Origin of the sequence: Subtercola sp. Z020, assembly GCF_002931235.1 — a bacterium.
In the GTDB taxonomy this organism is placed as follows: Bacteria; Actinomycetota; Actinomycetes; order Actinomycetales; family Microbacteriaceae; genus Subtercola.
Map to the genome: position 1 here is coordinate 1 of NZ_PSTT01000030.1, position 41,014 is coordinate 41,014.

The window sequence follows — 41,014 nt, forward strand, 5'->3', positions numbered from 1 at the left end:
CGGAGGCCGATGAGCACGCCGGCCGACCTGCGCCTCGTCGTCCCCGCCGCCGCGGCGTGGCTGGCGGCCGCCGTGCTCATCGGCCTCCCCGCCGCTGTCGCTATCCCTACATCGCTCGTCACCGCAGCGGCGCTCTTCGGGCTCGCGCTGCTCACCCTCGTTGTGGCCGCCCGGTTACCGCGCACGATCGCGCTGTGCCGCCGCGACCGCACCAATGCCCGAGCACCGGGCATGAGCGTGGGGCGCCGCCGCGACCGCACCACTGCGCGAGCACCCGGCGGGGGAGCGTGGCGCGGCCGCGCCCACACTGCGGCGAGCGTGCTCGCCCTGAGTTGCGCCGCCGGCGGCCTCGTGGCCGCATGCGTCGCCGCACAGCTGCCGGCCCGCGCGCCCTCCGAGCTACCCTCCCTGCTGGCTCACACCCTCCACCTCCGGCTGAGCGTCACCTCGGCGCCTGTTCCCTCCGACGCAGCAGGCTTCAGCGGCGAGCCGTCGTTCCGCTTCGGGGCTACAGCATCCGAGGTCACGGCCGGCGCCACCCACCTCGAAGGTCGCATTCCCATGCTGGTCTTCCTCCGTGGCGACCCTGCAGGCCGCTTCGCGATCGGTGACGGCATCGAAGTGATCGGCCGCCTCGTCGCGACCGACCCCGGCGAGACCGTCTCCTACCTGCTCTACGTCGACGGCACCCCCGATGTCGTCGAGCGCGCGCCCTGGTTCCTCGCCTGGGCGAACGGACTTCGTGAATCGTTCCGCAGCTCAGCCGCCCAACTCCCGGGCGACGGCGCGCAGCTCGTGCCGGGTCTCGCGATCGGCGACGTCAGTCTCGTCGGCGACGAGCTGAACGACGAGATGATCACGAGCGGACTCAGCCACCTCACCGCCGTCTCCGGCGCCAACTGCGCCATCGTGGTCGCCGCCATCATGCTCCTCGGCGGAGCCCTGCACCTCTCCCGCCGATGGCGCATCGCCCTGTCGCTGCTGGTCATGGTGGCGTTCGTCGTGCTCGTCACATCCTCGTCGAGCGTGCTGCGCGCTGCCGTCATGGCCGCGATCGTTCTGGTGACACTGGCGTCGGGCCGCTCACCGAAGGGTCTGCCGGCGCTCGCCTTCGCGACGATCATCCTGCTCGCCAGCGACCCGTGGCTCGCCCGCAACTACGGGCTGGCCCTCTCGGTGCTCGCCACGGGCGGTCTCCTCCTGCTGACGAGGCCGCTCCAGCGGATGCTCAGTCGGTGGATGCCCGCGGGCCTCTCGCTCGTCATCGCCGTACCTCTCGCCGCCCAACTCGCGTGCCAGCCCGTCCTGGTGTTGCTCTCGCCGAGCCTCTCGACCTACAGCGTGCCCGCGAACCTCCTCGCCGAGCCCGCCGCTCCCGTGGCCACCGTGGTCGGGCTGCTCTCGTGTCTCGTCGGGGCGCTCGTGCCCCCGCTCGCCCCTGTCGGAGCGTGGCTGACGTGGGTTCCCGCATCATGGATCGCGGGCGTCGCCCACTTCTTCGCGACCGCCCCCGGCGCGAGCCTCCCGTGGCTGTCGGGAGCGCCCGGTGTCGGACTCGTGCTGCTGCTCACCGCTGCCGCTCTCGTGCTGCTCTTCGTCGGTCCTACGCCCGCCCACCCTCTACCGTCGGAACCGATGCCAGCTGCCCCCGTGCCAGTAGAGCTTCCGCCCGCCGAGCCCGGGTTCGTTCGACCCGAGAGCGCCGAGCCCGCACCCGCTCGACCCCAGTTCGCCGAGCTCCGACGGCGGAGACGCGCCTCAGGCGGGCAGTTCTTTTGGCCGACGTGGCGCTCTCGGAGGGGGCCGCGAGCTGTGGCGCGCACGGTCGCAGCGGCCGTTCTGCTACTCGCCGTGGGCGGGTACCTCGGCGGGGTCGTGGTGCCGCCGCTCGTCGCGCCGCACGCCTGGCCCGAGAACTGGGAGATCGCCGCCTGCGACATCGGCCAGGGCGACGCGGTCGTCGTGCGCAGCCCCGCTCGCGCCCCCGCCGACGCCCCCGCGCGCGACCTCGCCGCCCCACGCATCCCGGGCGGGTCCAGTGCCTCCGCGCGCGACGCCGCCGCCCGCACCCCGGAAGCGCCCGACGCGGCCCCGCGCGACCGGTTCGCCCTCGTCGACGTCGGGCCCGACCCGGCCCTGCTCGAGCGGTGCCTCGACCGGCTCGGCATCGAGCGGATCGACCTGCTGGTGCTCACCCACTACGACCTCGACCACGTCGGTGGCCTCTCCGCCGTGCTCGGGCGCGTCTCGACCGTGCTGATGGGCCCGCCGCTGGATGCGCACGACGAGCGCATGGTGACCGAGCTGCGCGACGCCGGGGCGGAGGTGCACCAGGCCCGGCGCGGCGACACGGGCACGCTCGGCGACATCGGCTGGAGCGTTCTCTGGCCCCAACCCGACACCGCCCTCCGCGGCAACGACGCGAGCGTCACGGTGCAGTTCGACGGGGCGTTCCGCTCGCTGTTCCTGGGGGACCTCGGAGAGGATGCCCAGCGGCAGCTCGCGCGAGCGAACACGCTGACCAACGAAGACGTCGTCAAGGTGGCACACCACGGCAGCGCAGACCAGAGCGAACCGCTCTACGACGCGATCACGGCCGAGGTCGGCGTGGTGTCGGTCGGAGCAGACAACAGGTACGGGCATCCGACCGACCGCCTGCTCGGCATCCTGGCGCGGGCCGGTACGACCGGCTATCGAACGGACCGGCTCGGGATGATCGTGCTGGCCCCCTCGGCCGACGGCATCGTCGTGTGGTCGGAGGGTCAGGCTAGGGTTGAAGGCAGAAAGAAATGAGGGTGTTGTGGCGGCAGTCCGAGGGTCACGAGCGGGGTCCGCGCGCGGCGCCGGGTCGGGTGCAGCAGCGGGCAGAGGGTCGTCGAAGTCGCCCGCCCCCGTCATCCCGCAGCTCACCTGGGAGCAGATCCGGCCCGCCGGCGTCGTGCTCGTGTCGGGCACCGAGTCGTTCCTGGCCGAGCGCGCGATCCGCCAGCTCCGCGACCTGCTGAAGGCCGAAGACCCGAGCCTCGAGATCATCGACATCGACGCCGCGAGTTACGCGCCGGGGGAGCTGCTCACGATGGCGAGCCCGTCGCTGTTCGGCGAACCGCGAATGATCCGGGTCGGCTCCGTCGAGAAGTGCACCGACGGGTTCATCGCCGAGATGATCGAGTACCTGGGCTACCCGGCCGACGACACCTGCGTCGTTCTGCGGCACGGTGGGGGAGTGCGCGGCAAGCGCCTGCTCGATGCCGTGCGCGCGAGCCCGGGCGATGTGGTGGAGGTCGTCTGCTCCGAGCTCAAGAAGGATTCCGAACGCTACGACTTCGCGGTCGCCGAGTTCCGGGCGGCGGGCCGCCGCGTGACGCCGAGCGCCGTTCGTGCTTTGGTCTCCGCGTTCACGGATGATCTGGCCGAACTGTCGAGCGCGTGCGGCCAGCTCATCGCCGACACCAGCGACGAGATCACCGAGGTCACGGTCGAGAAGTACTACTCCGGCCGCGTCGAGACCAACGCCTTCGCGGTCGCCGACGCCGCGATCGCCGGGCGATACGGGGAGGCTCTCACGCTGTTGCGTCACGCGCTCGCGACCGGCGCCGACCCGGTGCCGATGGTGGCCGCGTTCGCGATGAAGCTCCGCACGATGGCGAAGGTGCTCGGTTCCCGCGGGGGTGGCGGCCAGCTGGCAGGCCAGCTCGGGATGGCGCCCTGGCAGATCGATCGCGCCCGCCGAGACCTGCAGGGGTGGACGGGGGAGGGCCTCGGCCGCAGCATCCAGGTGCTCGCCGAGACCGACGAGAACATCAAGGGCGGCAGCCGCGACCCCGTCTACTCCCTCGAGCGCATGGTCGGCATCGTCGCCGCCCGAGGCGAACGCTGACCCCAGCGGCCGACGCTCCTACACCGCCCCCGAACGCCGAAAAGCCCCGCCGAAGCGGGGCTTTTCGAGCAACAGCGGTGAAGCGCGACCTAGAGAGCGGCGACCGACTTGCTGATCGACGACTTGCGGTTCGCAGCCTGGTTCTTGTGGATGACACCCTTGCTGGCAGCCTTGTCGAGCTTCTTGCTCGCGAGGGTGAGGGCGCTGGTGGCCTTGTCTTTGTCACCGGCGGCGACCGAGGCGCGCACCGCGCGGATGGCCGTCTTCAGCTCGCTCTTGACGGCCTTGTTGCGGGCGTTCGCCTTGGCGTTGGTGCCGATGCGCTTGATCTGGGACTTGATGTTTGCCACGTGGGGATACCTTCTGTGTCTGTTGGTCTGGAAAGCTGGAGTGTCGAGTCGCAGCCTGCGCAGACAGAGGTCGGGCGCGGCTACGGAAGCCAAGGGTCAACGCTACCAGTCACGAGCGCGTTCGACAAACACGAGTCGCAGAACGGCCGACGGCCTCATCCCGCCAAACCTACTACCGTTGACGCATGCCCAGCCTCGCCCCGCACATGGACTCCGTTCCGCCCTCCGGCATCCGCCGCATCTTCGAGCTGGCCCAGTCGCTCGATGACGTCGTGTTCCTCGCCGTGGGCGAGCCCGACGTGGCGGTGGCTCCGCACATCCTCGAGGTGGCCGAGCGGGCCTGGCAGGCCGACGACACCGACTACACCCCCAACGGCGGCATCCCCGAACTGCGCCAGGCGATCACCGAGAAGCTGAGCATCCAGAACGGAATGAACGTCGACACCGAGCAGGTCTGGGTGACGAACGGCGGCATGCACGCCCTCTACCTCGCCATGACGCTCACGCTCGCGCCCGGCGACGAGGTGCTGATCCCGGATCCCGGGTATTCCACCTTCGCCATGAACGCGCACATGATCTCGGCCGTGCCGGTTCCCTACACGCTGAAGCTCGGCAACGACTTCCTCCCCGACCTCGACGAACTCGAGCGCCTCGTCACCGACCGCACGCGCCTACTCATCATCAACTCGCCCTCGAACCCGCTCGGCGCGATCTTCCCCAAGCCGGTCATCGAGAGTCTGCTCGCCTTCGCTAAGCGGCACGACCTCTGGATTCTCAGCGACGAGGTCTACGAGTGCTTCACCTACGGCGCCCTGCACACGAGCGTCGCCTCGCTCGACACCGACGACCGCGTCTTCAGCGTCTTCTCCCTCTCGAAGACGTACGCGCTGACCGGCGCACGGATCGGGTACCTCGTCACGCCGCCCGGCATGGCGGCGCTGATGCGCTCGGCGCAGGAGGCCATGATCAGCTGCATCAACACTCCCACCCAGCGCGCTGCGGTCGCGGCGATCACGGGCCCCCAGGAGCACGTCGCCGCCGCAGCGACCCACTACCGCGACAACCTCGGCGTGGCGACGCGCCTGCTCGACGAGCGGGGCATCTGCTACCTCGAGCCGTCGGGCGCCTTCTATCTGTGGGTGGATGTCTCGTACGCGACGAACGGGGATGTCGCCGAGTGGGCAGAGCGCTTCCTGCTCGAACAACATGTCGCGGTCGCACCGGGCAGCGCGTTCGGCCGGCACGGAGAGGGCTGGATCCGGCTCTGCGTCGCCGCCGACCCGCGCACCATCGAGACGGGCATCTCCCGCCTCCCCGCGCCGCCCACCGCCTAGCCCGATCGCTCGCGCCCGATCGCGCCGCCCGGGTGCCCGGGCGCCCCGTCAGGCCGCGTAGGAGCCGGTGCGCAGCTCGTCGAGCAGGGTGGGCCCGGTCGGCTGCCAGCCGAGCTCGGCCCGCGCCGCGGCGCCCGAGGCCTGCTGGTCGAGCAGCAGCGCATCGCCGAACAGCTTGCCGAGCCACTCGTGGGTCTGTTCGGTCGTCGATGCAGACACCCGCCCGTCCAGGCCGGCGGCGACCGATGCCGCGACCCCCAGTTCCCGCACCGTCGGGTTGTCGCCGCCGACGCCGAGATACGTGCTCCCGGCCGTGGCGGAGTCGAAGGCGAGCACGTAGAGCGCGGCGAGGTCGTCGACGTAGACGGTGGTCCAGTGCTGTTCGCCGCTGCCGACGAGTGCCAGCGCCTCACCCGATCCATCAGCCGCAGGTCGCCGCGGGGCCTCGACGACGGCGGCCGGGATGCCCGATCCGTACCCGTAGACGATGCCGGGCATGATCAGCGTGGTCTTGACGCCCTCGGCGGTGAGCACGCGCTTCTCGACGTCGGCGCGCCAGGCGGTGAGGGCGGGTGGATGCTGCGCCGAACGCTCGGTGAGGTCGGCGCCGTTCCCCAGCACCCAGACGCCGCCCGTGTGGACGTAGGGCTTGTCGCTCCCTTCTAGGCCGGAGAAGACCGCCGTGACGAGGGCGTCGTCGACGGAGGCGCTCGATGCGTCGCCGGGGGAGGCGACGTGGATGACGCCGTCGCTCTCGCGTGCCTGGTGCTCCAGCAGGAGAGTGTCGGTGATGTCGCCGATGACGACCGTGGCGCCGAGGGCTTCGACGTCGGCCGCCTTGTCGGGGTTCCGCACGAGGGCGGTCACCTCGCGACCCTGCTGCTGAAGCTGGCGGAGGATTGCTGTTCCGATGAAACCGGTCGCGCCGGTGAGAAAGATGCTCATGCCCCCATTCAACTCCTGCACAGGCGGGAGATTCCCGCAATCTCTCCACAGGTTGGCCGCCCGGGATCGGTGAAAGCGTTCTGTCTCGTAAACTTCTCTGATACATCCGACGCAGAACCAGAGGAACGCGTGAGCCCCAGAGCAGTACAGGCCCTCCAGCCGGCGTCGACCGACCCCGCGCTCATCCGCAACTTCTGTATCATCGCGCACATCGACCACGGCAAGTCGACCCTCGCCGACCGCATGCTGCAGATCACGGGTGTCGTCAGCGACCGCGACATGCGCGCCCAGTATCTCGACCGCATGGACATCGAGCGCGAGCGCGGCATCACCATCAAGAGCCAGGCCGTGCGCATGCCCTGGCAGCAGAACGGCACGACCTACGCGCTGAACATGATCGACACCCCCGGCCACGTCGACTTCACCTACGAGGTCAGCCGGTCGCTCGCGGCCTGCGAGGGCGCGATCCTCCTGGTCGACGCGGCGCAGGGCATCGAGGCCCAGACGCTGGCCAACCTCTACCTCGCCCTCGACAACGACCTGACGATCATCCCGGTGCTCAACAAGATCGACCTGCCGGCGGCCGACCCCGACAAGTACGCCGAAGAGCTCGCCGGTCTCATCGGCGGCAGGGCCGAAGACGTGCTGCGGGTCAGCGGCAAGACCGGCATGGGCGTCGAGGAGCTGCTCGACCTGGTCGTGGCGAGCATCCCCGCCCCCACCGGTGACATCGACGCCGCTCCCCGCGCGATGATCTTCGACTCCGTCTACGACGCCTACCGCGGCGTCATCACCTACGTGCGCATGATCGACGGCAAGCTGACGCCGCGCGAGAAGATCATGATGATGAGCACGAAGTCCACCCACGAGGTGCTCGAGATCGGTGTCTCGAGCCCCGAGCCCACCCCGAGCAAGGGGCTGGCCGTCGGCGAGGTCGGCTACCTGATCACCGGCGTGAAAGACGTTCGGCTGAGCAAGGTCGGCGACACCGTCACCACGTTCCAGAAGCCGGCCACCGTGCCGCTGAAGGGGTACTCCGAGCCGAAGCCGATGGTGTTCTCGGGGCTCTACCCGATCGACGGCTCCGACTATCCGATCCTCCGTGAGGCGCTCGACAAGCTGAAGCTCAGCGACGCGGCGCTCGTCTACGAACCCGAGACCTCCGTCGCCCTCGGCTTCGGGTTCCGCTGCGGGTTCCTCGGCCTGCTGCACCTCGAGATCATCACCGAACGGCTCGAACGGGAGTTCAACCTCGACCTCATCGCGACGGCCCCGAGCGTGATCTACGAGGTCACCACCGACGACAGGAAGACGGTCACGGTCACGAACCCGAGCGAGTTCCCGGGCGGCAAGATCAAGAGCGTCAGCGAGCCGATGGTGAAGGCGTCGATCCTGGCGCCGAAAGACTACGTCGGCACCATCATGGAGCTCTGCCAGGGCCGCCGCGGCAGCCTCGACGGCATGGAGTACGTCGGCACAGACCGCGTCGAGCTGCACTACCACATGCCCCTCGGCGAGATCGTGTTCGACTTCTTCGACCACCTCAAGAGCCGCACCCAGGGCTACGCCAGCCTCGACTACGAGCCCATCGGCGAGCAGGAGGCCGACCTCGTGAAGGTCGACATCCTGCTGCAGGGCGAGGCCGTCGACGCCTTCAGCGCGATCGTGCACAAAGACAAGGCCTACGCCTACGGCGTGCTGATGACCGAGCGGCTGAAGAAGCTGATTCCGCGCCAGCAGTTCGAGGTGCCGATCCAGGCCGCCATCGGCGCACGCATCATCGCGCGCGAGTCGATCAGCGCCATTCGCAAAGACGTTCTGGCCAAGTGCTATGGCGGTGACATCACCCGAAAGCGCAAACTGCTCGAGAAGCAGAAAGAGGGCAAGAAGCGCATGAAGATGGTGGGCCGCGTCGAGGTGCCGCAGGAGGCGTTCATCGCCGCCCTCAGCGGCGAGACCGAGACCAAGAAAGACAAGTAGCAGCAGCCATGTCGACCGCCGATCGCCGCACGCGCACCACCCACAGCGGGCAGGCGCTGACCTACGCCGCCATCGGGGCGAGCCAGGCCGACGACCTGATGTACTACCCGCCGAAGGGCTTCAAGCCGTTCCAGGCGCGCGCCCGGCTCGGGTCGGGCGACGACCGCTTCGAAGCGGCGGCCGAGTCCATCCTGACGTGGGGCATTCAACGCGGCAGCGGCATCACGGTCGAGAACATCGAACTGCCGGTGTCGAGCGAGACCGACTACGCGGGCCTCGTCTACGACTCCCACGGCCAGCCGATTGCGCCTCGCGAGGTCGACGAGGGGCACGTCTACACCGAAGACGGCACGCCGCACGTGGCGCCGGGCGTCACCGCCGAGCTGGTCGTGCACGTCTTCGGCATCCGGTTCGTGGCCCCGGTGCGCGTCGTCTCTGTGACGACGGATGCCCACCGCGTCGGTTTCGCGTACGGCACCCTGCCGGGGCATCCGGAGATCGGCGAAGAGAGCTTCATGGTCGAGCAGCACGACGACGGGTCGGTCTGGGTCGTCATCCGAAGCTTCTCGAAGCCCAGCACCTGGTTCTACCGCCTCGGCACTCCCTTCGTGCGCTGGCAGCAGCGCAAGGCCACCAAGCAGTACCTGCGGGCTCTCCTGCCGGCCCGCACCCCGTGACGGCGTCGATCCCCGGGCTCCGGATGCGCCGATTCCGCAGGGTGTGCCGCGAAGAAGCGCCCCGCCGTGGGTAGCGCCCTGCCCCTCGGCGACCCGGCCCCGCTCGACGGCCTGTTGCCGCCCAGTGCCGCCGAGCGCACCCACGGGCACCCGTTCGGCGTGTACCTGCACGTTCCGTTCTGCCGCGTGCGCTGCGGGTACTGCGACTTCAACACGTACACGTCGAGCGAGCTCCGCGGCGTGAAGCAGGTGGACTACGCCGGCCAGGCCGTCATCGAGGTCGGCCTCGCCGCCGACGTGCTCGAACGGTCGGGGGTGCCTCATCGGCCGGTGTCGACCGTGTTCTTCGGTGGCGGAACCCCGACCCTGCTGCCCAGTTCCCAGCTCATCCAGATGCTGCGGGCCGTCGACGACGCCTGGGGCATCGCGCCGGGCGCCGAGGTGACCACGGAGGCCAATCCCGACTCGGTCGACGCGCAGTACCTCGCCGACCTCGCCGCAGCCGGGTTCACCCGGGTGAGCTTCGGTATGCAGTCGGCCGTGCCGCACGTGCTGCAGACCCTCGACCGCACGCACGACCCCGAACGGGTGCCTGAGGTCGTGCGCTTCGCGCGGGATGCCGGCCTGCAGGTGAGCGTCGACCTGATCTACGGCACCCCGGGGGAGTCGCTCGGCGACTGGGAACGGTCGCTCGACTCCGCGCTCGCGATGGAGCCCGACCACCTCTCGGCCTATGCCCTCATCGTCGAGCAGGGCACGAAGCTCGCGCGGCAGATCCGCTCCGGCGTCTACCCCGAGCCCGACGACGACCTCGAAGCAGACATGTACGAGCTGGCGGATGCCCGGCTCTCCGCCGCCCGCTACGAGTGGTACGAGGTGAGCAACTGGGCGCGAGCCGCATCGGGGCCGCGCGCGGGTGGGGCCGCGGCATCCGGAGCCGACGCCCTCACCGGCCCGGCCACGCCGACCAGCGAGTTCCGCTCACGCCACAACCTCGCCTACTGGCAGGGCCACGACTGGTGGGGAATCGGCCCGGGCGCCCACAGCCACATCGGCGGCACGCGGTGGTGGAACGTGAAGCACCCGGCGGCCTACGCCGACCGGGTGCTGGCGGGGCACTCGCCCGCGGCCGGGCGCGAGACCCCCGACAACGAGTCGCGCGAGATCGAGCGGGTTCTGCTGCTGGCTCGCATCCGCCAGGGCCTGCCGGTCGCGACGCTGGCTCCGGATGCCCGGCAGCAGGTCGCGTCGCTGATCGCCGATGGGCTCATCAACGGAAGAGCCGCCATCGCCGGGTCGATCGAACTGACTCTGCGAGGGCGGCTCCTGGCCGATGCCGTGGTCAGGCGGCTGACCTGAACGGCGCCGACCTGAACGGCGCCGACCTGAACGGCGCCGACCTGAACGGCGCCGACCTGAACGGCGCCGACCTGACGGTGCGGGCGGGCTCTACTTGATGAAGGGGATCGCGCACCACTTCGGGTAGACGTAGACCTCGCCCTTGTTCGCGGCGATGGCGGCGATGATCGCGAAGACGATGCTGATGACCCAGACGGCCAGCAGCACGACGACGCCGATGATCACGAGCGTGAGGATGTAGCCCGCGATGTAGCCGATCAGGATCGTCAGCTGGAAGTTCAGCGCCGTCTTGGTGTGGTCGCGGATGAACTCGCCGCGGTCCTTCAGAACGAGGTAGCCGATCAGCGCGGGAAGGAACCCGAAGATGATGCCGCCGACGTGGATGAGGGTCGCCCAGAGGCGCTGGTCTTCGGGGCGCATCGGCGCAGCGACCGGGTAACCGGCAGCGGGCGGCGGAGTGCTGGGCGGGCCGGCGGGGGGATAGTCGCTCATGGGGGGAGGGAACCTTTCGAGGGTCGGTCCGGGCAGGGATAAGCACAAGATAGCGTCAGCCCGCAGGGCGGTGCAATGATTTATGCTCAGCGTGTCGCGCCCCGGGGTCAACCGGAGGCCATCGGGAGCCGACCCGACGGCCGGTTCCCCAGACAGGCGTTATATAATTGGCACTCGGAATACAGGAGTGCTAGCCGGTCGAGGAGGGTGACGAACATGGTCTCCGAACGAAGCCTCGAAGTGCTGCGCGTGATCGTGCACGACTACGTCGAGTCGCGCGAGCCCGTCGGGTCGAAGTCGATCGTCGACAGGCACTCCTTCGGCGTCTCCGCCGCGACCATCCGCAACGACATGGCCCTGCTCGAAGAGGAGGAGCTGATCACGGCTCCGCACACCTCCTCGGGCCGCATCCCGACCGACAAGGGGTACCGCCTCTTCGTCGACCACCTCTCCGACCTGAAGCCGCTCTCGGGTGCCCAGCGCCAGGCCATCGAGACCTTCCTCGGTTCCTCTGTCGACCTCGACGATGTGCTCGCCCGCACGGTGCGGCTGCTCGCGCAGCTCACCCAGCAGGTCGCGATGGTGCAGTACCCCTCCCTCTCGCAGGCGAAGGTGCGGCACATCGAACTGGTGGCCCTCACGCCCAAGCGCATGCTGACGGTGGTCATCACCGACACCGGCCACGTCGAGCAGCGCATCGTCGAGATGCCGGCAGAGGTCGACGACGAGTTCCTGGCCGAGATCCGCACGAAGGTCAACGCGCAGGTCGCGGGCCTCGGCCTCGATGCCGCTGCGCTCCGGTTGGCCGAGTTCGGCGAACAGTTCGCACCGGAGCGCCGGGCATCCATCAGCGTGCTCGGCACGACCCTGATCGAACAGGTCACGGCCAACCGGCAGGAGAAGCTGATCATCGCGGGCGCTGCGAACCTGGTGCGCACCGAGGGCGACTTCGCCGGCAGCATCCTGCCCGTGCTCGAAGCCGTCGAGGAGCAGGTCGTGCTGCTCAGACTGTTCAGCGAGATGCAGGCCGACCAGCACGGGATGTCGGTGAGCATCGGCCGCGAGAACGCTCCGTTCGGGCTGGCCGAGACCTCGGTGCTCGCGAGCGGGTACAGCGGAGTCGGCGGCGCCGTCGCGCGGCTCGGCGTGCTCGGCCCGACACGCATGGACTACTCCACCAACATCCAGGCCGTGCGCGCCGTCGCCCGGTACCTCTCGAAATCCCTCGGCGAGAACTGACCCCCACCTCTTCACCTCACATTCACCAAACAAAGGAGAAGCCCTTCGTGGCTGACCACTACGACGTTCTCGGAGTCGAGCGCACAGCAACGCCCGACGAGATCAAGAAGGCGTACCGCCGGCTGGCGCGCGAACTGCACCCCGACGTGAACTCCGCGCCCGACGCGGAGGAGCGCTTCAAGGCCGTCACCCACGCCTACGACGTGCTGAGCGATCCCGGCCAGCGACAGAGCTACGACCGCGGCCCGCAGGCCGGGTTCGGTGGCGGTGCCGGTGGCGCCCAGGGCTTCGGCGGGTTCGGCGACATCTTCGAGACCTTCTTCGGCGGGCAGCAGGGCGGCCAGCGCGGCCCCCGGTCGCGCGCCGAGCGCGGGCAGGATGCGCTCCTCCGCGTGGAGGTCGACCTCAGTGAGGTCATCTTCGGAACCCATCGCGACCTCGAGGTCGACACCGCGGTGCTCTGCGAGACCTGCGGCGGCTCGTGCGCCCAGCCCGGCACCCACGAGGTGACCTGCGACATCTGCCACGGCACCGGCCAGATCTCCCGCACGGTGCGGTCGCTTCTCGGCAACGTGATGACGAGTTCGCCCTGCGGCACCTGCCGCGGCTACGGAACGATCATCCCCGCCCCCTGCGTCACCTGCCAGGGCCAGGGTCGCGTGCGCGCGCGCCGCACCATCCCCGTGGACATCCCCGCTGGTGTCGACACCGGGCTGCGCCTGCAGATGCCCTCCCAGGGCGAGGTCGGCCCCGCGGGCGGGCCGCAGGGCGATCTCTACCTCGAGGTGAAGGTGCGCCACCACGACGTCTTCAGCCGCAACGGCGACGACCTGCTCTGCACCCTCGAGGTGCAGATGTGGGATGCGGTGCTCGGCACCACGACCACGCTGAACGCGCTCGACGGCGACGTCGAGGTCGAGCTGCGGCCGGGCATCCAGAGCGCCGAGGTGCTGACCATCAAGTCGCGCGGCGTCACGAAACTGCGCGGTGGCGGCCGGGGAGACCTGAAGATCGGCATCCAGGTGGTCACGCCGACCAAGCTCGACCACAAGCAGAAGGAGCTGATCAAGCAGCTCGCCTCGGCGCACAAGTACCCGTCACCCTCTCTCGGGCAGTTCCAGCAGGGGCTGTTCTCGAAGCTGCGTGACCGCTTCCTGAACGTCTGAGGGTCGTCGCCGCATGAGTTCCCTGTTCATCCGTGACGACCTGGCGACGATCCCGCACGAGATCCGCGATGTCGTGTCGCTGCACGGCGAGGAGCAGAAGCATGCCGTGACCGTCAATCGGCTGCGCGTCGGCGAGGTCACCTCGATTGGCGACGGCCGCGGGCTCGTGGTGCACGGACCGGTGATCGCCGTCTCGGGCTCTGTGCTCAGCATCGCGGTCACCGAGGTGCACGAGACGCCGGCGCCCCTGCACCGCATCCGCCTCGTGCAGGCCCTCGCGAAGGGCGTCCGCGACGAGCTCGCGGTGCAGGCGGCGACGGAGCTCGGCGTCACGGGTGTGCTGCCCTGGGCGGCGGAGCGATCGGTGTCGCGCTGGGTCGGGCCGAAGATCGGCAAGGGCCTCGAACGGTGGCGCACCATCGTGCGCGAGGCCACGAAGCAGTCGATCCAGGCGTGGGTGCCCGAGGTGGGAGAGCTTCAGGCGACGAAAGACCTGGTCGCGCTTGCCGCGGGCTGCCGGATGCTCGTGCTCGACCCCACGGCGACGGAGACGCTGGCCGGGGTCGACCTCCGCGGTGCCGACGCCTCGGGCGAGGCGGGCGGCGCCTCCGACGTGCCGGCGGGTGCCGAGCTCGACGTGGTGCTCGTGGTCGGGCCGGAGGGCGGCATCAGCCCTGGCGAGCTCGACGCTCTGCAGGGGGCGGGGGCCGTTCGGGTGAAGCTCGGAACGGGCATCCTGCGCACCTCGACGGCAGGCCCCGCAGCGATCGCGGTGCTCAACACCCGGCTCGGCCTCTGGGGCTAGCGACAGCCTCGCGAACCGGTGCTACGCCCACAGCGCAAGGCCCGGCCGAGTGTCAGGGGTGACACTTAAGATGGGGCTATGTCAGAAACGCCAGAACCGTCGATTTTCACGCGCATCGTGCGCCGGGAGATCCCGGCCACCATCCTCGCCGAGACCGACCGCGTCATCGCCTTCGCCGACATCGCGCCGAAGGCGCCCGTGCACATCCTCGTCGTGCCGAAGACCGAGCAGTACGCGAACGTCGTCGAGCTGGCGGCGGGCGACCCCAGCCTGCTCGCCGAGATCGTCGCCACTGCCGGCGAGCTCGCCCGCGAGCATTCCGACGGCGACTTCCGACTGGTCTTCAACACCGGCGAAGCTGCCGGCCAGACCGTCTTCCACGTTCACGCCCACGTTCTGTCGGGCGATCTCCAAGAAGGTTCACTTGCCACGTCCTGACGAAAACCCCATCACCTCCGACGCCGTCATCCACGTCGACGGGCTCGCCATGGTGCGCCTGCTGGGCCCGCAAGACCGGCTCGTCACCCTCGTCGAGAAGCAGTACCCGGCCGTCAGCATCCATGTGCGCGGCAACCAGATCACGCTGCAGGGCCCCAACACCGACGTCGAGGCCGCGCGCCGCCTCATCGACGAACTCGTCGAGATGGTGCGGAACGGCAACGACGACCTCACCGAGATCGAGGTCACGGCCTCTGCACGCATGCTCGACGCGGGCAGCACCCTCTCGCCCTCTGCCGCGCTGGGCGAACCGATCGTGTCGAGCCGCGGCAAGACCGTGCGGCCGAAGACCCTCGGCCAGAAGAAGTACGTCGACGCCATCGACGAGAACACGATCGTGTTCGGTATCGGCCCGGCCGGCACCGGCAAGACCTACCTCGCGATGGCGAAAGCCGTGCAGGCCCTGCAGCGCAAAGAGGTCAACCGCATCATCCTGACGCGGCCGGCGGTCGAGGCGGGCGAGCGGCTCGGCTATCTGCCCGGCTCGCTCACCGACAAGATCGACCCCTACCTGCGCCCCCTGTTCGATGCGCTGAACGAGATGCTCGACCCCGAGATCGTGCCGAAGCTGATGGCGACCGGCACCATCGAGGTCGCCCCCCTCGCCTACATGCGCGGCCGAACGCTGAACGATTCGTTCATCGTGCTCGACGAGGCGCAGAACACCACCCCCGAGCAGATGAAGATGTTCCTCACCCGGCTCGGTTTCGGCTCGCGCATGGTCGTCACGGGCGACATCACCCAGATCGACCTGCCGATGGGAACGAGCGGCCTGCAGGTGGTGCGCGGCGTGCTCGACAGCATCGAAGACATCCACTTCGCTACGCTGACCAGTGAAGACGTCGTTCGCCACACTCTCGTGGGCCAGATCGTCGATGCCTACACGAAGTACGACCAGATCCAGTTGGCCAACCGAAACAGCGCCGCAGCCCGGCGAGGAGAACGCGCATGAGCATCGAAGTGAACAACGAGTCGTCGATCCCGGTCGATGAGAACGCGTTGTTGCGCCTGGCGACCTACGCGCTCGAACAGATGCATGTTCATCCCGACGCCGAGCTGGCGATCGTGCTGGTCGACGAGGCGGCGATGGAGCAGCTGCATGTTCAGTGGATGGATGAGCCCGGCCCCACCGACGTTCTGAGCTTCCCGATGGACGAGTTGCGTCCCGGCACCGAAGACGCGCCGACTCCCGCGGGCCTGCTCGGCGACGTCGTGCTCTGCCCGCAGGTCGCCGAGGGCCAGGCGCTGACCGCCGGCCACTCCACGCTCGAAGAACTGCTGCTGCTCACCACCCACGGCATCCTGCACCTGCTCGGTTTCGACCACGCTGAGCCGGCCGAAGAGAAGGAGATGTTCGGCATCCAGGGCGACATCCTCGTCGGCTTCGCGATGAAGGAGCGTCGCCGGCGCGCATGACCACTCTCCCCTCCGTCGGCCCGTTCATCGCGATCGCCCTCGTTCTCGTCGCCCTCGGCGGCCTGTTCGCCTCGGCAGACGCCGCAATGGCCTCGCTCTCGCGCGCCGACATCCTGGAGCTGGCCGACCGCGCCCGCGCCAAACGGTCGCTCCGGGCGATCGGCGAAGACACCGGGGCCCACATCAACGTGGTCAACTTCGTGCGTGTCGTGGCCGAGACCTCGGCCGCCGTGCTCGTCACGATCGCGCTGGCGGCCAGCTTCGACCAGATCTGGATCGCGCTGGTGCTCTCGATCCTCATCATGACCGGCGTCTCCTTCGTGCTGGTCGGCTCGAGCCCGCGGAGCGTCGGCCGCGTTCACGCCCGCGGCGTTCTGATCGTCGCCGCCCTGCCCGTGCATTTCCTCCGCGTGCTGCTCGGCCCCGTCGCCAGCGCCCTGGTGGCCATCGGCAACCGGGTGACCCCCGGTCGCGTGCGCTCGGCGTCGTTCTCGTCAGAGGAGCAGCTGCTCAGCATGGTCGACGAGGCCACCGAGCTCGACGTTCTCGAAGAAGACGACCGGGAGCTCATCCACTCGATCCTCGAGTTCAACGACACTGTCGTGCGTGAGGTGATGCTGCCGCGCACCGACATGGTCACCGTCGAGCACGACGCCTCCGTCGGCCAGAGCATGGGGCTGTTCCTGAGCAGGGGGGTGAGCCGGATGCCCGTGGTGCAGGGCAGCGTCGATGAGATCATCGGCGTGCTCTACCTCCGCGACGCCGCGCGGCTCACCTACGAGAAGCCGAAGCAGGTCGACGTGGTGACGGCCGACAGCCTCGCCCGCCCGGCCCTGTTCATCCCGGAGTCGAAGAAGGTGGACGACACCCTGCGCCAGATGCAGCTGGAGTCGAACCACCTCGCCATGGTCGTCGACGAATACGGCGGAATCGCCGGCCTCGTGACCATGGAGGACCTCATCGAAGAACTCGTGGGTGACATCTCCGACGAGTACGACCGCGAGGTCGTGGAGGTCGAAGAGCTCTCGTTCGGCGAGTACCGGGTGAGTGCCCGCCTCGCCGTCGACGAGCTCGGCGAGCTGTTCGGGCTCGAACTCGACGACGACGACGTCGACTCCGTCGGCGGCCTGCTCGGCAAGGCGCTCGGACGCCTGCCCGTGCAGGGTTCGGTCGCCCACGTCGCCGGTCTCACCCTCACCGCCGAACGAACCGACCGGCGCCGCCGCGTCAGTACCGTCATCGTCACCCGCGACGCCTCCCCAGCCACCGACACCACTTCCCCCTCACAGGGCCTCACCGAGAAGGAACTCCGATGATCGGCTCCGACGTCGTCTCCGACCCCGACTTCCGGGCGGGCTTCATCTCGTTCGTCGGCCGCCCCAACGTGGGCAAGTCGACCCTGACCAACGCCCTCGTGGGGGAGAAGGTGGCGATCACCTCCTCGAAGCCGCAGACCACCCGTCGCGCGATCCGCGGCGTCGTGCACCGGCCCGACGGCCAGCTGATCCTCGTCGACACCCCCGGCATGCACCGGCCGCGCACGCTTCTGGGCGAGCGGCTGAACGCCGTCGTGCAGACGACCCTCGGCGACGTCGACGTGATCGGGTTCTGCGTTCCGGCCGACGAGAAGCTCGGCCCGGGCGACCGCTTCATCAACGAGCAGCTCGATGCCTTCCCCGGCGCGAAGAAGGTGGCGATCGTCACCAAGATCGACGCGGCATCCCGGCCGGCCGTGGCAGAGCAGCTGCTGGCGATCTCCGAGCTCCGCAACTGGGAGGCGATCATCCCGATCTCCTCGACCAGCAACCTGCAGCTCGACATCCTGACCGCCGAGCTCATCAAACTGCTGCCGCGCTCAGAGAAGCTCTACCCCGACGACCAGACCACCGACGAGGGTCTCGAACAGCGCATCTCCGAGCTCATCCGCGAGGCGGCCCTCGAAGGTGTGCAGGATGAACTCCCGCACTCGATCGCCGTGACCATCGACGACATGATCGAGCGTGACGACCGCGACCTCGTCGAGATCTACGCCAACCTGTTCGTCGAGCGCGACAGCCAGAAGGGAATCATCATCGGCAAGTCGGGCGGGCGCCTCGGCGACGTCGGAGCCCGGGCGCGTGCCGCCATCGAGCCGCTGGTCGGCAAACAGGTCTTCCTGAGCATCCGCGTCAAGGTCGCCAAGGACTGGCAGCGCGACGCCAAGCAACTGGGCAGGCTCGGGTTCTGACCATCGGCCCGATCATTGACCGCTACCCTGTAACCGTGGCTGAATCGACAACCCCCAATCCGTTCGGCCAGGTGCTCGTCGCCCTGGTCACGCCGTTCACCGCCGACGGTGAAGTCGACTGGGCCAGCGTCGAGAAGCACATCGACAGTGTCATCACCGACGGGGCAGACGGCATCGTCGTCAGCGGAACCACGGGCGAGACCTCCACGCTCACCGACCCCGAGAAGATCCGGCTCGTCGAGGTCGCGAAGTCGGTCGCAGACGGCCGCGCCAAGATCATCACCGGCGGCGGCTCGAACGAGACCGCCCATGCCATGCAGCTCGCCAAACAGAGCGAGAAGGCGGGCGCCGACGGCAACCTCGTCGTGACGCCGTACTACAACAAGCCAACCCAGGCGGGTGTGCTGACGCACTTCCGCATGATCGCCGATGCGACCGACCTGCCGGTCATCCTGTACGACATCCCCGGTCGCACCGGCATCCCGATCAGCTACGACACGATCCTGCGGGCGGCCAAGCACCCGAACATCCTGGCGATCAAAGACGCCAAGGGCGACTTCAGCGAGGTCAGCCGGGTGCTGAACCAGACCGACCTGATGTACTTCTCGGGCGATGACTCGAACGTGCTGCCGCACCTCGCCATCGGGGCGACCGGCCTCATCGGCGTGACCAACAACATCGCCGCGCGCCCGTACCGCATCATGATCGACGCGGTGAACTCCGGCGATCTGGCCACCGCCACCTCGATGCACCAGGCGCTCGAGCCCCTCGTGCGCGCGACCATGACGCACGTGCCCGGCACCGTCGCGGCCAAGTACATCCTGCACGGCCTCGGCCGCATCTCGAGCCCCCGCGTGCGGTTGCCCCTGGTCGGCCCCGAAGAGTGGGAAGCGGCGAAGATCGAAGACGAGATCGATCTCGTCAGGAGCATCCCCGGGGTCAGCTTCACCAACTTCCGTCCCGACCGAAATGCAGCCGCCGGTGGCGCGCTGCCCAAGATTCCCGGCACCACCCGCTAGAACGCGGAACCCATCACAACTCCATACCCGAAGACTTGAGGAGGGCATATGCCCAACGCTTCATACGAACCACGTCCACTTGAGAAAGACACCCTGCGCGTCATCCCGATCGGCGGTCTCGGCGAGATCGGTCGCAACATGACCGTGTTCGAGATCAACGGCAAGCTGCTGATCGTCGACTGCGGCGTTCTCTTCCCCGAAGAGACCCAGCCCGGTGTCGACCTCATCCTGCCCGACTTCTCGCTGGTGAAGGACCGCCTGCGCGATGTCGTCGGCATCGTGCTCACGCACGGCCACGAAGACCACATCGGCGCCGTTCCCTACCTGCTGCGCCTGAAGAACGACATTCCCCTGATCGGCTCGGGCCTCACGCTCGCGCTCGTCGAGGCGAAGCTCAAAGAGCACCGCATCAAGCCCTACACCTTCCAGGTCGAAGAGGGCCAGATCGAGAAGATGGGCCCCTTCGAACTCGAGTTCGTGGCCGTGAACCACTCGATTCCGGATGCCCTGGCCGTCGCCATCAAGACCGTCGCCGGTGTCGTGCTGCACACCGGTGACTTCAAGATGGACCAGCTTCCGCTCGACAACCGCATCACCGACCTGCGCGCCTTCGCCCGTCTCGGCGAGGCCGGCGTCGACCTGTTCCTCTCGGACTCGACCAACGCAGACGTGCCCGGGTTCACCCCCTCCGAGCGCACGATCGGCCCCGTTCTCGAGAGCGTCATCGCCCGCGCCCCGCGCCGCGTCATCGTCGCCAGCTTCTCCTCGCACGTGCACCGCGTGCAGCAGGTTCTGGATGCCGCCCACGCCAACGGTCGCCGCGTGGCGCTGCTCGGCCGCTCCATGGTGCGCAACATGGGCATCGCTGAGGAGCTCGGCTACCTCAAGGTGCCCGACGGCGTGCTGGTGGACTTCAAGAAGGCCGGCGACATCCCCGACGACAAGATCGTCTACATGTCGACCGGTTCGCAGGGCGAGCCGATGGCCGTTCTCTCCCGCATGGCGAACCTCGAGCACCAGATCGAGGTCGGCCCGGGCGACACCGTCATCCTCGCCTCCTCGCTCATCCCCGGCAACGAGAACGCGGTCTACCGCGTCATCAACGGCCTGACCAAGCTCGGCGCGACCGTCGTGCACAAGGGCAACGCGAAGGTGCACGTCTCCGGGCACGCCGCCGCGGGCGAACTGCTCTACTGCTACAACATCCTGAAGCCGAAGAACGTCATGCCGGTGCACGGCGAATACCGCCACCTCGTCGCGAACGCGCAGCTCGCCATCGAGACCGGCGTTCCTGCGCGCAACACGATCCTCGCCGACGACGGAACCGTCATCGACCTGCGCGACGGCATCGCGACCGTCGTGGGCCAGTACGACCTCGGCTTCGTCTACGTCGACGGCCAGACCGTCGGCGAGGTGACCGACGACGACCTCAAGGATCGTCTCGTGCTGAGCGAGGAGGGCTTCATCTCGGTCATCGTCGTCATCGAGGCCGGAACCGGCCGCATCGTCGTCGGCCCGGAGATCCACGCCAAGGGCTTCGCCGAAGACGACTCCGTCTTCGACAAAGTCAAGCCGAAGATCGCGGCGGCCCTGATCGAGGCCGTCGGCAACGGAACGCGCGACACCCACGCCCTGCAGCAGGTGGTGCGTCGCACCGCCGGCCGCTGGGTGAACACCGCCTACCGTCGCCGCCCCATGATCGTGCCGGTCGTCATCGAGGCCTGATCCCGCTCGTCCCTTCGTGCGGTGGGCCCGTTCGCGTAATGCGAGCGGGCCTTCGGCGTCTCTGCCCTCCTTTCACGAAATTGGAAGTTGTTTCGAAAGTCCCGTAATGCCAGGCAGGAATCCGACTCTCTCTCCATGACAGCTATTCCTCCTTACAGAAGGCACTCACATGACACGAAAACTCACCCTGCTGGCCTCGGCTGCTCTGACGACCGCAGCGGTAGCGTCGCTCATCTTCAGCGGCACGGAATCAGCTTCGGCCAAGCCGATCCATCCACGCTCGGACTCCTATCTTTCATTCGTCGTGCCGATCGACCCAACGGCACCTAATGCGCCGATAAGGGCTTCCGGGCAGGGGAATCTTTTCTGGCTACAGGAAGACGACCCTAAGTCTTACAGTGTCGCCATCTCATGTGATGACGGCGCAACGATTCCGGTGAGGATGCTCTACAACCTCGCCCGTGGGCACTCCGTCGACTATCTCGCGGAGTTTCCCGTAGCCGAGCAAGGCCACACGTGCACCCTGCATGGTCGGGCTCCCTGGGAACGTACTCTGCTTTTCTCGACGCCACGACTTGAGTTCTACGGCACCAATCATTTCCTCCGAATGGACAGTTCCCCGATTCCTGTCTACGACTATCCCGGCGCGACCGACGAGACTGAGTCGGCGGAATAGCAACCACGCGCCGACCCCAGGCGGTCTTCCGTGGGCTGACGCTCCCGACCGCGAACGCTGATCAGTCGGTGTCTCGTTTCGGAGCAGGCATTTGGTGATCGTCGATCTACTACCGAGCACACAGATGCGTCTGTGCGATTTGTGGAAATGCGCAAGATCCGCGGTCGCTTGAGATATACGGAAGGACGCTCATGTCACAAATCATCCGCCATCTATCTGCAGTTGCCTTTGCTGGCGTTGGAGGCCTCGCGCTCGTCGTCGGCGGCGCTGCCGTGGGAGCCAGCGCGGCGCCGCTTCCGACGACGTTGCAAACGCCGACGGCGCCGCCGGCCAGCGGATACACCTACGCCGCCTTCGTCGTACCGAGCGCAGCGCAGAACGGTGGCGCGGCGTATGTTCCCGTCGAGGGAGCGATCGACGGCGCCGGGAGCAGCTACCGCCTCGCCGACTACAGCGTGCGGCTGGTCTGCAACAGCTCGAGCTTTTATCCGGTCAACCTGACCACGTTCGGCGGTGGCTCCATTGCCTTTTCGTCGCTGGTGCCGATCACCGAGGCCGGTCATACCTGTTACCTGACCGCAGCATCGGCGATCTCCTCCCAGCGCATCGACTTCGCACCCAGCCAGACCTCCTTCGCGGGCGGGCTTCTACCGACCGCCGTGGTGCGCGCATCCTCCCGTATCGTCAACCGCTCGGCTGCAGGAGGGCTGTGATGCGCGCCTTCATCTCCGTGCTCGTGGGCTTTCTGTGCTTCAGCGTCCTCCCGGTCGCCGCCCAGCCCGCGATCGCGTCACCAGCATCGACCGTCGTCGGCGAGTCCGTTTTCATCGTTCCCGCACAGACGGCTTCGTTCGACCACATCCCGGTCGTGGGGATGCTCGAGAGAGCCAGTCTCGGCGCGCGGCCAGCGGACTACTCGGTGCGTCTGGTCTGTTCCACGGGGCGTACCTTTGACGCCTCGGTCTCGATGCCGCGCTCGGGCGGGCTGCCGTTCGATGCGGCACTTCCCCTCAGCGAAGTGGGCGCGACCTGTGGGGTCGTCGCCACGACGACCAACCCGGGCCAGACCTTCTCCTTCTACCGGCCCGACGTGCGCCCGTCGACGGGTTCTGGCTCGGTCTCGTCGGTGCGCCTCCGCGCCATGATCGTGAATCACTCCGGGAACGGCGGGCTGTGAGCGCAAATGGGGGCGCACGGTGCGCCGCGGGGGCGGTGACGGTGGAGGCCAGTAGCGTGGACGCATGGCTACGAGTACCAGGGCGAACTCCCGTGCCCGCGGCAGCGCGGGTGGCACCGGCAACGGCGCGAACGCGAATCGCCGCGCGCCCGCCAAAGCACCCGCGAAGGCGCCGGTGAAGCAGCAGGCCACCGCGACCCAGAAGACTCTCAAGTACCCGGTCGAGAACGACGGCCCGGGCATCTTCACCACGATTTGGCTCGGTATGGCGCACCTCGCGGGCGGCGCGGCGCGCGCCTTCGGGCACGAGAAGCTTGCGAAAGACGAGCGACGCGACGGTTTTCCATTCCTGCTCTTCCTGCTGGCCGTGGCGGGAGCCGTCATCGAGTGGTTCCTCGTCGCGAGCCCGGTCGCCAACCTGCTCGACGCGTACTCCTTCGGCGGCCTGTTCGGCCGTGTGGCCTATGCGCTGCCGGTCATCATGCTGCTGCTCGCTATCTGGTTGTTCCGGCATCCGAATTCCGTCGACGACAACGGGCGGATCGGCATCGGGCTCGGCATCCTGCTGCTCATGGTCTCGGGCCTCTGCCACATCTTCAGCGCCCAGCCGTCGCCCGCGCAGGGCATGGAGACGCTGGCGACCGCCGGGGGAGTGTTCGGCTGGGTGATCGCGGCGCCCCTGATCGCCATCATCACGCCGATCGGGGCGACCATCGTCGTCTGCGCGCTGCTCGTTCTCTCGCTCTTCATCATCACGAAGACGCCACCGAACAAGGTCGCACAGCGCTCCCGCGAGCTCTACGCCTACCTCTTCGGCGCCGCGTTCGGCGAAGCACCCGAGTCACGGGACGACCGCGAAGGTCGCGAGCCGAAGGTGCCGCGCGCGGGCAAGGGCGCATCGAGCGCAGGCCAGACGGGCGACCTCGAACTCGACATCGACCCCGCCGACGACGAATCGCTTCCCTGGTGGCGACGCAACAAGAGCGGTCGCGAAGAAGACCCCGCCTTCGACTCTCCGATCATCCCGACCGACTCGGTCAAGCCCGCTCCGATCCACATCGAGGATCGAACGCCGCCCACGGAGATCATCGATCGCACGATCGACGAGAGCCGCGGGTTCGACGCCGTGCTGGGCGACATGGAGGCCGCCGAGCAGGCCGTCAGGCGTTTCACCGGCGAGATCCTGCCCGGCTCGAAGTCGGCCACGGGCATCCGTGACGACGCGGCCGGCGACAGTGCCTCGTTCACGGGTGTGCTCTTCGGCGACGCGCCGGGTGGCGCAGGCACCGGTGCCGGTGCTGCCGCCGCTGCCGGTGCCGCCGGTGCCGCATCTTCCCTGGGCGGCGCGGCGGCCGGGGGAGTCCCCGCGACGCAACCGTTCCCCACGGCGGCGACAGCGGTTCCGGATGCCCTTCCCGGCCTGTCGCCCGACGACACGTTCATCCCCCTCGCCGAGGTGAAAGAGCTCGAGGCGCAGAACTACTCGCTCCCACCGGTGGGCAGCCTCGCGCTCGGCGAGCCGTCGAAGGCCCGCTCGCAGGCGAACGACGACATCGTGCGGGCGCTCACCGACGTGCTCTCGCAGTTCCAGGTGGATGCGAAGGTCACCGGCTTCTCGCGCGGCCCGACCGTGACCCGCTACGAGATCGAGCTCGGCCCGGGCGTGAAGGTCGAGCGCGTCACGGCGCTCAGCAAGAACCTGTCGTACGCGGTCGCGAGCAACGAGGTGCGCATCCTCTCGCCGATCCCCGGGCGGAGCGCCATCGGCATCGAGATCCCGAACACCGATCGGGAGATCGTCGTGCTCGGCGACGTGCTGCGTTCGGCGAAGGCCACCAACGACACGCACCCGATGACGATCGGCGTGGGCAAAGACGTCGAGGGCAAGTTCATCATCGCGAACCTCGCGAAGATGCCCCACCTCCTCGTCGCCGGTTCGACGGGTTCGGGCAAGTCGAGCTTCGTCAACTCCATGGTCACGAGCATCCTGATGCGCGCCACGCCTGCCGAGGTGCGCATGGTGCTCATCGACCCGAAGCGCGTGGAACTCACCGCCTACCAGGGAGTGCCCCATCTGATCACCCCCATCATCACGAACCCGAAGAAGGCCGCCGAAGCGCTGGCCTGGGTCGTGAAGGAGATGGACATGCGGTACGACGACCTCGAGAGCTTCGGGTTCCGTCACATCGACGACTTCAACCGCGCGGTCGTGAACGGGGAGATCATCCTCCCGCCCGGGAGCAGCCGGGTGCTGAAGCCGTACCCTTACCTCCTGATCGTGGTCGACGAGCTCGCCGACCTGATGATGGTGGCGCCGAGGGATGTCGAAGACTCGATCGTGCGTATCACACAGCTGGCACGGGCATCCGGAATCCACCTCGTGCTGGCGACCCAGCGACCGAGTGTCGACGTCGTAACCGGCCTGATCAAGGCCAACGTGCCGTCGCGCCTGGCTTTCGCCGTGACGAGTGTCACCGACTCCCGCGTCATCCTCGACCAGCCGGGAGCCGACAAGCTCATCGGGCAGGGTGACGCGCTGTTCCTGCCGATGGGGGCGTCGAAGTCGATCCGCGTTCAGGGTGCGTGGGTGAGCGAGACCGAGATCGCAAAGGTGGTCGAGCACGTCACGCGGCAGGCCCGCCCGGAATACCGGCAGGATGTCACGGTCGCCGCGGCCTCCAAGCAGATCGACTCCGACATCGGCGACGACCTCGAGGTGCTGCTGCAGGCGGCCGAGCTGATCGTGTCGACCCAGTTCGGCTCGACGTCGATGCTGCAGCGCAAGCTGAAGGTCGGCTTCGCGAAGGCCGGTCGCCTGATGGATCTGCTCGAATCGCGCGAGATCGTCGGCGCCTCCGAGGGGTCGAAGGCCCGCGACGTGCTCGTCACGCCGGACCAGCTGCCGCAGGTGCTCGCGATGCTGCGCGGGTCGGATGTCGCGGGCTCCGCGTCGGCGGGTTCCTCTCCTGCACAGCCCACGCCGGCCCCCGAGTCTGCACACATGGAGTACGGCGACCCTCTCGCCGAACCGGGCTCCGAGTATCCTGAGGTGGAGGGCGACGCCGACGAAGACGCGTGGGGCCTCACCGGCAGAGAGTAGTGACATGACCGTTTCGCCCGACGCGCAGGCTGCACCCGCAGCGCGTTCCAGCAACTGGAACCTTCCGAACGCGATCACGATCGTGCGCATCCTGCTGGCGCCCGTCTTCTTCTGGATGCTGTTGGCCGACAATGGCGCCGACGGTGTCGTGCGCTATCTCGCAGCCATTCTCTTCATCCTCGCCATCGCGACCGACGGTGTCGACGGCCATCTCGCACGCAAGAACAACCAGGTCACCGACCTCGGCAAGATCCTCGACCCGATCGCCGACAAGGTGCTGACGGGTGCTGCGCTCGTCGGCCTGTCGATCCTGGCCGAGCTGCCCTGGTGGGTGACGATCATCATCCTGGTACGCGAAGTCGGCATCACGGTGTTCCGGTTCGCCGTGATCAAGCGCCGGGTGATCCCGGCGTCCCGCGGTGGCAAGCTGAAGACGCTGGCGCAGTCCATCGCGATCTCGCTGGCCCTTCTGCCGCTCTGGGTTCCGCTCGGCGACTGGATGTTCGTGGTCAACGCCGTCTTCATGTCGATCGCCTTCGTGCTGACGGTCATCACCGGGCTCGACTACCTCTACCAAGACGCGAAGCTGAACCGGGCGGCGAAGTCCGGGAGTTCGCCCGCGTGACCGAGCACGGGTCGACCACCGAGGGTGCAGAGGGAATCGATCTCACGGCTCGCCTCATCGCCGACCTCACCCGCCTCGGCGAGACCGTCGCCGTGGCCGAGTCGCTGACCGGTGGGCTGCTCGCTGCGGAACTCATCCGTCCGCCGGGGGCGTCGAACGTGGTGTACGGGGGAGTGATCGCCTACAACACCGCCATCAAGGCGTCGGTTCTGGGTGTCGATGGCGACCTGCTGCGACGCTTCGGCCCCGTTCATCCGGAGGTCGCCGAGCAGATGGCCGAAGGGGTGCGCCACGTGCTCGCCGTCGACGGAACACCCGCTTCGATCGGAGTGGCAACGACCGGGGTTGCCGGCCCCGGCCCGCAGGGCGACCAGCCGGCCGGCACCGTCTTCGTCGGGTTCAGTCGCGACGGGCGCAGCCGCAGTTTCGAGTTGCAGCTGAGCGGTGATCGCGACCAGATCAGGGCCGCCGCCGTGAGCGAAGCCGTGCGAATCCTCCGATCGCAGTTCTGAGAAGGTTGCGCGGGAATGACTCAGGTTTCGATCTCGTTACACCTGTTGTCATTAACAACGAAAGTCCAGTCGGAGTCGTTTAGAGTTTGTGTACGCACCACCGACCGGATAGCACAGCTAAGGAGGCTCCGATGATTTTAGTTCGTCAAGAAATCGGCGACGTTCTGCGGGACTTCCGTCTTCAGAAGGGCAGAACCCTTCGGCAGGTGGCGAGCAAGGCAAGCGTCGCGCTCGGCTATCTCAGTGAGGTGGAGCGCGGGCAGAAAGAGGCCTCGAGCGAGATCCTCGCGTCGGTCGCCGACGCCCTCGACACTCCGATCTCGGTCATCATGCGCGAGGTCGGCGATCGCCTTGCCGTCATCGAGGGCATCGACACGATTCCCGACACCGTGCCCGACGAATTCGTCGCGGGCTTCGACACGTCGCTGGCGGCCCGCTAAGCGGTGCGCGTCAGCGAGTTCCGCCAGGCCGTTCTCGACGAGTTCGGGGCTGGTTTCGGTCGGGTCGTGACCGGCGACCTCATTCTGAGCGAGTTCGGCGGCCGCACGGCAGAGCAGGCGATCGACGCGGGTGAAGATGCCCGTGAGGTCTGGCTTGCACTCTGTCGCGCGGCCGATGTGCCGCCGAGCCGGTGGTACGGGGTAGGGCTGCCGCAGCCGCGTTCCTGATCGCTCAGACGTGTGTTCGAATGGCGCGACACGCCGAAGTCGCTCTTCGAAGGTGTGTTCGATTCGCGTAGTCTCCTTCACAGCACCTGTTTTCGGTCTTTTCTCCACAGAATGGACGCCCGCCCGCAGCAATGTCGGTGGCTGTCCGTAGCGTGGTGAAGGTAAGAGACAGACGCGAATAAGCCTTGTCGTCAGCCCGATGTGTCGCCCCTGGAGGGTGTCCATCATCAGGCGCGACAGCCTATAGGCGCACCATACCGTGGCGCAGAACCGGGAGAACCCGGGCTCGGCGAGCACCAGATCGAAGGAGACACCATGCCCTCAGACGCAACCCGGGAGAAGGCTCTCGAAACAGCGCTCGCCCAGATCGACCGCCAGTTCGGTAAAGGCTCGGTGATGCGCCTCGGCAGCGACGACCGTGCACCCGTCGAAGTGATTCCGACCGGTTCCATCGCGCTCGACGTCGCGCTCGGCATCGGGGGTCTGCCTCGCGGCCGCATCGTGGAGATCTACGGCCCGGAATCGTCGGGTAAGACCACCCTGACGCTGCACGCGATCGCCAACGCGCAGCGCGAAGGCGGCATCGCCGCGTTCATCGATGCTGAGCACGCGCTCGACCCCGAATACGCGAAGAAGCTCGGTGTCGACATCGACGCGCTGCTGGTGTCGCAGCCCGACACCGGTGAGCAGGCGCTCGAGATCGCCGACATGCTCGTGCGCTCGGGCTCGATCGACCTCATCGTCATCGACTCGGTCGCAGCTCTCGTGCCCCGCGCAGAGATCGAGGGCGAGATGGGTGACTCCCACGTCGGCCTGCAGGCCCGCCTCATGTCGCAGGCTCTCCGCAAGCTCACCGGTGGTCTGAACCAGACCAACACCACGATGATCTTCATCAACCAGTTGCGAGAGAAGATCGGTGTGTTCTTCGGCAGCCCCGAGACCACTGCCGGTGGTAAGGCACTGAAGTTCTACGCCTCCATCCGTCTCGACATCCGTCGTATCGAGACGCTGAAGGAGGGAACAGAAGCCGTCGGTAACCGCACCCGCGTCAAGGTCGTCAAGAACAAGATGGCGCCGCCCTTCAAGCAGGCCGAGTTCGACATCATCTACGGCATCGGCATCTCCCGCGAGGGCAGCCTGATCGACTTCGGTGTCGAGCACGAGATCGTGCGCAAGTCGGGTGCCTGGTACACCTACGACGGTGAGCAGCTCGGCCAGGGCAAGGAGAACTCGCGCCGGTTCCTCAAAGAGAACCCCGATGTCGCGATCGAGATCGAGAACAAGATCAAGATGAAGCTGGGCCTTCTCGAAGACCCGAATGCGCCGAAGGCCGTGCCTGCGGGCACCGTCGGCGGTGCCGCTGGTTCCGCGTCGACCGGCAAGGCCGACGCAGGGGCCTCGGCTGCCGGCGGCGGGCTCGCAACCGGCCCCGCTGCTCCGAAGGTCGCCGCCCGAAAGAGCGCGTAGCCCGTGACCGCGAAGGTCTCGTACTTCCCCGGGGTGCTGCCGCCTGAGGCGGTGGCACCCGAGGGGGAGCCGCAGAGTGCCGAGGCTGCACAGGCTGAGGCAACGGAGGCAGCGGCACCGGTCAGCGCGGCGTCGCCGGTCGCACTCGCACTGGTACCGGCGCTGGCGGCCGCATCGGCGCTTGAACCGGCACTGGCACCCGCGCCGGCGAAGCCTCTTCCCACCGTGTGGTGGAACGAGGAGGAGCCTGCGCTCGAGCAGCAGCCTGCGTTCCGGCAGGGGCATGCGTTCGCGGACGAGCCCGCGTTCGAGGAGGAGTCCCCGTTCGAGGAGGAGCCCGCGTTCGAAGAGGAGCCGATGAGCGAGGGGGAGCGCGCCGCGTTCCTCGAGAACATCGTGGTGCGAGCTCTTGCGCGCAAGGGTCTCTCAGAATGGGAGATCACGAAGCTCCTGACGACGAACGGGGTGGAGGAGCACGAGCTCGAGCCCTTCCTCGAGCGTTGCCGCGACAACCGCTACATCGACGACTTCGACCTGGCCCAGACGCTGGTGGAGTCGCTGCACCGTCGAAAGGGCTACGGCCGCTCGCAGATCAAGAACGAGCTCTCGGTGCGCCACATCCAGCCCGAGATCATCTCCGCCGCGCTCGAGGCGCTCGACGACGACGACGAATTGCGACGGGCCACAGAGATCGCCCAGAAGCGTGCACCGTCGCTGGCGCGGCTCGACGCGGCGACCGCCGAGCGTCGTCTGACGTCGTTCCTGATGCGCAAGGGGTACCCCTCGGCGATCATCCGAACAGCGGTCAGTGCCGCTCTCACACCGCAGTCGCGCGGGGTGAGGTTCAGATAGAGCAACCGTAGACTGGGGTCACTATGAGCAGTGTGAGTGAAGCCCCGACGATCATCCGGCCGTCAGATGCGGCGGTCGAACAGACGGGTCGGGTTCGCACCTACGAGGTGCGAACTTACGGCTGCCAGATGAATGTTCACGACTCCGAGCGGCTCAGTGGTTCGCTCGAAGCCGCGGGGTACGTTCGCGACGAGAGCGGCGAGGCCGACGTCGTCGTGATCAACACCTGCGCGGTGCGCGAGAACGCCGACAACAAGCTGTACGGCAACCTCGGCTACCTCGCCTCGGTGAAGAAGCGGCACGAGGGAATGCAGATCGCTGTCGGCGGCTGCCTGGCCCAGAAAGACAAGTCGACCATCCTCTCGAAGGCCCCGTGGGTCGACGTGGTTTTCGGCACGCACAACATGGGTGCCCTGCCGAGCCTGCTCGAGAGGGCACGCCACAACGATGAGGCGCAGATCGAGATCCTCGACGCCCTCGAGACGTTCCCGTCGACGCTGCCGACCAAGCGCGACTCGAGTTACAGCGGCTGGGTCTCGATCTCCGTCGGGTGCAACAACACCTGCACGTTCTGCATCGTCCCCTCGCTCCGGGGCAAGGAGAAAGACCGGCGTCCCGGCGAGGTGCTGCGGGAGATCCAGTCCCTCGTCGACGACGGGGCGATCGAGGTGACGCTGCTCGGGCAGAACGTCAACTCGTACGGCGTGGAGTTCGGCGACCGCCAGGCATTCAGCAAGCTGCTCCGCGCAGCCGGCACCATCCCGGGTCTTGAGCGCATCCGCTTCACGAGCCCGCATCCCGCGGCGTTCACAGACGACGTGATCGACGCGATGGCCGAGACGCCCGCCGTCATGCCTCAGCTGCACATGCCGTTGCAGTCGGGTTCCGACCGCATTCTGAAGGCGATGAAGCGCTCCTACCGCTCGGCGAAGTTCCTCGGCATCCTCGAGCGGGTGCGGGAACGCATGCCGCACGCGGCCATCAGCACCGACATCATCGTCGGATTTCCGGGCGAGACCGAAGAGGACTTCCAGGAGACGCTGCGCGTCGTCGAGGAGTCGCGCTTCGCCACGGCGTTCACGTTCCAGTACTCGATCCGCCCGGGCACTCCGGCGGCCACGATGGCCGACCAGGTGCCGAAGCAGATCGTGCAGGAGCGCTACGAACGACTCACGGCCTTGCAGGATCGCATCGCCTGGGAGGAGAACCAGAAGGTCGTCGGCCGGTCGGTCGAGCTCCTGGTCGCCGCCGGTGAGGGCCGCAAAGACTCCGACACCCACCGCATGAGCGGCCGGGCCGAAGACTCCCGTCTGGTGCACTTCGACGTGCCGGAGGGGTCGCCGGTACCGCGCCCGGGCGACGTCGTGACGGTCGAGGTGACGGGCGCCAAGCCGTACTACCTCATCGCCGACTCCGTCGACGGCACGCCCCTCATGGTGCGCCGCACCCGCGCCGGCGACGCGTGGGAACGCGACCAAGTCGACTCGTGTGCTGTGCCCGCACACGGTGGTTCCAGTGCGGCCGGCAGCACAGGTGCGCCCGCGCGCGTCTCGCTCGGGCTCCCGAGCCTCCGTGTCGCCACGAGCCCGATCTACGATCTCGCCGACGGCCTCCGCTGAGGCGGGGAATGCCCGAGCACTCCGCCGCGTCCGCTTCGACGCCCGCGTCAGCGACCGCACCAGCGCCAACGCCCGCGACCGCACCAGCGCTCGTGTCAACGCCGGCGCCAGCGACTGCACCAGCGCCCGTGTCCTCTCCAGCACCGGCGCCCGCGCCGCACGGCAACGACTTTCCGGCGCCCGAGATCGTGGCCGTCGTCGGCGCGACCGGCACCGGAAAGTCCGAGCTCTCCCTCGCCCTCGCCGAGCGGTTCGCCGCTGAGGGCCGCCCCGCCGAGATCGTCAACGCCGACGCCATGCAGCTCTACCGCGGCATGGACATCGGCACGGCCAAATTGACCGTCGACGAGCGCCGCGGCATCCCGCACCACCTGCTCGACGTGCTAGAGGTCACGGCCGACGGCTCCGTCGCCGACTACCAGCGCGACGCTCGCGCCGCGATCGACGACATCCTCTCTCGGGGTGCGGTGCCGATCCTCGTGGGCGGTTCCGGGCTCTACGTCTCGTCGGTGGTCTTCGACTTCCAGTTCCCGGTGCGGAACGAAGCCGTGCGAACGGCGCTCGAAGCCGAGCTCGAGACGGTCGGGCTCGCCGCACTGTGGCGGCGGCTCGCCGACGCCGACGCGGAGGCCGCGGCATCCATCGGCCCGCACAATGCGAGGCGCATCGTTCGGGCCCTCGAAGTGATCACCCTGACGGGCAGACCGGTGACCGGGCAGCTCCCCGAGGAGACGGTCTGGTGGCGCCGGGCGGCGATCGTCGCTCTGCGGCACCCCCGCGAACTGCTCGTGGAACGTCTCGATCGCCGTGTCGAGGCGATGTGGGCGGCCGGCTTGGTCGATGAGGTCGCGTCGCTCGTTCCACAGGGGCTCGAGCAGGCTACCACCGCGCGGCGCGCCATCGGCTATGCCCAGGCGCTGGCCGAACTGCACGGCGAGGTTTCGAGGCCGGAGGCGATCGCCGAGGCACAGGCGCTGACCCGGCGCTACGCGCGCCGCCAGGTCAGCTGGTTCCGCCGCTACCGTGAGGCGGAGTGGTTCGACTCCGCAGACGAGTCGCTGGTCGAGCGCGTGTGGCGCGGCATCCGGATGTCGACAACCGACGCCCTCGACGGGTGAGTGCAGCGTGAGCCTCTAGGCTGGCAGCATGGGCATCGATCTGCACTTCACCAAGGGCCAGGGCACCGGTAACGACTTCGTTCTCATCACCGACCCCGACGGTGAGATCGAGCTGACACCCGCCCAGATCGCCTCGCTCTGCGACCGGCACTTCGGCATCGGCGCCGACGGGCTCATCCGCGCCGTGCGGTCGAGGAGCATCGCGGATGGGGCGCAGGCGCTCGAGGCAGACCCCGACGCCGAATGGTTCATGGACTACCACAACGCCGACGGTTCGCCCGCGGAGATGTGCGGCAACGGCATCCGCGTGTTCTCGAAGTACCTGCTCGACAACGGACTGGCCGAGCTGGCGCAGGGCGACACGCTCGTGATCGGTACGCGGGCCGGTGTCATCGACGTGCAGCGCAACCTGACGGGTTTCCAGGCCGACCTCGGCCGCTGGCGACTGGATGGCGGCGAGCCGCTGGTGCGAGCGAAGAACCTGCAGGTCGCCCGGCCGGGTCTCGGCATCAACGTCGGCAACCCGCACGTCGTCGTCGCCCTCGCCGACGAAGAGGAGCTGGAGTCGGCCGACCTCACGTTCATTCCCCACCTGGAGCCGGCTCCGATCGACGGGGCCAACGTCGAGTTCGTGGTGCCGCTCGAGCCGCTGGTGCGGAACGGTGTCGGCCACATCCGCATGCGCGTGCACGAGCGGGGCAGCGGCGAGACCCTCTCGTGCGGCACGGGCGCCGTGGCCGCGGCGCTGGCGATCCGCTACTGGGCGGGGGCCGGTGCGCCGAACCAGTGGCGCGTCGAGGTGCCGGGTGGCGCGGTCGGCGTGCGCATGTACGCCACCGAAGACGGCGAGCACGTGGCGCTGTCGGGCCCGGCGGAGCTCGTCTACGAGGGCGACGTCACGCTCAACTGAGTCGCGCGCGCTCCTCGTGCAGCCGGGCCCGCAGCACCCGGTACCCCTTGTTCGTCGCCGCCCGGGTCACCTCGAACCCGCTCGGCAGCGCGTCGTCGAGCCACCGGTGCAGCGAATCCGACCCGAGGTTGCGCTGCACGACGAGCCACGCATCCGACCCCGGCTCGAGGCGCGGCAGCCACTGCAGCAGCAGCGCGTGCAGCTCCTCCTTGCCCACCCTGATCGGCGGGTTCGACCAGATCGTCATGAACAGCAGGTCGGCGGGAACATCTGCGGGCAGCACGGCGTTGACATTGTCGAGGCCGAGCGCAGAGGCATTCGCCCTCACCAGATCGAGAGCCCGCTCGTTGACGTCAACAGCCCACACGGTGGCGTGGGGTGACAACAGGGCAAGGGTCAGCGATATCGGGCCCCATCCGCAGCCGATATCGAGAAGGTTGCCGCCGGGAGGCGGCGCAGGCGTGTTCGCCAGCAGAACCTGGGTGCCGGCATCCACTCGGTCGGGGCTGAACACCCCGCCCGCCGTCGTGGCGACGAAGTCACAGCCGGCGAGCGTCACCGGAATCTCCCGCAGGCGGAGTTCTGTCGATGGGCGAGCCGAGAAGTAGTGCCCATTGTCAGAAGCCATAGAGGGAATGTAGCAAACGAGAGGTCTATCCTTGAACCCAATGACTGAACACGATTCATCTTTCACCGGCGAGGCCGAAGAGGCAGCGACGCCCGCAAACCCGGGTGCCGAGCGCGCCGGCGGCGCCCGGAACACGACGGCGACACAGGATGCCGTCGGCCGCGTTCTCGCGCGCTCAGAGGCCCGATCATCCGGCTACGCCCTGTTCTCGCCCGGCAGTGCGCAGGCGCTCGCCCGCCCAGAGGCCCGCCAGAGCGGGATGCCCGGGGCCAACCACGACGGCGACCAGTTCGATCTCGCCGACCGCCAGGCCCTCCGCCGCGTGGCCGGCCTCTCGACCGAGCTCGAAGACGTCACCGAGGTCGAGTACCGGCAGCTGCGCCTCGAGAATGTGGTGCTGATCGGCGTCTACACGCAGGGCACCCTGACCGACGCCGAGAACTCGCTGCACGAGCTCGCCGCCCTCGCCGAGACGGCCGGCGCTGTCGTGCTCGACGGGCTGTTGCAGCGACGCCCGAACCCCGACCCCAGCACCTACTTCGGCAAGGGCAAGGCAGAGGAGCTCGCCGGCGTCGTGAAGGCGCTCGGCGCCGACACCGTCATCGCCGACAGCGAGCTCGCGCCCAGCCAGCGGCGTGCGCTCGAAGACATCGTGAAGGTGAAGGTGATCGACCGCACGGCCGTCATCCTCGACATTTTCAGCCAGCACGCGAAGAGCCGGGAGGGCAAGGCGCAGGTCGAACTCGCCCAGCTCGAGTACCTCCTGCCCCGGCTTCGCGGGTGGGGTGAGTCGATGTCCCGCCAGGCCGGTGGCCAGGTCGGTGGCGCCAGTTCGGGCATGGGTTCCCGTGGCCCGGGTGAGACGAAGATCGAGCTCGACCGTCGTCGCATCCACACCCGTATGTCGCGCCTGCGCAAGCAGATCGCGGCGATGAAGCCTGCGCGCGAGGCGAAGCGGGCGAACCGCAAGCGCAACACCGTTCCCTCGGTGGCGATCGCGGGGTACACGAACGCCGGCAAGTCCTCGCTGCTGAACCGCATCACCGGTGCGGGCCTCCTGGTCGAGAACGCCCTGTTCGCGACTCTGGATGCCACGGTGCGCCGCACACAGACCGGCGACGGCCGCGAATTCACGTTCGTCGACACCGTCGGCTTCGTGCGGAGCCTGCCCACGCAGCTGGTGGAGGCGTTCCGCTCCACGCTCGAAGAGGTCGCCGACGCCGACGTCATCGTGCACGTGGTCGACGGCTCACACCCCGACCCCGCGAGCCAGCTCGCGACCGTGCGCGACGTGATCGGCGAGGCGGGCGCCCGCGACATCCCCGAGCTCGTCGTCTTCAACAAGAGCGACCTCGTCTCAGAGAGCGACCGCATCGTGCTGCGCGGGCTCGAGCCGCATTCGGTCTTCGTTTCGGCGCGCACCGGTGAGGGCATCGACGAGCTGCTCGCGACCCTCGACCGCATGCTGCCGACTCCCTCGATCGAGGTCGACGTACTGCTGCCCTACGACCGCGGCGACCTCGTGTCGCAGATGCACGAGCACAGCACGGTGCTGAGCACGGAGTACGAAGAGGGCGGCACGCACGTGCGCGCTCTCGTCACCCCCGAGATCGAATCGCAGCTGCAGGATTACGCGACCCACTAGCCGTGCCCGCGTGTGCGGCGCCGCGGCGCCGCGCCCGGCGTGCGGTATAGCCCGCCCCCGCGCGCGGCGTGCGGTGTGGCCGCCCCTGCGCGCGGCCTGCGGTGCGGCCGGCCCCGCGCGCAGTCTGCGGTGTGCCCCAACCCGCGGCGCGGCCTGCGGTGTGGCTCGCCCCGCGGCCACGGCCGGCTCGCGACACCGTCACTTCCGGGCGAGAGCGTCACCTCTACGTGACGCTTTCGCCCGCACCTGTCCGTCTCGCGGCTGACGCTCGTGGCGTGACGTCCGGCCGCCCCGCCGGGCCAGCCACCAGCGAGCGATGGCGCCCTCGGGGCGGATCCAGCAGCTAGCGATGCCGCCCTCGGGGCGGATCCACCAGTTACACCGAGCGGAGAACCGCCACGACCTTGCCGAGCACCGTCGCGTAGTCGCCGAGGATCGGTTCGAAGTTCGAGTTGCGGGGGAGCAGCCAGGTGTGGCCGTCGCGCTGGCGGAACACCTTGACGGTTGCCTCGTCGTCGAGCATCGCCGCGACGATGTCGCCGTTCTCGGCCGTCGCCTGCGTTCTGACGACCACCCAGTCGCCGTCGCAGATGGCAGCGTCGATCATCGACTCGCCAACGACCTTCAACATGAACAGCTCGCCCTTGCCCACCAGCTGGCGGGGCAGGGGGTAGACCTCCTCGACCTGCTGCTCGGCGGTGATCGGGATGCCGGCCGCGATGCGGCCGACGAGCGGCACGAGGGCGACGTCGCCGTGCGGCGTGGGGGAGTCGCTGGTCACGCTGTCGCTCTTCGGGATGTCGATCAGCACCTCGAGCGCCCGCGGGCGGTTCGGGTCGCGGCGCAGGTACCCGCTCAACTCGAGCTGGTTCAGCTGGTGGGTGACGCTCGACAGCGAGGCCAGCCCGACGGCGTCGCCGATCTCGCGCATGCTCGGCGGGTAACCCTGGCTGTTCACGGCCTCTGAGATGACCTCGAGAATCGCCAGCTGCTTCTCGCTGAGGGACTTCCGTCGCCGGGTGCCACCCCGTTCGCCGGCTTCGCCGTTCTCTCTACGTGCACGGGGGAGGCGTTCGCTCGCCATCGGGTACTCATTCCTGTGCTGGTGAACCCGATGTCAGTGGCTCCGTGTTGGATGCATTCAGGAGGCAGTGTCAGTGGGTGCTGGTTCGATCGAGACAATCGAAACTGTATCGAACACGGCCTGCTTTCCAAACACCTGTTCGAGTGTGTCGCGAGATTCGCGCCACATTCGGGCTTGAATATTCGAACATTCGAAGATACATTCGGAACACAGCTTCGCATGCGGCCCTCCCGGCCGAGGGTCGCATGCGAATCCTGCACCAGACAGAAGATCCCAGGAGATCGTCATGACTGCACTACTGATCACAGAGGCCCCGCGCGTCGAGGCTCCCCGCGTACGCCTGCACCTCACCCGACGCGGCCGCGCTGTCGTCGCGACCCTCGCAGCCCTGCCGCTCATCGCAGCGCTGGCGGCCTTCGCCGTCTTCGGCGGGGGAGCAGCCATCGCCGGGGCAGACTCCGCCCCCGTCGACTTCAGCTATGTCACCGTGCACTCCGGCCAGAGCCTCTGGTCGATCGCCTCGGGCCTCGACGCCTCGGCCGACACCCGTGACGTCATCGCCGAGATCGTGAGCCTGAACCAGTTGCCCTCCTCCGAGGTGCAGCCCGGCCAGCGTCTCGCCATCCCGACGAAGTACGCCCCCGCCGAGTAGCGCAGCCCACCTCGGGCTGGGTCGACGGCCGGTAAACTCGTGGGGTGAGTTCACTAGCCGACCTTCCCATCCGCGACGACCTTCGGGGGCTGACGCCGTACGGCGCACCTGAGCTCAAGGTGAAGGTCGCGCTGAACGTCAACGAGAACACGCACCCTATTCCCGAAGACGTCGCCCGCTCCATCATCGAGGCGGTGGCGCTCGAACTCCGCACGGTGAACCGGTACCCCGATCGCGAGTTCGTGCGACTCCGCGATAGCCTGGCCGGGTACCTGAATGCCGCGCTCATCGAGGAGTCCGCGGCATCCGGCCTGCCCGTCACCGCCCTCACCCGCGATAACATCTGGGCCGCCAACGGTTCGAACGAGATCCTCCAGCAGATCATGCAGGCGTTCGGCGGCCCGGGTCGCTCGGTGCTGGGCTTTCCACCCACGTACTCGATGCACTCGATCATCGCTGCCGGCACCGGCACCGAGTGGATCGCCGGCGAGCGGGACGACGACTTCGAGATCTCCCCGGCCACTGCCGTCGAGTGGATCGAGCGCACCGACCCCGACCTCGTGTTCTTCTGCGCACCCAACAACCCGACGGGCACACCGCTGCCCTTGGAGACGATCGCCGCAGCTTACGATGCGACCGACAAGATCGTCGTCGTCGACGAGGCCTACGCCGAGTTCGGCCCGGCGGGGGAGCCGACAGCCCTCTCGCTGCTGGAGGGCCGCGAGCGACTGATCGTCTCGCGCACCATGAGCAAGGCGTTCGCCTTCGCCGGCGCCCGGCTCGGCTACCTCGCCGCAGACCCCGCCGTCAGCGACGCCCTGCGACTCGTGCGCCTGCCGTATCACCTCTCCGCGCTGACCCAGGCTGCCGCCACAGCTGCCCTGGCGCACGCGCCCGAGATGCTCGCGATGGTCGACGACATCAAATCCCAGCGCGATCGCATGGTCGCCCGGTTGACCGAGCTCGGGTACAGCCCCTACCCGACCACCTCCAACTTCGTGCTGTTCGGAGGGGTACCCGACGCTCACCGCATGTTCGAGCAGTTGCTCGAACGCGAGGTGATCATCCGCGACCTCGGCATTCCCGGGCACCTCCGGGTCAGTGCGGGAACAGCGGCCGAGACGACGGCCTTCCTCGACGCCGTCGAAGCGATCACCGTCGCCACCCCCCGATAGACTTTTCGCCATGTCGACTGAACCCCGCACGGCCACCCTCTCCCGTGAGACCAGCGAGTCGAGCATCCGGCTCTCGCTGAACCTCGACGGAACAGGCGTCTCGACCGTCGACACCAGCGTTCCCTTCTACAACCACCTTCTCACCGCGTTCGCGAAGCACTCCCTGACCGACCTCACCGTCACGGCGACCGGTGACACCGACATCGATGTGCACCACACCGTCGAAGACATCGGCATCGTTCTCGGCCAGGCGATCCGACAGGCGCTCGGCGACAAGAGCGGCATCTCCCGGTTCGGCGACGCCCTCGTGCCTCTCGACGAGGCGCTGGTGCAGGCCGTCGTCGACATCTCGGGGCGGCCGTTCCTCGTGCACTCCGGCGAGCCGGCCGGCTTCGAGTTCCACCTGATCGGCGGTCACTTCACGGGTTCGATGGTGCGCCACGTCTTCGAGGCGATTACCTTCCACGCCGGGCTCACCGTGCACGTCACCGTGCTCGGTGGCCGTGACCCGCACCACATCGCCGAGGCCGAGTTCAAGGCCTTCGCGCGGGCGTTCCGCTTCGCCAAGCAGCTCGACCCGTTCGTCTCCGGCATCCCCTCCACCAAAGGTGCGTTGTGACCGCGAAGAGCGTGGTCGTGCTCGACTACGGGAGCGGCAACGTGCACTCGGCGGTCAAAGCGCTCGAGGCGGTCGGGGCATCCGTCGAACTGACCGGTGATCGCCGGCGTGCGGCTGAGGCCGACGGACTGCTCGTGCCCGGCGTCGGTGCGTTCAGCTCCGTCATCACGGCGCTCGAAGCGGTGCGCGGCGGTGAGCTCATCGACCGACGCCTTGCGGGTGGCCGACCCGTTCTCGGCATCTGCGTCGGCATGCAGGTGCTCTTCGGCCGCGGGGTCGAGCGCGGCGTCGAGCGCGAGGGCCTCGGTGAGTGGCCGGGAACCGTCGACGAGCTGCGGGCGGATGTTCTGCCGCACATGGGCTGGAATACCGTGCGCGCGCCCGAAGACTCGCAGCTGTTCGCGGGCCTCGGCCACGAGCGCTTCTACTTCGTGCACAGCTACGCCGCCCAGAAGTGGGAACTCGAGGTGCAGCCCCCCCTCCCCGCCGCCCGGGTCACCTGGGCAGACCACGGCGGCGAGTTCATCGCGGCCGTCGAGAACGGCCCGCTCTCGGCCACCCAGTTCCACCCCGAGAAGTCCGGTGACGCCGGCATGCACCTGCTCGAGAACTGGCTGGCCACCCTCTAGCCCGGTCGCATCCGCTCCGCCCGCCCCTCACCCAGCGCCCACCCCGCCACCGAAGGACACCCGAATGACCGACACCGCCCCCGCGCTCGAACTGCTGCCCGCGGTCGACATCTCGAACGGCCAGGCCGTGCGCCTCACCCAGGGCCAGGCCGGCACGGAGACCAACCACGGCGACCCGGCAGACGCCGCCGCCGACTGGGTCGCGCAGGGCGCCGAGTGGATCCACCTCGTCGACCTCGACGCCGCTTTCGGCCGCGGATCGAACGTCGACGTCATTCGCCGCGTCATCGCCGAGGCCCAGAGCATCAAGATCGAGCTCTCCGGCGGCATCCGCGACGACGCCTCGCTCGAGAACGCCCTCGAGAGCGGAGCCACGCGGGTCAACCTCGGAACGGCCGCCCTCGAGAACCCCGACTGGGCCGCCGCCGCCATTGCGCGCCACGGCGACGCGATCGCCGTCGGCCTCGACGTGCGCGGCACCACGCTCGCCGCCCGCGGCTGGACCGAAGACGGCGGAGACCTCTGGGAGGTTCTCGCGCGCCTCGAAGACGCCGGCTGCGCCCGCTACGTCGTCACCGACGTCACCAAAGACGGCACCCTCAAGGGCCCGAACGTCGACCTCCTGCGCCAGGTCATGGAGCGCACCGACAAGCCCGTGGTCGCCTCGGGCGGCATCTCGAGCCTCGCCGATCTCGTCGAACTCCGTGCGCTCGTGCCCGCAGGCCTCGAGGGTGCGATCGTCGGCCGCG

General features: G+C 68.3%; 41 protein-coding genes. 36 read left to right on the forward strand and 5 right to left on the reverse strand.

The annotated features are described in order from the left end of the window. Both C5B96_RS03940 and holA read left to right on the forward strand, forming a co-directional pair. Positions 1-2,793: ComEC/Rec2 family competence protein (locus C5B96_RS03940; protein ID WP_158507113.1), on the forward strand; the 2,793-nt coding region annotated here is incomplete at its 5' end. A gap of 103 nt (positions 2,794-2,896) precedes the next feature. Continuing rightward, the gene (holA, locus tag C5B96_RS03945; RefSeq protein ID WP_233188984.1) at positions 2,897-3,877 is read left to right on the forward strand and encodes a DNA polymerase III subunit delta; all 981 of its coding nucleotides are present in this window, start codon (positions 2,897-2,899) and stop codon (positions 3,875-3,877) included. A gap of 89 nt (positions 3,878-3,966) precedes the next feature. On the opposite strand, the gene rpsT is transcribed toward holA, so the two are convergent. Next, positions 3,967-4,227: a 30S ribosomal protein S20 gene (gene rpsT, locus C5B96_RS03950; protein ID WP_104243174.1), complete on the reverse strand. Its 261-nt coding sequence runs from the start codon at positions 4,225-4,227 to the stop codon at positions 3,967-3,969. Between the two features lie 185 nt (positions 4,228-4,412). On the opposite strand from rpsT, the gene C5B96_RS03955 reads away from it, so the two are divergent. Continuing rightward, positions 4,413-5,561 (forward strand): pyridoxal phosphate-dependent aminotransferase, encoded by a 1,149-nt coding sequence (locus C5B96_RS03955; protein ID WP_104243176.1) that lies wholly within the window; start codon positions 4,413-4,415, stop codon positions 5,559-5,561. A 48-nt stretch (positions 5,562-5,609) separates the two neighbouring features. Here C5B96_RS03955 and C5B96_RS03960 read toward each other — a convergent pair whose 3' ends face one another. Next, positions 5,610-6,506, reverse strand: a complete 897-nt coding sequence (locus C5B96_RS03960; protein ID WP_104243178.1) for an NAD-dependent epimerase/dehydratase family protein — start codon at positions 6,504-6,506, stop codon at positions 5,610-5,612. 129 nt (positions 6,507-6,635) lie between these two features. Here C5B96_RS03960 and lepA point away from each other — a divergent pair, with 129 nt between their 5' ends. The 4 genes from lepA (at position 6,636) to C5B96_RS18065 (ending at position 10,620) form a co-directional block, all read left to right on the forward strand. After that, entirely contained in the window at positions 6,636-8,486 is a 1,851-nt protein-coding gene (gene lepA, locus C5B96_RS03965) for a translation elongation factor 4 (RefSeq protein ID WP_104243180.1), read from the forward strand. Between the two features lie 8 nt (positions 8,487-8,494). Next, positions 8,495-9,163, forward strand: coding sequence for a DUF1990 family protein (locus C5B96_RS03970; RefSeq protein ID WP_104243182.1), 669 nt, complete (start codon positions 8,495-8,497; stop codon positions 9,161-9,163). A gap of 66 nt (positions 9,164-9,229) precedes the next feature. After that, positions 9,230-10,522, forward strand: a complete 1,293-nt coding sequence (locus C5B96_RS03975) for a coproporphyrinogen-III oxidase family protein (RefSeq protein WP_104243184.1) — start codon at positions 9,230-9,232, stop codon at positions 10,520-10,522. A gap of 26 nt (positions 10,523-10,548) precedes the next feature. Continuing rightward, positions 10,549-10,620 carry a pentapeptide repeat-containing protein gene (locus tag C5B96_RS18065; protein WP_233188985.1) on the forward strand — a complete coding sequence of 24 codons (72 nt, stop codon included), beginning with the start codon at positions 10,549-10,551 and terminating at the stop codon, positions 10,618-10,620. Here C5B96_RS18065 and C5B96_RS03985 read toward each other — a convergent pair. Beyond that, the gene (locus tag C5B96_RS03985) at positions 10,613-11,014 is read right to left on the reverse strand and encodes a DUF4870 domain-containing protein (RefSeq protein WP_369826426.1); all 402 of its coding nucleotides are present in this window, start codon (positions 11,012-11,014) and stop codon (positions 10,613-10,615) included. The two genes, C5B96_RS18065 and C5B96_RS03985, sit on opposite strands and share 8 nt — an antisense overlap. 216 nt (positions 11,015-11,230) lie before the next feature. Here C5B96_RS03985 and hrcA point away from each other — a divergent pair, with 216 nt between their 5' ends. The 23 genes from hrcA (at position 11,231) to dapF (ending at position 33,833) form a co-directional block, all read left to right on the forward strand. Further along, a complete protein-coding gene (gene hrcA, locus C5B96_RS03990) occupies positions 11,231-12,253 on the forward strand; it encodes a heat-inducible transcriptional repressor HrcA (RefSeq protein ID WP_104243186.1) in 1,023 nt (340 codons plus the stop codon). Between the two features lie 47 nt (positions 12,254-12,300). Continuing rightward, positions 12,301-13,419: a molecular chaperone DnaJ gene (gene dnaJ / locus C5B96_RS03995; RefSeq protein ID WP_104243188.1), complete on the forward strand. Its 1,119-nt coding sequence runs from the start codon at positions 12,301-12,303 to the stop codon at positions 13,417-13,419. Between the two features lie 13 nt (positions 13,420-13,432). After that, on the forward strand, positions 13,433-14,224 hold the full coding sequence (locus tag C5B96_RS04000) for a 16S rRNA (uracil(1498)-N(3))-methyltransferase (protein ID WP_104243190.1): 792 nt from the start codon (positions 13,433-13,435) through the stop codon (positions 14,222-14,224). 78 nt (positions 14,225-14,302) lie between these two features. Next, positions 14,303-14,662, forward strand: coding sequence for a histidine triad nucleotide-binding protein (locus C5B96_RS04005; protein WP_104243192.1), 360 nt, complete (start codon positions 14,303-14,305; stop codon positions 14,660-14,662). Positions 14,663-14,711: 49 nt separating this feature from the next. Beyond that, complete coding sequence (locus tag C5B96_RS04010) at positions 14,712-15,674, forward strand: PhoH family protein (RefSeq protein WP_104243245.1); 963 nt, start codon at positions 14,712-14,714, stop codon at positions 15,672-15,674. Then, positions 15,671-16,138, forward strand: a complete 468-nt coding sequence (gene ybeY / locus C5B96_RS04015) for an rRNA maturation RNase YbeY (protein WP_104243194.1) — start codon at positions 15,671-15,673, stop codon at positions 16,136-16,138. The genes C5B96_RS04010 and ybeY overlap by 4 nt, the downstream gene beginning before the upstream one ends. Continuing rightward, positions 16,135-17,454, forward strand: coding sequence for a hemolysin family protein (locus C5B96_RS04020; RefSeq protein ID WP_104243196.1), 1,320 nt, complete (start codon positions 16,135-16,137; stop codon positions 17,452-17,454). The genes ybeY and C5B96_RS04020 overlap by 4 nt, the downstream gene beginning before the upstream one ends. After that, complete coding sequence (gene era / locus C5B96_RS04025) at positions 17,451-18,365, forward strand: GTPase Era (protein WP_104243198.1); 915 nt, start codon at positions 17,451-17,453, stop codon at positions 18,363-18,365. The genes C5B96_RS04020 and era overlap by 4 nt, the downstream gene beginning before the upstream one ends. 35 nt (positions 18,366-18,400) lie before the next feature. Continuing rightward, positions 18,401-19,384 carry a 4-hydroxy-tetrahydrodipicolinate synthase gene (gene dapA, locus C5B96_RS04030; protein WP_104243200.1) on the forward strand — a complete coding sequence of 328 codons (984 nt, stop codon included), beginning with the start codon at positions 18,401-18,403 and terminating at the stop codon, positions 19,382-19,384. 48 nt (positions 19,385-19,432) lie between these two features. Further along, positions 19,433-21,109 carry a ribonuclease J gene (locus C5B96_RS04035; protein ID WP_104243202.1) on the forward strand — a complete coding sequence of 559 codons (1,677 nt, stop codon included), beginning with the start codon at positions 19,433-19,435 and terminating at the stop codon, positions 21,107-21,109. A 169-nt stretch (positions 21,110-21,278) separates the two neighbouring features. After that, complete coding sequence (locus C5B96_RS17055) at positions 21,279-21,785, forward strand: hypothetical protein (protein WP_146078079.1); 507 nt, start codon at positions 21,279-21,281, stop codon at positions 21,783-21,785. A gap of 191 nt (positions 21,786-21,976) precedes the next feature. Then, positions 21,977-22,498 carry a hypothetical protein gene (locus C5B96_RS04045; protein WP_146078080.1) on the forward strand — a complete coding sequence of 174 codons (522 nt, stop codon included), beginning with the start codon at positions 21,977-21,979 and terminating at the stop codon, positions 22,496-22,498. Then, on the forward strand, positions 22,498-22,962 hold the full coding sequence (locus C5B96_RS04050; protein ID WP_104243208.1) for a hypothetical protein: 465 nt from the start codon (positions 22,498-22,500) through the stop codon (positions 22,960-22,962). Before C5B96_RS04045 ends, C5B96_RS04050 begins: the two co-directional genes overlap by 1 nt. 64 nt (positions 22,963-23,026) lie before the next feature. Continuing rightward, the gene (locus C5B96_RS17745; protein WP_233188982.1) at positions 23,027-26,062 is read left to right on the forward strand and encodes a DNA translocase FtsK; all 3,036 of its coding nucleotides are present in this window, start codon (positions 23,027-23,029) and stop codon (positions 26,060-26,062) included. Between the two features lie 4 nt (positions 26,063-26,066). Next, the gene (gene pgsA / locus C5B96_RS04070) at positions 26,067-26,687 is read left to right on the forward strand and encodes a CDP-diacylglycerol--glycerol-3-phosphate 3-phosphatidyltransferase (RefSeq protein WP_104243210.1); all 621 of its coding nucleotides are present in this window, start codon (positions 26,067-26,069) and stop codon (positions 26,685-26,687) included. After that, positions 26,684-27,199, forward strand: a complete 516-nt coding sequence (locus C5B96_RS04075; RefSeq protein ID WP_233188983.1) for a CinA family protein — start codon at positions 26,684-26,686, stop codon at positions 27,197-27,199. The genes pgsA and C5B96_RS04075 overlap by 4 nt, the downstream gene beginning before the upstream one ends. Positions 27,200-27,330: 131 nt before the next feature. Further along, positions 27,331-27,639 carry a helix-turn-helix domain-containing protein gene (locus C5B96_RS04080; protein ID WP_104243212.1) on the forward strand — a complete coding sequence of 103 codons (309 nt, stop codon included), beginning with the start codon at positions 27,331-27,333 and terminating at the stop codon, positions 27,637-27,639. 3 nt (positions 27,640-27,642) lie between these two features. Continuing rightward, positions 27,643-27,867, forward strand: a complete 225-nt coding sequence (locus tag C5B96_RS04085; RefSeq protein WP_104243214.1) for a DUF3046 domain-containing protein — start codon at positions 27,643-27,645, stop codon at positions 27,865-27,867. A 315-nt stretch (positions 27,868-28,182) separates the two neighbouring features. After that, positions 28,183-29,334, forward strand: a complete 1,152-nt coding sequence (recA, locus tag C5B96_RS04090) for a recombinase RecA (RefSeq protein WP_104243216.1) — start codon at positions 28,183-28,185, stop codon at positions 29,332-29,334. A 3-nt stretch (positions 29,335-29,337) separates the two neighbouring features. Beyond that, positions 29,338-30,186 carry a regulatory protein RecX gene (locus C5B96_RS04095; protein ID WP_104243218.1) on the forward strand — a complete coding sequence of 283 codons (849 nt, stop codon included), beginning with the start codon at positions 29,338-29,340 and terminating at the stop codon, positions 30,184-30,186. Positions 30,187-30,209: 23 nt separating this feature from the next. Beyond that, positions 30,210-31,805 carry a tRNA (N6-isopentenyl adenosine(37)-C2)-methylthiotransferase MiaB gene (gene miaB / locus C5B96_RS04100; RefSeq protein ID WP_104243221.1) on the forward strand — a complete coding sequence of 532 codons (1,596 nt, stop codon included), beginning with the start codon at positions 30,210-30,212 and terminating at the stop codon, positions 31,803-31,805. A gap of 128 nt (positions 31,806-31,933) precedes the next feature. Then, complete coding sequence (miaA, locus tag C5B96_RS04105) at positions 31,934-32,923, forward strand: tRNA (adenosine(37)-N6)-dimethylallyltransferase MiaA (protein ID WP_199176542.1); 990 nt, start codon at positions 31,934-31,936, stop codon at positions 32,921-32,923. Between the two features lie 28 nt (positions 32,924-32,951). After that, on the forward strand, positions 32,952-33,833 hold the full coding sequence (gene dapF / locus C5B96_RS04110; RefSeq protein WP_104243225.1) for a diaminopimelate epimerase: 882 nt from the start codon (positions 32,952-32,954) through the stop codon (positions 33,831-33,833). On the opposite strand, the gene C5B96_RS04115 is transcribed toward dapF, so the two are convergent. Next, a complete protein-coding gene (locus C5B96_RS04115; RefSeq protein WP_104243227.1) occupies positions 33,826-34,461 on the reverse strand; it encodes a class I SAM-dependent methyltransferase in 636 nt (211 codons plus the stop codon). The two genes, dapF and C5B96_RS04115, sit on opposite strands and share 8 nt — an antisense overlap. Positions 34,462-34,501: 40 nt before the next feature. Between C5B96_RS04115 and hflX the strand changes: the two genes are divergently transcribed. Next, on the forward strand, positions 34,502-36,106 hold the full coding sequence (hflX, locus tag C5B96_RS04120; RefSeq protein WP_104243229.1) for a GTPase HflX: 1,605 nt from the start codon (positions 34,502-34,504) through the stop codon (positions 36,104-36,106). A gap of 376 nt (positions 36,107-36,482) precedes the next feature. On the opposite strand, the gene lexA is transcribed toward hflX, so the two are convergent. Next, positions 36,483-37,190 (reverse strand): transcriptional repressor LexA, encoded by a 708-nt coding sequence (gene lexA, locus C5B96_RS04125; RefSeq protein ID WP_104243231.1) that lies wholly within the window; start codon positions 37,188-37,190, stop codon positions 36,483-36,485. Positions 37,191-37,476: 286 nt separating this feature from the next. On the opposite strand from lexA, the gene C5B96_RS04130 reads away from it, so the two are divergent. The 5 genes from C5B96_RS04130 to priA all read left to right on the forward strand — a co-directional run. Then, the gene (locus tag C5B96_RS04130; RefSeq protein WP_104243233.1) at positions 37,477-37,842 is read left to right on the forward strand and encodes a LysM peptidoglycan-binding domain-containing protein; all 366 of its coding nucleotides are present in this window, start codon (positions 37,477-37,479) and stop codon (positions 37,840-37,842) included. A 44-nt stretch (positions 37,843-37,886) separates the two neighbouring features. Beyond that, positions 37,887-39,017: a histidinol-phosphate transaminase gene (locus tag C5B96_RS04135; RefSeq protein ID WP_104243235.1), complete on the forward strand. Its 1,131-nt coding sequence runs from the start codon at positions 37,887-37,889 to the stop codon at positions 39,015-39,017. Positions 39,018-39,027: 10 nt separating this feature from the next. Next, entirely contained in the window at positions 39,028-39,636 is a 609-nt protein-coding gene (gene hisB / locus C5B96_RS04140) for an imidazoleglycerol-phosphate dehydratase HisB (protein WP_104243237.1), read from the forward strand. Continuing rightward, positions 39,633-40,265 carry an imidazole glycerol phosphate synthase subunit HisH gene (gene hisH, locus C5B96_RS04145; protein ID WP_104243239.1) on the forward strand — a complete coding sequence of 211 codons (633 nt, stop codon included), beginning with the start codon at positions 39,633-39,635 and terminating at the stop codon, positions 40,263-40,265. The genes hisB and hisH overlap by 4 nt, the downstream gene beginning before the upstream one ends. Positions 40,266-40,329: 64 nt before the next feature. Then, a partial coding sequence (gene priA, locus C5B96_RS04150; protein WP_104243241.1) for a bifunctional 1-(5-phosphoribosyl)-5-((5-phosphoribosylamino)methylideneamino)imidazole-4-carboxamide isomerase/phosphoribosylanthranilate isomerase PriA occupies positions 40,330-41,014 on the forward strand: 685 nt, incomplete at its 3' end.

What these genes read in the sequence shown, in the direction of transcription:
- C5B96_RS04045 (WP_146078080.1), top strand. Translation starts at nt 21,977, where the DNA reads ATGTCACAAATCATCCGCCATCTATCTGCAGTTGCCTTTGCTGGCGTT.
- C5B96_RS03985 (WP_369826426.1), bottom strand. Translation starts at nt 11,014, where the DNA reads ATGAGCGACTATCCCCCCGCCGGCCCGCCCAGCACTCCGCCGCCCGCT.
- C5B96_RS03970 (WP_104243182.1), top strand. Translation starts at nt 8,495, where the DNA reads ATGTCGACCGCCGATCGCCGCACGCGCACCACCCACAGCGGGCAGGCG.
- C5B96_RS03955 (WP_104243176.1), top strand. Translation starts at nt 4,413, where the DNA reads ATGCCCAGCCTCGCCCCGCACATGGACTCCGTTCCGCCCTCCGGCATC.
- C5B96_RS17745 (WP_233188982.1), top strand. Translation starts at nt 23,027, where the DNA reads ATGGCTACGAGTACCAGGGCGAACTCCCGTGCCCGCGGCAGCGCGGGT.
- ybeY (WP_104243194.1), top strand. Translation starts at nt 15,671, where the DNA reads ATGAGCATCGAAGTGAACAACGAGTCGTCGATCCCGGTCGATGAGAAC.
- era (WP_104243198.1), top strand. Translation starts at nt 17,451, where the DNA reads ATGATCGGCTCCGACGTCGTCTCCGACCCCGACTTCCGGGCGGGCTTC.
- C5B96_RS04080 (WP_104243212.1), top strand. Translation starts at nt 27,331, where the DNA reads ATGATTTTAGTTCGTCAAGAAATCGGCGACGTTCTGCGGGACTTCCGT.
- hflX (WP_104243229.1), top strand. Translation starts at nt 34,502, where the DNA reads ATGACTGAACACGATTCATCTTTCACCGGCGAGGCCGAAGAGGCAGCG.
- lexA (WP_104243231.1), bottom strand. Translation starts at nt 37,190, where the DNA reads ATGGCGAGCGAACGCCTCCCCCGTGCACGTAGAGAGAACGGCGAAGCC.
- pgsA (WP_104243210.1), top strand. Translation starts at nt 26,067, where the DNA reads ATGACCGTTTCGCCCGACGCGCAGGCTGCACCCGCAGCGCGTTCCAGC.
- C5B96_RS04010 (WP_104243245.1), top strand. Translation starts at nt 14,712, where the DNA reads ATGGTGCGCCTGCTGGGCCCGCAAGACCGGCTCGTCACCCTCGTCGAG.
- C5B96_RS04115 (WP_104243227.1), bottom strand. Translation starts at nt 34,461, where the DNA reads ATGGCTTCTGACAATGGGCACTACTTCTCGGCTCGCCCATCGACAGAA.
- C5B96_RS03960 (WP_104243178.1), bottom strand. Translation starts at nt 6,506, where the DNA reads ATGAGCATCTTTCTCACCGGCGCGACCGGTTTCATCGGAACAGCAATC.
- miaB (WP_104243221.1), top strand. Translation starts at nt 30,210, where the DNA reads ATGAGCAGTGTGAGTGAAGCCCCGACGATCATCCGGCCGTCAGATGCG.
- C5B96_RS04005 (WP_104243192.1), top strand. Translation starts at nt 14,303, where the DNA reads ATGTCAGAAACGCCAGAACCGTCGATTTTCACGCGCATCGTGCGCCGG.
- C5B96_RS04050 (WP_104243208.1), top strand. Translation starts at nt 22,498, where the DNA reads ATGCGCGCCTTCATCTCCGTGCTCGTGGGCTTTCTGTGCTTCAGCGTC.
- C5B96_RS17055 (WP_146078079.1), top strand. Translation starts at nt 21,279, where the DNA reads ATGACACGAAAACTCACCCTGCTGGCCTCGGCTGCTCTGACGACCGCA.
- C5B96_RS04035 (WP_104243202.1), top strand. Translation starts at nt 19,433, where the DNA reads ATGCCCAACGCTTCATACGAACCACGTCCACTTGAGAAAGACACCCTG.
- recA (WP_104243216.1), top strand. Translation starts at nt 28,183, where the DNA reads ATGCCCTCAGACGCAACCCGGGAGAAGGCTCTCGAAACAGCGCTCGCC.
- C5B96_RS04130 (WP_104243233.1), top strand. Translation starts at nt 37,477, where the DNA reads ATGACTGCACTACTGATCACAGAGGCCCCGCGCGTCGAGGCTCCCCGC.
- dapF (WP_104243225.1), top strand. Translation starts at nt 32,952, where the DNA reads ATGGGCATCGATCTGCACTTCACCAAGGGCCAGGGCACCGGTAACGAC.
- C5B96_RS04000 (WP_104243190.1), top strand. Translation starts at nt 13,433, where the DNA reads ATGAGTTCCCTGTTCATCCGTGACGACCTGGCGACGATCCCGCACGAG.
- hrcA (WP_104243186.1), top strand. Translation starts at nt 11,231, where the DNA reads ATGGTCTCCGAACGAAGCCTCGAAGTGCTGCGCGTGATCGTGCACGAC.
- hisB (WP_104243237.1), top strand. Translation starts at nt 39,028, where the DNA reads ATGTCGACTGAACCCCGCACGGCCACCCTCTCCCGTGAGACCAGCGAG.
- C5B96_RS04020 (WP_104243196.1), top strand. Translation starts at nt 16,135, where the DNA reads ATGACCACTCTCCCCTCCGTCGGCCCGTTCATCGCGATCGCCCTCGTT.